Raw genomic sequence first — 57,275 nt, forward strand, 5'->3', positions numbered from 1 at the left:
GGCCCTCGGTCATCAGCCGATGCCAGCGGTCCGCGACGACGGCGTTGACCACGCCCGGGGATACCGGCCAGTCGGAGAACCCGAACCCGGGCAGCGACGGCACCACCACGTCGAAAGCGTCGGCCGGGTCGTCGGGCTCGGTGAGTAGCGGGATGAGGTCGCGGTATTCCAGGAAACTGCCGGGCCAGCCGTGGGTGAGCACGATAGGTAGCGGGTCTGGCCCCCGGCCGCGGGCGTGGATGAAATGCGTACCCTCGAACCGGTAGTGCGGCAGCTCGTTGAGCGTCTTCTCGAAGGCCGGCCAATCGAAATCCTGCCACTGGCTCAGCAGCTCGCGCAGGTAACCCGGCTCGGTGCCGGACTCCCACCCCGGCTCCAGCGGTGCCTGCGGCCAGCGCGTGCGGCCGATGCGCTCACGCAGGTCAACAAGCACTTCGGGCTCGACGGAGATGCGATACGGCTCGATCGTCGACACCTGCGAACGATAGCCGATGCACGGCAGGCGGCCGGGTGGCATCGCCGCGAGAGTCACCTCGCCATCGGTTTGCGCACGACGAGCAGATAAAGCCTGGTCGACGACGACGCGGGCAGCCTCAGCGAGACTCAGCACCGGCGGGCCGAAAACATAGCCGCCTTCGTCAGCGACTTCGGCGGCCCTGACTGGAGCCGCGGTGGCGTCGGTACGGATCCCGTGAGCTGAGACCCAGATCCCACTGGCGAACCTCTGAGCAGGGCTTCCTGAATGGTGACCTCTTCGGCGGGTCCGAAGGCGTCAGCGTTGGCGCCTCGCGGCGGCAGCAGAACGGTGTCCGCATGCCGATGAACGGATGTCTATGCCTGCGCGCTCTCCGGCGGTTCGACGCGCTGCTGTGCTGGATGGCGACGCTGGCCGTCGGGTAGATCGGCCTGCTGATGGTCTGATCGAAATGACTCAACGGGACCGGTGCGTCGGCTATGCGGTATCGCCTGGATGGGAACGGATGTCAGGCGGATCAGGGTGATGCTGTAGGCGATGATCCACACGACCCAGATCAGCCAGCCGGCAAGGCCGAGGAGACTGACCGTACCGGGGTCGTCGATGACCAGGGGGCTCAGCACGGCCGAGCCGAACTGGAGTGCGGCGGCAAGCAAACCGATCCCGCTGTGCCAGCGGCGGATCAGGCCGGCGCGTCGGCCGCTGATGGACAGGCCGGTCATGGCCAGTGCCAGGAAGGTGCCGTTGAAGACGAACAGCGCGTTGTGTAGTGCCCAGAGGCCGGCGATCGTGCTGCTGTCCTGCGCGGTCGTTGACGCGAGCGCGAGCCGGGTGGCCATCACGCCGGTGAAGGTGATGTTCTGCATGATCACCCCGGCGAATCCGACCAGGGACCAGGCTGTGCCGTGCTCGCGGTCGGTTCGCCACAGCACGGAGACCGCGCCGGCGCCGAACAGGGTTGCCAGCACCCAGGCGATCGGGGCGAGTGCTGAGGCAAGGCCGACGGTGTCCTGTTGGGTGGTGAAGAACTGGACAACGTCGTTGGTTTCTGCGCCGGTGTGGGGCAGGCCGGCTGGTACCAGGAAGGCGTTGGTGGAGGCGATCAGGATGGCGAAGCCGAGTCCGGCGAGTCCGGCGATCCGCGAGAACGTCCAGGTGTTTCCGACACCGAGTTTACGCAGCATATATTCAATATAAGGCCCGGAAACCGAAAGAGGCAAACCATGACCGACGAGACAGGCAGGCGGAGGTACGAATCACTGCGACGGGCGGCGCAAGCGGCAGAGACCAGGGGTGAGATCGCCAGCGCCGCTCGTCGACTGTTCCTCTCACGCGGCTGGGCGGCGACCACGGTACGTGACGTGGCACGGGAGGCGGGGGTTTCGGTGCCGACCGTCTACGCGGTGTACGGGAACAAGACCGGTCTGATCCAGGCCCTGGCCGACGCAGCAGACATCGCCGCAGATCCATCGCAGTCGCTCGCCGAACTGGAAGGGGCCAAGAACGATCCGGTGCGGCAACTCGCGGCGATGGCCGGCTACGACCGGCGCCTCTTCGAGCGCGCCGGTGACCTCATCGCGCTCGTACGCGAGGCGGGCCGCACCGAGCCCGCGCTGGCGACCGCCTACCGCGACGGCCGTCAGCAGGGGGACGAGACCAGGATCCAGGTGTTCTCGTCGTGGCCGGGCGGCGTTCTCCGGCAAGGATTGGGCATTCCGTCGGCCGTCGACATCTACGCGGCGATCTGCAACATCGACGTCTACACCACACTGACCGGCGAACGCGGCTGGCAACCCGATCAAGTCGAACGCTGGTGGGCCGAGGCCCTGGCCCGCGAACTCCTGACCTGACGTGTCATGAGGCGCCTCATGACGGGCCGTCCTGGTACGGAAGATTACGAGGTAGACGACGACCACGAAGACCACGCCACCTCGTCCCACGGGCACCGCATCAAAAGCCAGGCGGGTACTGGCCGCGACTGACCGTCGGCAAGCCGGTCGCACTTGGTCCGGTATCCGCTTCTGCAATCCCCCACACCACAACGGATCCCGTCAACTCACTTCACTCGGCCAACGGCTAACCCGGCACTCTCTCAGCCGACCGTGGCGACTGAGAGGGCGACGAGCAGGAAGGCCGCGAGATAGGCCCACGAACGGTATCCCTGAAACCACTCCCAGCGGTTACGGCGCTCTTGCCAGCGCTCCGGAGGGAAATCCTTGTCCCAGCGCAGTGTGGACAGGTTGATCGGCACGTTCACGACCACGGTCGTGACGATGCCCGTGGCCCAGGTCGCGGCCGCGACCCAACGCAACACCTCGGGCAACCCCGCCCCATCAGGGCGGGCCGCGTAGCTGATAGCCAGCACGAGCGAAGCCGTCATCAGCACCGGCATCACAATCCCGAAGGTACGCAGCAGACCCTGTTCGACCAGGATGTGGTCACGCGGCGCCAGACGCTTGACCACCGGATGCACAAAAGCATAGGAGCCGAACTCGGCGCACGCCGTGAACCCCAGCACCGCGACGGTGGCGAACATCAGCACGTCCATACCCGGGTCCTCCCATCGTGCCGGACTGCACAGTGTCGCGCCCCATCGGCGAGCTGTGCCGCAGCATCCGCGACGTGACACTGCACATGAGAAAGCACGGCTGGAGCCGATCGCCGCGATCGCCGGTGCTCCCGCCGAGGCGGCCGATCGGCAGCTCATCGCGAAGGTTATTGATTGATTGATAACATGTCAACCATGGGCCAGAAACGAATCTCCTCGTCCCAGCGACGCGCTTCCGTGCTCGCTGCGGCGATCCGGATCTTCGGCAGCAAGGGCTTCGCCGCAACCACCACGGCAGACATCGCCCGCGAGGCGGCCGTGAGCCAGCCCTACGTGGTGTCTTTGTTCGGCAGCAAAGACGCGCTCATCCGAGCCGCGATCGAGCACGCGCTCGACAGAGTGGTCGAGGTGTTCGAGCAGACGATCGACGACGACGCACCTGGCGACCTCGCACCGCGTATCGGTGTCGCCTACCTTCAACTGTTCAAGGAGCAGGGATTGCAACTCTGCCTCGCGCACGCCTTCACCGCCGGCACCGATCCGGAGATCGGGCCACTCGCCAGAGATGGCTTCCTCCGCGTCTACCGAGTGCTCGTCAACCGCGGCGATCTCACACCCGAACAAGCCAGTCAGATCCTCGCCGCCGGCATGATGGCCAACGTCATCCTCGGCTTACGTCTGGCCGACGACTATGACCGTGAACCCGTAATACGCGAACTCCTCTCGGCGACCTACCCGAGCAATGTCGAGCTCCTCAGGACCGTCACCGGTGCCTACGATGGCGTCGCCCCTCTACAAGGCGGGGCCGGCGTTTGAGCGTCCTCACCCGGCCTGCCAAACCACGTATCCTCTTCGCCGAACGGGTGCTTCCCGACAACAGATGATTTGAGTCTCGACAACCCCAATCATCCCTGCCGGCAAGCCATCCGTTCCTCTCGTCAGGCGATGTTGCTTTCTCTACCTGCGGATCCGGGCCTGACGCGTCGTGCGGGGAGCAGCGCATCCGGCCATCCCGGCGTCCGGCTCTCACGCTGATCGAGTATCCGGATCTCCCGCAGACAGTGTCGGCGTCCACCACCAAAGAGGGGCTTCGATGGCGGACGTGGACGTGGCGTCAGGCGACGACGATGAGTGTTTTGCCGAGCAGCTTGCCGTTGCTTGCATCCTGGTGGATGGTCGGCAGCTCCTCCAGCGGTCGGCGGTCGGCGATGTGCAGCTTGAGTACGCCGTTGTCGATGCGGGAGACGAGGTCGGCTAGGTGGGAGGCGTCGGGGCCGACCCACACGCCGGCTGTGCGTACCGAGCGTGCCTCGTCGGCCGGCACCGGGCCGGCGGAGCTGACGACGATGCCGCCGTCGGCTACGTAGGGGGTCAGCTTCGCGAGGTTTTCGGGAGCCAGGCGTACGTGGTTCACCACCACGTCGAAGGGGCCACCGACAGGGGCCGGGCCTGCGTCGAGGTCCAGCGGGTCGACGACCTTCTCCGCACCGTAGCCGTTCAGACGGTCGGCATGCTGGGGGCCGTCGACGGCGGTCACCTTCGCGCCGGCTTCGACGGCGAGCTGAACCACGATGCTTCCCACCGCGCCGCCTGCCCCGATGACGAGAACGGTCTGGCCGGTCTTGATCCCGGCGAGCTCGACGGCTGCTTGGCGTGCGGCCAGCCCGGTCAGGGGTAGTGAGGCGGCGTCGGTCAGAGGGATGCTGCGGGGCGCGGCGGTCACCAGGTCGGCGGCCACGACCGCGTACTCGGCGGCTCCGCCGTGCTCGTGCAGCGGGAACATGGCGATGATCGGGTCGCCGACCTGCAGTCCGCTGACTCCGTCGCCGAGCTCGGCAACGGTGCCCGCGACGTCGAGGCCGGGGGTGATCGGCAGCGGGGTGGGGATCATCTCAGCGAGGACACCCAGCCGGATGTGGTCGTCGACGGGGTTGAACGAGGTGGCCACCACCTTCACCAGCACTTGGCCGGCGCCGGGGACCGGACGCTCCACCTCCTCTTGGCGCAGGACCTCGGTGCTGCCGAACTCGTGGTAGCGAATAGCCTTCACTGCACTCTCCTCATGGTTCCGGGCTGTCGGATCCGTGGCGAACGGGGGAATCTCCGGACGCCGCGCCGCCGCCGCACTTGCCTGGGCAACTGTGAGCGAGTGTGCTTGACTTGCCTAGGCAAGTCAAGGTGCGTGGCATCACAGAGGCCGGCCGGGTCCGTGCCTGCCTCTGAGCAGCGAAGGGCATCTGGGTGCCAGGGTTGCCCAGTCAAGTAAGCTGCGCGTATGACCGGCACCCCCCGATGGCTCGACGACGAGCAGCAGAAGCTGTGGCAGGACTTGCGCACCGTGGTCATCGGGCTGCCCACGCTGCTGGACCGCCAGTTGGAGCGGGACGAGGGCATCTCGAACTTCGAGTACAGCGTGATGGCTCGGCTGTCCATGACCGAGACGCACACGATGCGGCTCAGCGACCTGGCCGCGCAGTGCGACAGCACGCAACCACGGCTGTCCAAGCTGATGGTCCGTTTCGAGCAGCAGGGGTGGGTCACCCGGTGCCCTGACCCAAACAACGGCCGGTACACCCTCGCGACCCTGACTGACGCCGGACTGCATAAAGTCGAGGACAGCGCCCCAGCTCACGTCGAGCGGGTCAGGCAACTGGTGTTCGACCCACTCAGCGCTGCACAGCAACGCCACCTCGGCGCCGCGCTCTCCCGCATCGCCGCTCTGGTACGCGAGCAACTCGACGGCCGGTGAACGACGCCCACCGAACGGAGCTCGACACCTCAGCCGGGTCCCCAGGGTTCCGTCTAAGCAACGGTGATATAAGCGGTCGGCATGGCGGAACGGTACGACCCTCGGCATCCTCATCTGGCCGATGAGCGGATGTAGCCCGCCGCGGCGTTCCAGCTCATCGACCCGCCGCCCCATGGTGTCGATCAGTTGGCGGTTGAGGGTGTGCACGGCCTCAAGGTATGCGGTGGTCGGGACGCTGTGCTGAGGCTTGGCGCCAAGGAACCCGGCCTGGATGGGCTACCGCTGTAGGTGCAGCCGACGATTGCGGCGATACGGTGTGCACGGTTGAGGGGAGGCAGACCATGGCGCCTCGTTGGCGCGTCGCGGTCCTCGGGCTTGCAGCCCTGGGCACGGTCGCGGTAGTCACCGTCTTTCCGGCTTGGCTGCTGACCGTCGACGTCGGCGCTGCAAGGGTCGACGTCATGTCGCCGGTCGACCGCGCATCGAGTGTCAACGCGATCCGCGGACAGATTCTGCAGGCGTTGGGCGCTGTTGCCGTGCTGTCCGGCGCGGTCCTGGCGTGGCGCCAACTGCAGCATTCGGCGGCCGCCACTCGTGAGCAGTTGACAGTGCAGCGCGAGGGGCAGTTAACCGACCGATACACCAGGGCTGTCGAGCAGCTCGCCAACGTTGACACGACCGTGCGGATCGGCGGCATCTACGCGCTCGACCGTATCGCTCGCGAGTCGATCGACGACCGTCCGAACATTGTGAACGTCCTCGCCGCCTACCTTCGGTCGATGTCGCCGTGGCCGCCAGGCGACGAACAGGTACCGGCCGAGGACGTTCCGCTGCGGGTCCGCCGACCGGATGCCCAGACCGCGCTGACGGTGCTCTGTCGCTGGAACTCCGCCGCTGTCAGTCCAATCGAATGGCTGACCGCCGACCTCAGCGGAACCGACCTGCGCAACGGGAATATGTCCGGTGGTGTCTTGTGGCATATCCGGTTCACAGGTTCGAACCTGACCGGCGCCAACCTGCGCGATGCGGACCTGCGGGGCTCCGACTTTACCCGCGCGTTGCTAGACGGCGCTGATCTCACCGGGGCTAAGCGGGACGAGACGACCTGGTGGCCCGACGGAATACCCGAACCCTAGTCAGGGCAGCGCCCTGCGGGTCAAGGTGCCCGTGTCATGTCACGGCGCCGGGCGTCGAGAAATCGACGACCGCGACCAGAATCAGGTGCGCTGTCATGCCGCTGACAAGGCCGGCGACCGTGGGCGTGCTACCCCGGTCGACCGATGCGACTGCCGGAGTCAGCGCTGTTGCCAACCAACGCACCGACCTGACAGCTCACGATCGGTGGGCGGCCCGGTGCGAACCCAGTTTGGGGGAGCAGGTTGGGAGCAGCGGGCTGTCCTGAACGGCCTTGAACTGCGTCCAACGGCATCGAATGGCGCTCAACCGCACCCACCCCGACCTGCGGCTCCGCGTTGCCGCAGGTCAGAGTCGGCGCGGCGTCCTGTTTCCCGCGGAGTGCTCTGCGGTCTTGCGATGTAGTCGACAGCGCTCGATGTCGCCTGGTAGGTGTCTCGGTTCGCCTAACGCCACGCCTGTAGGTCTGCTGTAGATCGATGTGAAGCATTGCGGGCGAGCCTGCTGGAGTCCGTCACGGTTCCGTCATCTGAGACGCCGATCCCACGGGCAGCGCCCTGACCAGGCCCTTCAGTTTGGAGACCTCTTCGGCGAACCCGAAGGCGCCAGTGGCGGGCGCGCACTCTGCACTCAGGGTCGCTGTGCGGGTGCCGAGCGGGCGATCAATCGTCTCCATCAAACTCGGTTTCGTCGACGAGGCCGCCTAGGAACGTCTCGAAGTCGCGGGCGATGACCGTGATCTGGTAGTTCCACTCCTGGTCGACGTGTACGACTGTCGGCTTGCCAGGGAATCGGTAGTCGAGGGCGATCATGTCGTGGCCCGCTGAGGGGCAGTCTGCGATGTAGAGGCCGATGTCGGGGTAGCCCCACTCCGCTATCCAGAACGCGTTCCCGAGCTCGCCGCACAGGCTGAAGGAAGCAGTCCGACCGATGGCCGCCAGTCTGTACACAGCCACATAGTCTGCGGACCACGAGGTTCGGCTGGGCGAGGGGTGGGCGCCACGGGCCAACACCCCGCCGTTGTGTCGCTGGGCCAGGTCGATGTACGCAGCGGGTAGCTTGCGTCCAAGCTGCGCCTCCACCTCCCGCAGAACCTCGGCTGTGAGCGGGCTTTCCAGCGGACCGGAGGTGTCGAAGACGATCGTGGGACCGAGCACGCGCTGACGGTAGTCGCTCAGCGCCAGTTGCAGAAACAACTTCAGCTCCACAGTCCGATGCGGTCCGCGGTGGCACGCCCGGGGCTGCCTGCTCCGCGGGACTGGCGTGCGCTGGTTGCGGGTCGCTCGCGCATCGCAGCGGCGGACGGGCCACTTATTGGTGACGATTGCGTTGCCCCGGACTTGCAGGCGTCAGCTGCCGCGAAGAATCTGGTCCCGGTACTGCTGGAAGCCGTGCCATCCAGCCGTCTGAGTGGGCTCGCCGGTTAGGAACTCGCCGGTCGAGATGTCGAGAGCGCGACCACCAACCGAGGCGACGATCCGCGCGATAACGGCCAGAACGTCGTCGCCGCCTCCACGCACGTACAACATGATCGAATCAACGGGGTCGTGCGACCCGATGTTGAGCTCGATGTGCCAAGTCGGGCCGACCAAGCGCCCCCACTCAGGATCCGAGAGATCGAGGTCCTGAAGGGTTTCAAGTAGCCACCGCCTGACATCCGGCCCGGTTCCCAACGGCGGCGGATTGAAGTCCTGCGGAAGCTGGTCAACCGACCTGGCGTCGGCTGGGGCGTCGAAGATAAGAACGTCCCAACTCATGGCGTCCTTCCGGCGTGCTCAGCCAACTCGGGCAGTTTACTCGTGGTCGTTGCACCACGATCCCTGCCATCCGCTCGGGCGTGTAAACGGCCGGTGCCCGCTCGGTAAGTGTGCGTTGCCGGTGCGAGTGCCCGGTACGGCTATGTCCAGGGCGGGAGGTGTCGGCCGATGTAGTCGCGGGCGCGGGGTCGCGGGTCATGCCAGTACTGGTTCGGCATGCGGTGGTGGTGCTTCTGGCAGAACTCAGCGAGACCTTCCGTGATCTTGAGGCGCGTGAGCGGTTGGCCTTCGAAGTTCGTGTTGACCGCCAGCAGTTGGAGCTCGGGATTCCAGCCTGAGTGGTCGAACGCCCAAGCGTCCCAGGCCGCGTAGGTGTGGATGACGTGCCGCTGGCCTGGGAGGCGCATCGCGGTTATGTCGATGGACCTGTCTGGATAGAAGTCCCGGCAAGCCCAGGCGAGGATGTGACAGGCGCCGGCAGCGAAGAAGGCCTGGTCTGTCCGGTCCCATGCGACCCGTTGGTCTGATCGCTCGATGGGCGTTCGACGAAACGCTCCCGCTGCTCTGGCTGCCACAGCCCGGACGGTACTGGATGCGCCGACACATCCGATCATGTCCGACGGGGCGTCGCGGTGAGTAACCGGCTGTGACGCCGAAGCCGTCCGGTCGCGCCGAGTTGAGGGTATGCGCGTCAACGTGGTGAATCAGCAACAGCTTTCCGGGCGAGCAGATACCCCTGCGCGGGGCTGTCCGGCCCATCGGCGGGGACGCCGCCCTAGAAACGGTGGTGAAGCCAGCGTCCGTGACGTTTTGTTCCATCTCCTGCGGGGTCTGCCAGTAAAGGTCGAACTCGACACCAAGATTGGCGCTGCGGCCCGCACGTCGGACCTGACTGCTGCCGGCCTTGAACGCGGTCACCAGATAGCCGCCCGGCTTGATGACGCGATACAGCTCGCCAAAGGCCGCTTGTCGCGATCCGCGCGACTGCGGCTTAACTGTTGGGCCCCGGTTGAGCCGTTTCGGGGGCTCGCTGACGATGAGCGGGCTCCTCGGAGCCTGGCCCGGCTCCAACGGTGCTGCCATCCCTGGATTAGTGATGTGCGTACCGGCGCCGCACGCGAAGTCGTCCAGGACCTGGCGGTCAGTCGCGGTCCAGGCGGGAAGCTGCGCTATCCACTCTTCTGCCTGCTCGGCGCTGTGGCCGCTACCGATCAGCCATGGGCGGGCTGTCCGTTGTCCTGCCGGCGGCAGGACTGCCGTGCGTGCCTTGACAGGAAGGCGGAGCAGCAGGACAGTCGACTTATTCATAGACGTCCAGCTATCTACGGCGAGGTGTGCCATGCGGAAGTCGCTGACTGCTGTGGCCGCCATCGCTGTTGCCATGGTCGCGATGATGGCCGCGATCTCACACGCCAGTGCGGCGAACACGGCGGCCGGGTGTCGGGTGAACTACGTCGTCACCAGCCAGTGGACCGGTGGCTTCCACGCCGACATCGCGGTCACCAACTTGGGTGACCTAGTCAACGGGTGGACGCTGCGGTTCGCGTTCCCTGCAGTCGACCAGCGGCTCACGCAAACCTGGAGCGCCACCTGGGCCCAGGCGGGCCAGCAGGTCAGCGCGACCAATCTGGGCTGGAACGCGACCCTGGGCACCATTGGCTCCGCGAACATCGGTTTCGTTGGCGCCTGGTCGGGCAGCAACCCCATACCGGCGTCGTTTACGCTCAACGGCGTCACGTGCACCGGCGGCGTCCTGCCCAGCGTGACGCCGACCCGGACGACCACACCGCCGGTCGCTGACTACCCGGCGATCGTCACCTGGCTCAGCCCGACCGCCGGCGCGGTGTACACCACGCCGGGAACCGTCCCGCTGGCGGCGACCGCGACCGTGGGAGGCGGACACAGCATCACCTCGGTGTCGTTCCGGGTGGACGGCGTCACGGCGGCCCGGGGGGTGAGGACGACCGGTGACCGGTACGAAGCGCTGTGGACACCACCGATCGGGGAGCCCGGCACCAGCACCACCTTCGTGCTGTACGTCTCGGCCGGCACCGACCAGTCGCTGCCTGGCGCTGCGCCGCCGCTGCTGGTCACGGTGGTGACGCCGGCGTCCACCGGCACCAACCAGCCGCCGGCGGCGGCGCTGAGCACCCCCGGCGGGCAGACCTACTTCCTCGAACCGACGACCGTCACGCTGGTCGCCGACGTCGCCGACACCGATCCCGGGGACCTCGTCACCCGGGTGGAGCTTTACCTCGGCGCAACCCGGCTGGCCGTTACGCCGACCAAAAGCGGACAGCGCTACCAGTTCCAGACGGCCCTGTCGGCCGGCACGTCGTCCACCTTCACCGTGCGGGTCCACGATTCCCACGGCGGCCTCGGCATCTCGAACCCGCTGACCTTCACCATCCGTTAGCGCCTCGGCCCGGTGTCCCCACCCCTGGCGTCGCCTAGTCGTGATCCGGCTTCTGCCGCACTCGGCTGGCAAGTGAAGGTCAGCCGGACCGGCACCAGAGGGCCGCATAGACGCAAGGTGGTCGGCAGACGTCGCGTGCGCATCAAGGCCGACGCCATTGCGCAACTGCCGGACCTCGTCAAGGTGGCCCGTCGCTGCTCATCACCAGCGACGGTGCGGGCGCGCCTCCCACGCCCTGACCGACTGCTCGCCGGCCTGAACCAGGGCAAGGGCGTCAGCGCGCAGTGCTCGAAGGGGGTTCGAGATCGACAAATGTAGCCGGTTAAGTGTCCGTCCATTGTCCTGGCCACCGTATGGTTGAGTGCGGTGGTCAGCGCGCCGCAGTTGCGGCGAGCCGTAGGAAGACGCAGTCGATGCCATCTGGACCGGGCCGGCGGTTGCCGTCGGGCTTCCAGCCGAGTTTGCTGTAGAAGGACTGTGCGCGGGTGTTGCGTTGCCAGACCTCAAGCAGTCCTGTCGGCAGGGCAGAGTCCGTGAGGTAGTCGACGAAGCTGGTGTGCAGGCGGGCGCCGATGCCGTTGCCCCAATGGCTGGGTATTACGTGGATCTGGTAGAGCTGGCCCACCGTGCGGGCGTCTATGGTCGGCGAGTTTGGGCGTCCCATGCTCAGGATGCCGACGACCATGCCGTCTTGAGTGGCGCACTTCACCACCCGGCCCGGTGAGTGGATGGCGCGGGCCCACCCGTCATGGCGTTGCTGCGTCTGCGCCGGGTCGGCGAGGTCGTCGGGGCTGATTCCTCCGGCGATGTAGTAGGCGGTGCGCGCTTGAGTGTGCACCTCGACTATGCCTTCGACATCTACAGGCGTGGCCTGTCGGATCATCACGGGGGTACCCATGCCTTCTGGTCCCATCTGCCAGTCTCGATTTATCCTGCTGGCTTGCGGCCGACAAGGTTGGCCTCAGCCCCTCAGTGAGGGCAAGCCGTATCGTGGGTCAGGAACGAGAAGTGCCCTCTGATCTGGGAAGATCTGGCTTGTCTAAGGCCCGGATCGTCCATCACAGAGAGCACTCACCGGACGCAGGCTACCGCAGCACGTCCGAAGATCCTTGGGGTCACGGGTCGTCGCTCATCACCAGGCCAGGTCTTCCCTACATTGATGCCGGCCGTGCAGTTCCGCCCGCCGGAACAGAAGTTAGCCCCGTCAGCTGAGACACCGATCCCACCCGCGACGCGGTGGCCAGCGCATCCTCGGTGGTGACCTCTTCGGCAGGCACGGAGGCGTCAACGACCCTCGGGTCGGGCTGCTGAGCCGCTGGTTGCGGCCACCAACCCTCTGCTGGCGCTCGGTGATCGGGCAGGCGCAGGCTTTGGTCGCTCGGCGGGTGGTAACTTACCGACCCCTTCATAGACGAGAAACGAGATTCGGCGTGATCGACTCCGAAAACGAGACCGGTTCCTCCGCGGGCTCGAAGCCTCCGCGGCGATGGGTTGGGGTGGCGGCGGCATCCGTCGTGCTGCTGGCCCTGCTGGGCGGTGGAGCCGCTTATTGGCAGTTGGCCGACCGTGGGGATGAGGATCCGGGACTGACGGGGTGCCGGTCAGCGGGGGTGTTGGTTCGGGCAGGGCAAGGGGACGTTGTGCCGGCCGATGAGGTGCAACGGGTGGGTGCGCTGTTCGAACGCTCGGCTCACGATGACTTGAAGTCCGCTGGCGTGTTTGCGGCGGGGATGGTGCAGCGGGTGCAAGACGCTCGCAGCACCGGCCCCGGAGCTGACCTTAACCGTGCCGAGTTGGGTCGAGCTCTTCCCCGCATGGCCTCCGCCTGCGAGAGCTACCAGATCAGGGTCAAGGCATAGTTCAGTCGTCGGCGATTGGTTGACGCCGGATCATCGCTTGGTCGGTCTTCATGGTCCAGCGATGTGACGGGCGCGGGTGCCCGTGCGCTCGCACGTTCTAGTCAGCCGCTGGGTAGCGGTCGCCCCATTTGTCAGCGAAGTCGTCGGACACGGCCCTGGCGGCGGTGGCGTTGACGGCGGTGTAGATCGATCTGATGTCATGCTTCAACTCGCGCTGGTGGACACCGGACAACCCGCCGTGCATTCCCACTACGCCGAAGACCACTGACCGCACCGACAGCGTCCGCACATGCCGCAAGGCCGGGTGAACCCCTTGTGCGGCAGTCGTTCAAAATTACGCCATGGGCGCTTCTGACGTTGTAGCGGTCGATCTCACTGCAGACGAGCGGTTCCTGTTGAGCCGAGGGCTGGGTGAGTGGGGCGGACCCGCGAGCCCAACGGAGGATTTCGCCCGGGCCATGGGGTTCGACAGCAAGGAGGACCTGTGGCGGGGCGAGGGGCGCAGACTGCGAGAGGCGCTGGATTCCGGGGGGCCGCTGACGAGGTCGCAGTGGCGAAAGGCGTTGCTGGCCCTTGAGATCGTCTTCTCGAGCGACGTAATCGGTTCGGGCTGCGACTGGTCAATCACCACTGGCATCTCTGATGAAGAGACGATCAAGCTCCTGCGAGTGGTGCAGCGAAAGTTGGGCCGCGTAATTTGGTCGGCCGCCGACGGCCCGGTGTGAGCCCGGTTGGGGGGAGCAGGTTGGGAGCAGCGGGCTGCCCTGAACGGCCGTGAACTGCGTCCAACGGCATCGAACGGCGCTCAACCGCACCCGCCCCTACCTGCGGTTTCACGTTGCCGCAGGTCAGAGTCGGTGCAGCGTCCTGTTTCACACCGAAGAGGTCCCTGGTTCGATACCAGCATCGCCTACCCTCAGTGAGTGCAGCTCAGAAGCCCGTTTCCGGAATAGTCGGTAACGGGCCTTGCTGCATGTCCGGCTTACATTGGGAGCAGATTGGGAGTAGGCCGGTCGGGTCGGACTCCGGGGTGGTGGAGCGCCGGTCAGTTCAGCTCCAGGCGTACGGGATAGCGACTCAACCACTCGTTGAGCCCCAGCAGCATCTCCACGCCGCGCCGGGCCACCGCCAGGGCGCCGCCCTCGAGCTTGGCACCGGCGAGTGCGCGGGCGCGGTTGTCGTCGAGCAGTGCCCGCACCGGCGCGCCGGGGTCGGTCAGCACGGCCCTGGCCCGGTCGGCCAGCATGCGCTCGTAGGCCGGGTCCTGAGTGCTCGGGTAGGGGCTCTTGCGCCGGGCCACCACCGAGGCGGGCAGCACGTCGGCGGTGGCGGCGCGGAGCAGGCTCTTCTCCCGCCCGTCGAAGGACTTGAGGCTCCACGGGACGTTGTAGACGTACTCGACGAGCCGGTGGTCGCAGAACGGCACCCGCACCTCGAGGCCGTGGGCCATGCTCATCCGGTCCTTGCGGTCGAGAAGCACCTGCACGAACCGGGTGAGGTTGAGGTAGAACATCTCGCGCATCCGGTACTCCTCCGGCGACTCGCCGGGCAGGTGGTCGACCTCGGTCAGCGCCTGCCGGTACGCCGCGTCCTGGTAGCCCGGCAGGTCGAGCTTCAGATCGGGCGCGAACAGGCTCGGCGGCCGGGAGTCACCCGCGGCGGCACGGACCGCGGCCACCCAGGGGAACGTGTCCGCACGGATCACGGCCGGATCGTGGAACCAGGCGTAACCGCCGAAGACCTCGTCCGCGGACTCGCCGGACAACGCCACTGTCGACCGCTCCCGGACGGCGCGGAAGAGCAGGTAGAGCGAGGTGTACATGTCGCCGAGCGCGGGGGGTACGTCGGCCGCGGTGAGCACGCCGGTGCGGTAGAGAGGGTCCATGAGGGCGGGCGAGTCCAGCACGATGTCGGTGTGGTCGGAGCCGACGTGCTGCGCGACCTCGTGCACGAACGGCGCGTCGGGCGTCAGATGCATCCCGGTCTGCTGGAAGTGCTCGGTCTGCCCGGCGAAGTCGACAGCGAACGAGCGCACCGGCCCGGCACCCTGCGCCGCGAGGGCGCGGGCGGCCAGTGCGGTGATCGCCGACGAGTCGAGGCCACCGGAGAGCAGCACGCCGAGCGGCACGTCGGCGATGAGCTGCCGCTGAACGATGTCGTCGAGCAGCTCGCGCACGGTCCGTACGGTGGTGTCCCGATCGTCGGTGTGCTCCCGGGGGGTGAGGGACCAGTAGCGGCGGGCGCGCAGCCCGGACCGGTCCACCCGGACGATCTCGCCGGGGCGCACTTCGCGCAGGTCCCGGTAGATGGCGTGTCCGGGCGTCTTGGTGAAGGCGAGCAGCTCGCGCAGCCCGTCGGTGTCGACGACGGCCGGCACCTGCGGGTGGGCGAGCACGCCTTTGGGCTCGGAGGCGAAGACCACGCCGTCCGGCATCGGCCGGTAATAGAGCGGCTTGATGCCCATGCGGTCACGGACCAGCAGCAACGCCTGCTCGCGCGGGTCCCAGAGGCCGAAGGCGTACATGCCGTTGAGGTGCTCGGCGAAGTTTTCGCCCCACTCCAGGTAGGCGTGCAGGACCACCTCGGTGTCGCTCTCGGTGCGGAACTCGTGGCCCAGCCCGCGCAACTGGGTGCGCAACTCGCGATAGTTGTAGACCTCGCCGCTGTAGGTGATCACGGCGATGGCGGCGCCGTCGTGCTCGACGGTCATCGGCTGCGCCCCGGTCGACAGGTCGATGACGGCGAGCCGCCGGTGCCCGAGGCCGGCATGCTCGTCGAGCCACACGCCCTCGGCGTCCGGCCCGCGCAGACTCATCGTCGCCGTCATCGCCCGCAGCACCGCGCCCTCGCGGCGCAGGTCACGGGCGAAGTCGACCCATCCGACAACTCCACACACAGTATGCCTCCCGTTGATCGATCAATCGTGGTGATGGTTACCGGTGCGAGCGCTCATGGTCTGGTGACCACAGTGCCGAAGGTGGTGGCGAGCCAGGGCTTGCGACCGCCGGCCAGCACTCTGCCGCGGGCGATCTGGCCCCACTGGCCGGTGCGACCGAAGCCGACCTTGAGGAACGCGGCGGGGTCGGCGGAGATCCAGCAGTCCGGCCTGGCCTGTGCGGTCGACCTGCCGGTCACCGCGGTCCCGTGGTCGATCTCCACCAGATAGCGCGGGCCGCCACGCAACCTGATCTCGATGCTCGCGCGGACGTTCGCGGCGCGTTTCCGGTTCAGGTATCGCGGCATCATCGTCAGTACACCGTCGAGCACCAGCAACGCGTCCGACCGGTCGATGCGCCACGGCTGTCCGCTCGCCCGCGCGATGTCCAGCCCGTGCACGACCAGTTCGCCGAGCAGCGCCGAGCTCATCGTCGACCAGCTCAACGCGAGGCCGTTGCTGACGATCAGCGGTTGCGCCGGCGGCTCCACGGCCAGGAATCCCGTCACCGCCGGCAGCAGCCGATCGGCCAGCGAGGCGAGGTCACGATCGGGATCGGTACGCAACTGCGCGGCGTTCGCGTCGGTGTTGCGCCGCGACGGGTGGTCGCCCGCGGCGGGGTTGTTCCGTCCCTGCGCGTACGCGGTGTAGTCGACGAACTCGTTCACCAGGTGCGCCGCGGTCTCGCCGACGGTCCAGCTCAGCCCGGGAACCATGGCGTCCGAAGACTTCGCGGCCCGGATCACCGCTGCCGCGCGAACAGCACCACTGCGGATCGCGCCGGACAATGCCGCTCGTTCGGCATCGGGCACAGCGTTGATCTCCGGCATGAGTCATCCCATCGTTTCGTCGAGCGGACACCGATCGCCTGATCATCGACTGCTGCGGGTCTCACACCGCGACGGCCTCGATCGCGCTCTCGGCCCGCGGATCGTGCCGGGACGCCGGGTGTACGGCCACCACATCGAAGCCGCTGCGGCCGATCAGCTCCCGGTACTCACCGTCGGTCCGGTTGCGCCCCTCCACCATGGCCAGCATGAGCAAATCGAAAATCTTGGCCTGGCTCGGTCCGGGGCCGTCCGGGACCACCTTCTCCAGCACCACCAGGCGCGCTCCGGGTCGCATCGCCTCGCGTACGGTCCGCAGGATGGCGAGGGCCTTGTCGTCGCTCCAGTTGTGCAGGCAGCGCGCCAGCAGGTAGAGATCGCCATCGCCGGGCACCCGGTCGAAGAAGCTGCCTTCCACCAGTGTCACCCGGTCCGCGACACCGGCCTCGGCGAAGCGGGTGCTCGCCTGCCGGATCGCCTCCGGCAGTTCGAGCAGGACGCCGCGGGTCTCCGGCCGGCCGGTGAGGAGGGCGGCGAGCAGCGCGCCGTCGCCGCCACCGACATCGACCATGGTGCCGACCTCGCCGACGTCACACCGCGACAGGGCGGCGGGTACCGTCCGATGGCTGCCAAGGGCGGCGTGGAACGTACGCGCGACCTCGGGGTGAGTGGCGAGGTAGGTGTACATGGGCTGCCCGTACGCCTGGTCGAAGGCCGGGGTGCCGGTCCGGACCGCGTGCGGCAGCTCGGCGAAGGAGCGGAACACCTCCTCGCCCAGCATGATGGCGCTGGCCCGGGCGGATTCGGGCACGTCGCTCCGTAACAGCGAGCCAGCGCCGGTGAGCTCGAACGTCTCGCGTTCCCGCTGGGTGAAGAGTCCGACGGAAGCCAGTGCCCGCAGCAGGCGCAGCAGCGCGTCCGGATCGGCGCCGCACCGCGCGGCCAGGTTCGGCGCGGTCTCCGGACCGTCCGCCAGCAGGTCGGCGATGCCGAGCTTCGCGACCGTGTAGCAGGCCTGGCCCAGCCACGCTCCGGAGAGCAGGCTCTGTACCAGCGCGGCGTCACTCGGTCGTACCCGTGGCGGGGCCGCCGCCACTGTGTGGTCCGGTTGAGCGTGGAAAGTCGACATCATTTCCCCCAGCGGGCAGACGTGGAGTGAGTGGAAGCTCCGCTCACAGGGCCGCTCCGACGGCGGACATGACGGCCACCGTGAGGCGCCGGTGCAGCGAGGCGTTGTCCCGGCGATCGGTGACCACCTCGATCAGCCGGGGACCGGGCTGGTCGAGCACCGCGAGCAGCTCGGCCGTGCCGGCGGCCCGCGTGTACGGCCAGCCAGACGCCGCCGCCACCTGTTCGAAGGAGACGCCGTGCGGCGTACCGAAGAGCATCTCGAAGTCGTCGATCGGCCGCCGCACCGGGAGCAGCGAGAAGATGCCGCCGCCGTTGTTGTTGACCACGACGATGGTGAGGTCCGGCCGCGGTGAGCCGAGGCCGGTGATGAGTCCGTTCTGGTCGTGCAGCAGCGACAGGTCGCCGAGCAGCGCGTAGGCTCGGCCGCCGCCCTGCGCCTGGTGCGCCAGCGCGGCACCGATCGCACTGGACACCGCTCCGTCGATGCCGTTGAGTCCCCGGTTGGCGAGGATCCGGACGTTCTGACGCGGTCGCATGGTCTGTTCCAGATCGCGAATCGGCATGCTGGAGCCGGCGAAGAGCAGCGACCCGTCCGGGATCGCCGCCACCAGGTCGCGGGCGATGCGCGGCTCGCTGAGATCGGTACGGTCCAGCATCACGTCGAGCGCGCCACTGGCGGCCTTGTCGGCGTCCTGCCACCGGCGCAGCCAATCCGGATCCTGGTCACGCAGCCTCGGCGTACCGAGCCGGGACAGCACCTCGGTGGCGCCGCGGGTGGGGTCGGCCCAGTCAGCGGACGGATCGACGACGAGATGGTCGCGGGCCTGACCGAGGTAGTCGAGAACCGCGAGGTGGACGCCGGGCCGCCCCATGGTGATCACCATCTCCGGCTCGGCCCCCTTCCGGAACTCCCGATGACTGAGCAGGTCGCCGTACGTCCGGATGGCGTTGGCACCGTAGCGCGCACCGCTCTGCGGCTCGGCGAGCAACGGCCATCCGGCCTGCTCGGCGAAGGTGACAGCGGCGTGCGGATCGCTCGCGCCGTCGCCGACGACGATCACCCCGTGGGCGGGCACGTCCAGCGTGCGCGGCGCCTCCGGAGCATGCCGGACCCGGGTCCAGGGTTCCCCCGGTGGGCGCGCCGACGCCAGGAGGGCCGCCTCGTCCGGCAGTGGGGCCGGTGCGTCGTACGGCTCGTGGAGGCCGAGGTTGAGATGCACCGGCCCGTGGGCGCAGCTGCCGAGGGCCCGGGACACCGCGGATCGCCAGTACCGCACCGTGGCCGTGGTGGGTGGCTCGGTGTTCAGTTCGGTGTAGTGGGGCGTCGCCCTCCCGTACAGCCGTGCCTGGTCGGTCGCCTGGTTGGCTCCTGTGCCGCGCAGCGCGGGCAGCCGATCGGTGGTGATGACGACCAGCGGCACGCGGCTGTGCCGGGCCTCCAGCACGGCGGGATGCAGGTTGGCTGCCGCCGTCCCCGACGTGCACACCACGGCGGCGGGGCGTCCGCTCGCCCGGGCGAGCCCCAGCGCGAGGAAGGCCGCGGACCGTTCGTCGATGCGTACGTGCAGCCGCATGCCCGGGCACTGGTGGACGGCGTGCGCGAGCACTCCGGAGTGCAAGCCGGGCGAGGCGACCACGTCGGTGACACCGCACCGCGCCAGTTCGTCGGCGACGGTGCTGGTCAGGGGATCCGAGAAGTGCACGATGTCCTTTCCGGAGACGATCAGTCGTCGGCTTCGGGAGCCAGAGCCAGCGACGCCGGTCTCGGCGTCTCGTCCACGAACTCGACCACCGCCTGCACCACCTCACGGGCGATGAGAATGCGCTGGTGGCCCAGCCGGTCGGTGACGAGCAGCCGGGCTGGGCCGGCGTAGTCGGCGATGAGCCGGTTCGCGTGATCCATGCCGACCGTGGTGTCGGAGCCGTCGTGGATCACGAGCATCGGGACGGCGGCCTCGGCTCGCGCGCCGGGCGACCGCTGCCCGCCGCCCTGCCCGGCCGAGAAGACCTCCTGCTGGACGCGCCGGTGCAGGCGGCGCACGACCCGTTCGTTCACCCCCAGCCGCCGGTGGAACTCGTCGACCAGGAACCCGAGGTCCGCGACACCGCTGATGGCCACGAGTCTCCGGGTCCGCACGCCGTTGTGTACGGCGAGCAGAGCGCACTGCACGCCGTACGAATGGGCGACGATCGCCTCGAAGGTTCCGAAGCGCCGCTGCACCTCGTCGATGACGCGGCCGTACTCCGCCACGGTGGTGGCCTCGCCGCCCGAGTGGCCGTGGCCGGGGGCGTCGAAACTCAGCGGGCTGTACCCGTGGGCGAGCAGCTGGGGAACGAAGGAAGCGAACCGTGACGCCCGCGAGCGCCACCCGTGCAGCAGCAGCACCGGCTTCACGCCGTCACCCCAGCGGTACGTGACGACCCGTTTCCCCCTGACCACCACGACGTCCCGGATGGCCGACGCGTGCACCTCCTGTTCGGTGACCCGCAGGTTCGCCCGCTTCCAGGTCTTGCAGAAGGTGACGTACGCGCCGTGGCCGGCGAGCGCCGGCGCTATCCAAGACGCGATGTTGAGGCCCGTCCGGACGGACGAGGCGGTCAGTAGTCTCCTGGCCATCGTGACGGCTCCTTCCGGATGTCGGGCTCGGCGCGGGTCAGCCGTCGGTCACCGCGGTGCGATGACGGCGCGTGCTGGCCTCACCCATGAGCAGGCTCACGTTGTGGCCGCCGAAGGCGAAGGAGTTCGATATCGCGTTGCGCACCCGGCCGGTGCGCGGCTGCTTCCGTACGTGGTCCGCCTCGCACTCGGGGTCGACCTCGTCCAGGTTGTACGTCGGCGGCAGCACGCCCCGGGACACGGCCAGCGCCGTGATCGCGGCCTCCACCGCACCTGATCCGCCGAGCAGGTGACCGGTCACCGACTTGGTGCTGCTGACCGCCGGCGATACCGTGCCGAAGACCGTGCGCAGTGCCTTGACCTCGGCCACGTCACCCAGCTTGGTGCTGGTTCCGTGCGCGTTCACGTAGTCGACCTCGCCGGGTGGGAGGTCGGCGCGACGCAGGGCCGCCGCCATCGCCTTGGCCGCGCAGGCGCCGTCCGGAAGGGGCGTCGTCGGCCGGTACGCGTCGGTCGTGACACCCCAGCCCAGCAGGTCGGCGTATCCGGCCGCGCCCCGGGCGTCCACGTCGCTGGCTCGCTCGACCACCAGGATGCCCGCGCCCTCGGCGAGCACGAAACCGTTGCGGCGCACGTCGAAGGGACGGCTCGCGGCGGTGGGATCCGACCACCGCGTCGCCAGCGCGCCGCCGTGCCGGAAGCTCAGCGAGCCGGTCGGGTTCAGTGGCGCCTCGGACGCTCCGCAGATCACCATGTCGGCGTCCCCGTGTGCGATCAGGCGGAACGCCTCCACTATCGCGTGGGCGCCGGCCGAGCACGCCGTCGACATGGCGGAGCTGAAGCCGTGCGCTCCGTACTGGATGGCGATGCGGGCCGCCGCCATGTTCCCCAGGAAGCCCGGCAGCATGTACGGGCTCACCGCGGTACGGCCGCGGGCGGCGTACGCGTGGCTCTGCTCCTCGAAGATGTCCAGGCCGCCTGCACCGCTGCTGACGACCACGGCCACCCGGTCGGGATCCACGTCGGTGCCGACGGTCAGCCCGGCGTCGGCCATCGCGTCCGCGGCGGCGGCGAGAGCCATCAGCACGAACCGGTCGACGAGCCGACCCTCGGCGGGGGGTAGCACCTCGGACGCGTCGACCGCCGGCGCGAAGCCGGCGTATTCGATGGCCGGGGCGAGCCGATGGTCGGCGGGCACCTGCCGGATACCGGACTTGCCGGCGCAGACGGCATCCCACACCGTATCGACGGCACGCCCGACCGGGGTGAACAAACCGATGCCGGTGATGACGGGACGGGCACTCATCACCGCACCACCGCCGCGGCTGTGCCGAGCAGTTCCCCGCTCAGAAGCCGGTCGCGCAGCAACGCCTTGCGCACCTTGCCGGTGGCACCGAACGGCAGCACACCGTCGCCGGCCGTCAGTACGCCTGCCACGGTCGCCGCCACCGGGGGTTCGAGCGCCGCGGCCACCTTCGCCACCAGGTCCGGCTCCGGCTCGCCGCCGTCATGCAGCGTCAGCAGAATCACCGTACGGACCTCGCCGGGCTCACCGACGGCCACCACCGTGCACTCGAGCACCTCCGGGCAGGCGGCCAGGACGCGCTCCTCGGCGAGGGCGGTGTACACCCAGTTCCCGTCGCCGATGTCGACCGCGTCGACAAGCCGGTCGACGTGGAAGAAGTAGCCCGCCTCGTTCCGGAAGACCAGGTCCCCGGTGAGGAAGTAGCCGTTGCGGCGGGTCCGGTAGGTCAGCTCCGAGTCGTTCCAGTAGCCGAGCGAGAGGGTGGGCGCCTTGATGCCGAGCTGACCGACCTGCCCGGCCGGTAGCTCGCGGGCTTCGTCGTCGTACACCACGGCGTCCGTGTAGACGTGCGGCCGGCCAATGCAACGCCGGTACCGATCGGTGTCCGGGGTGTGCGTGATGAAGAACTGCGAATGACCCATCTCCGAGGAGCCGAGCCCGTCGATGAAGACCGAACCGGCCTTCTGGGTCACGCCCTCGCTCGTCATCACGTACCGCCGGCCGGCGCCGACGAGGTGACGGATGTGCGGCTCGTGCGCGCAGTCCCCGGTGTTCCACCAGGCCTGCACCGAGCTGAGGTCCCGGGTGGCGAGGTCAACGCCGGCCAGATCCGACCACGTCGCCGAGAAGCCGAGCACGCTGATCGGGCGCCACTTTTCGATCACGTCGAGGACGTACGCGCCGTTCTGCCGGGAGCACAACGCCAGCTCCACGTGATTGCACAGCGCCACGCTGAGCGCGATCACCATGGCCGCGTGCCCGGGCGGCAGGATCACCAGCATCCGGTCCAGCGCCGCCGCCTTCGGCAGGGTCAGGCGGTGCCGTACGGCCGCGAAGAGGCTGTGGTGCGAGTGGGCCACAGCCTTGGGCAGACCGGTGGTCCCGGACGAGTGGGTGATGACGACCGGATCGTCGGGGTGGTGCTGGAACGGCGGTGGCGCCAGCCGCGGGTCGCCGGCGCCGAGCGTCGCGACATCGACCATCGACTGGCTGGCGAGCCCTTCGTCGCGCAGTGCTTGCCGGTGCGCCGCGTCGGTGATGACCACGGGCGAGGCCAGCCGCTTTCGGATGTACTCGGCGGCGAGACCACTGCCGAGGTTGCCGTTGATCAGGGCCGGAACGGCGCCGATCCGGGCCAGCGCGAGGAAACACAGCGCCTGGTCGGCCGCGGCGCGGACGTAGACCGCCACCGGATCCCGCGGCCTGATGCCAAGCCGGTGCAGCTCGGCGGCTCGGGCGGTGACCCGATGCTCCAACTCGTTCAGCGACATCGGCTGCCAGGGCGGGTGGTCGTCCACCGGGGTGTCGAAGGTCAGCGCCGGGTCGTCCAGCCCTTCACCACGCGTGATCAGCGTGGTCAGCAGGTTTCCGGTGCCCAGCGCCGGATCCGCGGCGAGCTCGGCCCGCATTCTCTTAACGTCCATGTCTCGGCTCCCTGGGAGATGTCGTGGGGGCGTTCGTCAGCACGGCCGGACGCCTCGCGAGCAGCACGCCGGGGGCGCCTAGTCCGCAGGCGGTCATGACGTCCAGACCGGTGATCGATACCGGACGGCACCGGGGCGGCGCGACCGCTTCCGCCTTCCCTGAGGCCATCTCGATCATCCGTCCAGCGACTGTCGGAGCAGATGGGCAACTTTGTCCACAGTGGACATTTGGAGCAACGTGTCGTCGGGCGGATCGAGCTCGACCCCGTACCGCTGCTCGACCTGATGGATCAGCCAGGCCAACTCGAGCGAGGCGATGGCGTCGGCGTCCTCCTCGTCGGCCGTGCGCTGGTGATATTCGGCGAGGATCTCGATGACGCCCTGCCGGTCCAGAGACACGGCAACGGTCATTTCTGCTCCATGCGCGCGGTGATCTCATCCGCCAGGTCACCCACGGTCATCATGGCCAGCCGCTCGGCCTCGTCCTCGTCGAACCGCACGCCGTAGGCGTCCTCCACCTGAATGGAGACCTCGGCGACCGCCAGGGACTCCAATTCCAGACCGTTGGCGCCCAACGCCGTTTCCCGAGTCACCGAGGAGGTGTCATAGTTCATGCTCTTGAGCGCGTCGACAAGAAACGCGAATACGTCGACAGACATACGAATTCCCTTCGGTCGGCATGGCGCGACGGCGTGATTCGGCGTGCCATTTTCGGTGAACTTTCGGCTACCTCGGAGCGTGCGCTGCCCAAGCCGTCAGCGGACAGCGGCCTCCCGTGCCACGCTGCGCAATGCGGCTGGATCCTGGACGATCTTGCCGGTGGCGGTGCGGGGAAAATCGCCCAGAACATACAGCGGACGGGGCCGCTTGTAAGCGGCCAGACGCTCGCCGAGGTCCGCCTGGATCTCCTCGGCCGTCAGGTCGACCTTCAGGCCACCGATGGAAACCTGCGAGTCCAGCCGGCCGTTCATGGTGAGCAGGCCGGGCGCCGGCTGAACGGCGGGGGCATGCTGGCCGGACAGATCGGTGGCGATCACCCCGCCTCCGTCATCCCGTACATGTTGCCGAAAAGCGTTGCCGGGTAGCGCTCCCGGAACGCATCCCGGAGGCCGCCGCGGAACACCCCGGCCGCCAGCATCGTGGTGATACTCGCCAGCGAAGGTGGCAGGCAGAGTGCCACCGTCCCGCCGGCGCGAAGCCCGGCGCCGTGCAGGTGGGTCTGGCTTTCCGTCACCAGGCTGCGCAGGGTTTCCCGGGTGATCGGCTGGTCGAGGGTCGGGCAGCGCTCGTCGTCGGGGCCGGCCAGGAGGACGTCGTCCACCCACGGGCCGTCCGGCGGGACCGGCCCGTCGGCTAAGAGCGAAACGGTATGCATATATTCCCCGTAATGTGATGACCTGCATGGATGCGACGGGCTTCGTTGCCTCGCACTCGATCGCAGCAGCGTCGAGCGGCGCACCCACATTCGACCGCACTAGATCACATAGACCAATCTGAATCGACCGTAGCAGCGGCCGTCTGCGGGAGTCAACTGTGGACACACGGTGGTCAAGTTCTGGACGCGCGATCGATCGATTAGGAAACATCGCGATAAAAAGGGGGCCTTCGGGGAGCGGGGCACCCGTGTAGCATCCGAGCCCACTCCCAGTGAAATGCAAATCGGCCAGCCAAATGTTCCGATCCCGGGAGTGCGTGACGCCAATGGACCCGCAGGTGGAGGCGCTGCGGCGACAACGCCGCGCCGACCGGGTCCCACCGCTCCACGAGATGAGCCCGCAGGAGGCGCGGATCGCCGACCTGGCCGACATCCGCGCCGACGCCGGCACGCCGGAACCGGTGGCGAGCGTCCTCGACCGCGAGATCCCCGGCCCCGGCGGCCCGCTTCCGATCCGAATCTACCGACCGTTCGGATCAGGCCCTTTCCCCGTGCTCGCGTACTTTTTTACGGCGGCGGCTGGACCCTGGGAAACCTGGACACCTCGGACGCGATTGGCCGTGCGCTCACCAACGGTGTGGGCTGTGTCACTGGTCCTTCGACGGCCCGACCTCTACGCCCGAGACACGCCGCGACCACGGTCGCCCAGGCCCGCAGCCGATGGGTGCCTGTCCGCTTTGAGCGCTGAGCAGCGCCGAGAGTCAGCGTCCCCCGTGGGTATTGCCGCACTCACGAGGACAGGCCCGACCGCGAAGTGTGGGCCCGGCGGCTCAGGCCGGGCTGAACTGGATGAGGACCGACGCGGTCGGCAGCTCGTCCGGAGCGGGTGGTGCCTCGGTGCGCCAGGCCAGCCGTACGTTCCATCGGCGGCCCGGCGGAAGGCGGTAGGCGTCGGCGATGCCGCCGGCCGTGCCGCTGGAGAACCCGAGGATGCCCGACTCGAAGACCACCTCGAGGACGTCGCTGCGGTCCCAGCCGGCCGGATGGAAGTCGGCCGGCCCGTCCCAGGTCTCCAGTCGGGTGTCGCTACCCAGCACCACGGCGTCGTCGATGTTCTCGACCACCACGTAGCCCGGCGTCGAGCTGACCCATTGATCGAGCTCGTGCGGCGGGGGCGGCACGTTGCGCCGGTCGTTGCTGTCGTCGATCATCGCGAACAGTCGATAGTCGACATCGACGTGCAGCTCGGTGTGCTCGACCAGCGCCGCCATGCTGACCCCTCCCCGCTCGGTCGACTACGAGGGTAGCGATCTCCCGCCGACCGCGTGTGTTCGCTTACCTACTCACCCTCGCTTCGACAGGTGTCGTTGGCTGAACTACTCCTGCCACCAGCTATCCAACGGGGGAGTTGCGCTGATGCGACGATGGTTCCTGCCTGTCACAATCCTGATGTCGATGCTCGTGGGCCTGATCCCGGGTTCTCCGGCCCGCGCCGAGCCGAACCCGGACCAGACGACCCGCAAGCTCGTTCCGTACGTCATCTCCGACCCGGATCTCATCGACCATCCCGAGCGGGTGAGCGAGGAGTTCCGCAAGAACCTGAACCTCGATAACCTCGGCGTCAAGCCGGCGACCGCCGATGGGCCCTCGGAGTCGACCAGGGCGCGGCCGCGAGCCGCGGCGGCCGGTCCCGAGAGCTAAGTGGTGGACTCCGGGCGTTTCCCGCGCGGGTCGCTGCCGGACGACGTGTACGACTACGCGACGCGCGAGCAGTGCGAGGAACACAGCGACGAGGCCAAGCGCGAGCAGGGCTGGATCAAGACCCGGTATTCCTACTGTCAGAGCCACATGGTGTACATCGGGGCGATCGAATGCGGGCTGTTCCCGCCGTCGTGCCGGTTGAGCGGTGAGTACCTCTCGCAGAACATGCTGCGCGGCGAGGGCAAGCAGGGCGGCCACGCCTCGCCAAGCATGATCGTCTCAGGCTCATCCGCAACAGGTCAGTAGCCCCCCGAAATCGTCGATTTTGATGGCTCGTTGAGTCAAACGGGGGACGTTTGCCGACTCACCGTCCGTTCATACCGATGACAATGCACCGAGCGCTGTCACAGGTAGAGTTCGTTCTACGTGTCGGATATTCGACTCGGCTCATTCCATCCCACCTGCATCTGATAGACGTACAAGAAGCAAACCATTGTTTCTAGGCCGCAAAAAGGACGACAATGCAGGGTCGGGCTAAGCTAGTAACAATTGATGTCGTGCTAACGATGCTCGCCGGCCTGGCCTGCAACGCCGTAAGCGAGCACATCCCCGCACCCTTCAATAGTCCGCAGGTATTGTGGCCAGTCTTGGCACTATTGGCGACTACGCTAACCGTGTCGGCGGTGTGGATCGCGAGAGTGTCTGAGGCCAGAGCCGTAGCGGAGCCGGGTCGGCAGCGGTTGGAGTTCGCCAAGCAGGTCAAGTATCGTCTCATGGACCAAGGCCTTGATGTGATTTACGAGAAGTCTCCGCGGATGGAACTCAACCTTAGCGTTTCGTCTGACACCTCGCCTTCCTCTTCGTCAATCGTTGATATATTCGCCAATGCGCGTGTGCTTTTGATATACGGCGAAGCTGGCGCAGGCAAGACCGTGGCGTTACTTGAACTCGCAAGAGATCTGCTAGCTAGGTTCGAGTCCGATCCCCGTCAGCCTATTCCAGTGGTGCTCCACCTCGCATCATGGCCCGAAAAACAACCGCCATTCCGAACTTGGCTAGCGAGTGAAGTGTCAAGGTCGTATCTTGTTCCGCTCGTCGTTGCCAAGGCATGGATAGACGAAGACGTCATTCTGCCTCTTTTGGATGGAATTGATTCGGCTCCCGGTCACTGTCGATCTAGGCTGATCCGATCTATAAATGAGTATGTAATAGCCGGACCAAAGCGTCTGGCCTTGACTGGTCGGACAGAGGAGATCAACGAATGCGAGGTCCGACTAGCGGTTATCGAGGAGGTGGAGATCCTCCCCCCGGACGAGCGTCAGGTACGCAATTATTTGAAGTCTCTGAAGATGAAGCGCCAGGATATTGCGCAACTAGTTCCTATATGGAAGAACGAGGCGCTACTGACTACGCCATTGATGCTAAGCATCGCTTCGCAGGTTGGTCTCACAGCCATCAAAGGCGCTTTCAGCCTGGATGGCAAGGCAGCCTGCGCCCGCGCCGCCATCTTCGATGAGTATCTAGACCGGATGTTGCCGCAGGTAAGATTCACGCATGCGAACCAGGAAGGGTCAGAGGGAATAGGCCGGACTGGCCCAAATGATGAGCGCCATCATAACGCGACCTTCGCGCAACTTTCCACCATTGCCCGCTGGATGAAGGACAGCGCCCAGGTTGAGTTTCATATCGACAGGATTCAGCCTTCGATTCTTTCCGCCCCCAGACTCTGGAGCGCAGTCATGGCGGCCTACTGGTTCATGGTTGGGTTCACGCCAATCGCCCTGTCGATAGCGATCGTAACAATCACTGCTCCTGCCAAGGCAACCGCTGATGATCGAGGCTTCATCACATCGATGTCTCTACTGGGTGCCGGATTGGTTGGACTCTTGATGGTCCTGGCGGGCTTGCTGTCGAGGCACGATCGAGTTGTGAGAAGCTCTTATCAAAGTATTCTTAATGGCGCGCCGCGGCGGGGCCTCCATTGGACAATTCTACTGACCGAGTCCACGACTTGGTCCTGGCGAACGGCCCGGCAACGGGCACCACTCTTTGGTTTTATATTACTCGCTCAGACACCAATGTACTTCCTACTCGATCTACATGGACCAGAAGGAGCGGTTTGGGCGGCTTCCCTGCTCGTCTTGTTCTCGGTAGGAGTTGGCAGGACACCGGGTCTTCTTCAGCGCCGACCCAGGTTCAATGAAGGTGTCACTCGAACCATAAAGCGTATTTTTCCATACTCTGCATTGGTGTTCCTGTACGGCTTCTGGGTTTTCTTCAAGTTCGGTGGACTGTGGGCCGGTGCGGCCTTTGGCACGACAATGTTCGTCATGGCAGCAATGCTTGGTGGCTATCCAGTTGTGCAGCATTACCTTCTCCGAATGCTGCTTGCATTGCGCGGCGATATTCAATTTCAAATCCGAGAATCTCTCGAGAGTTGCGTAGAGCGCAACATCTTGAGGCGATGCGCTGGTGGCTACAGGTTCATTCACCCTCTCTTTCAAGAACATTTTGCGTCCCGTCAATTGGGCGAGCGCGATTAGGTAACCGTTTAGACTCGCAGGAAAGTTTGCTCGGCTGTCCACGACGTATCCTGATCTGCTGCGGATAACAAGCGGTCCCGCACGGTGGGGCAGCCACTCCAAATGGCCCGCAGCCGGGACGCCCAGTGCTGACGCTGACAGTGCGGGGCGGATCCCCGTCCCATACCTGATGGGTCCTGATTTGGCCCTGCCGTAGACATGTCCACGACAGAATCTTGCAGGTCATGACACGACGAGGTATCAGCCCTGGATATAAACGGCGAACTGCTGGTCTGGGACACCCAACGCGGGCGGTCCGACCTTTCGCTGTTGCAGCGTCGACTGACAGTCAGTCGCAGGCTGCCAGAGATCGTCCGGAAGTACCCGGCTCATTGGTCGCATTCGAGCTGCTCCGCGATGGACGAGGTGTCGAGCTCATTGCAGACCGGCGATCGGGACATCGCGCTGGGCTGGGTCTCGACCTGGGCGTCGCCGCCCGCAGTGTTGACCGATCTGTCCTGCGGGCTGGTGTTGCCGGTGGGCGGGCCATCGCGGTCGACGATCTGGCGGGTCTGCCCGGATATCGACGCGTGGGCTCTGGACACCGCGATCGCGTGTGGACGGCGGCCCGCCGGTCCGGTCCGGCTGGGGTCACCAGCGACCCCTCACCACCGGTGAGGGGTCGTTGGCCGTGCCCGTTCGCTTAATGCTTGGTCGTGTGGGTCAGCCCAACAGCTTCTTTTTCTGGGCGAGAAACTCCTCTGGCGTCAGGACGCCAGCGTCCCGGAGCTGCGCCAACTTGGCGAGCTCGTCGGCGACCGAAATTCCCGGTTGAGGCGATGCTACTGCCGCCTGAGACGACTTGCCGAAGTCTGGATGGCCGCGGAACCACTGCTCAATCTTCTCGGCCGTTCCGTAGTTCACTGGGACTTCAGCGAGGGTCGTGCCGGAACCTTGGACAGTCAGAACCTGCTGCATCGACGATGCCTTGAGTCGCTTCTTGTCGTCCCGGGTTACCTTGCGAACCGAGAATCCAGAGATGTCGCGCATCATGACTCTGAAGGCGGATAGCAGCTTCCCCGTCGGCCGGTACTCGACGCTGCCATCCGGGTACTCGAGGATGCTGCCGTTACCGAAACCCAATCCGTGTGAAACCGGCTTCTCGGCCATTGAGTGCTGCCTCCATCTGTCGCCGCGAGGAAACTTTATATCAGGCTCCAAGCTGTAGGAGGGATGGCTGCACCGGAGGGCATAGGGGCTGTTGTTTGTGCGGTCTGTCGCCGGGAGAGCCGGTCACCGCCGCGAGCCAGGCTTGAGACGCGACGTCATCACCAACGCAAACGCCCTGTCGGCCCCCCGTTACCCCCGAGAAACCCCGCCTGTGATTGACAACCAGTGACAAGTAGCGATCATCGCTTCATCGTGTCTGTGCAGCTCAATGCCTATTCCTGACGGTTGATGACAAGGTCGGAATGGCTACGTTCGGTAACAAGGGGTTTTGACAAGCAATGACAAGCCTTGAACGAGGCTCGACATGAGGTTCTCTTGGGTTCAAGGCCCTCGCTTCTCCGAGCGCCGGGTGCGGGGCCGGGCGGCCCGGGCTCGTGCTGCCCAGAGCGAGGCGCGGCGAGTGGCCGCGCTTGCGCACGATGGAGTACATCGTTGGGCTGAGGGCCAGTCATGCACCACCCGTTAGTTATGCTCGCCCGCCGACTGAGCCCGCCTTCCGGTCGGTCTCAAACTACCCGTCCGCGCGGTGCCCGCTGTCCGAGTCGGATCTGCCTTGCCGCCCGCAGCATCTACTGATCATCGATGCCCGGTCATACAGGGGTGTCTTGGTAGGAACGTAGGTGAAGTCGGCGACCCGCAACCGGCTTGGCCGGTCGGTGACGAACCGGCGTTGCACCAGGTCCGCCGGCCGCATGGCGTGATCGTCGGCGACGGTGGTGCGTCGGGTCTTGCCCCGCACAACCCGCGCAAGCCGAGCTGCCGCATCAGGCGTTCGACGGTGCGCCGGGCGACCGGGATGCCGTGGCGGTTGCCGCCGGTCAGCGCCGTGGCGAGGGGAATGCCGCCCGCGTCGGTGATGACGTGGTGTTCCGAGCCTGGCTTGCGGCGGTCGACCGGGGCTCGGACCGGTCTTGAGCCGCCGTTGAGCGTCCGGACGTGGGAGCCGTCGATCACCGCCCTAGACATGTCCAACTGCCCGGCGGCCCGGCGTCTGCCCAGCAGCACCTCGTGCAGACGTTGCCACACGCCGGCATCGTTCCAGTCCCGCAACCTGCGCCAGCAGGTCATCCCCGACCCGAAGCCCAACTCTTGGGGCAGGTACTCCCATGGGACCGCGGTGTAGAGCACGAACAGGATCCCGCACAACACCTTGCGATCATCCAGCGGCTTGCGACCGGGGTAGCGGCGCCGACGAGGTGGTCGGGGTGGCAGCAAAGGTCCGATCGCGGCCCACAGTTCGTCCGAGACGATCCACGGCGGCTGCTCACCCCTCCTCACGTTCAGACAGAACGATCCTCACGTCCCGAGGACACGCGCAACATCATCTCGTTAGGAGCTCTTAGTCGGTGGTGTCGTCGCCCCGAACGTAGGCCCCTGCGTCGATACCGCCGTCGGGTCGCAATCCCGATAATCCATTGAAGATAAAGACCGCCTTCGATAGCGTCCCGAACAGCGTACGACGGGGGCTTCGACGGCTGACTGCCGTCGCTGCACGTACGGATCCTAAGAACGGTATGCCCCTTTCGGTCTCGCTCGCAGTGGTTGCTGCACGGAAGGGAGAAGCCAGGCGCGGCATGCCGGCGTAGTCGCCGCATATCGGCGTTCGAAAAGGGATGCACGCCGCTGACGCGACAGTGACGGTGTCGCCTTCGCCCTCATCCCCCTCGGCCAGGTCTCGCGGACGCGCGAGCCAGGCACCTCAGCACACACCGCTGCCACATGTCCGCCGGTACTTTTTCAGGGAGAGTGGTATGCCGCGATTCTTCGCGCCACCGAAAGACAACCTCAGACAAATTTCCAGAAGCCGCCGCAGCGTCTTCGTACGCCGGTTCGCTGTGGTGACAGCGGCCGGCGTGGCGTTCGGCCTGCCGGTGCCAGGTCAGGCGTTCGCCGAGCCCGGCCCGTCATCGACCACCGCGGAACGTTCCGCACCGACGCCGGTACGGAAGAACGGGCACAAGAACAGCGCCATGATCGACGGCGACTCCGGCGTCGTCGACGCGACGGCTGGCGCGGCTGCCGACGGCGGCTCCGTGCCGCCGCGAAAGCAACCGAGCGGAATGCCGTTCACCCAGAAGCAGCTAGGCGACCGTGCCAAGACACGGGCGATTGCCGAGAACCAACGGAGCTTCGTCGAGTCGTCCACCCTGGACCGCCAGCCCAGAGCGACGACGGCCGCCGCACCCGGCAACGACCTGCCGACGAGTCCGCTCGAAGGGGATCAGAATGAGTGTTTGAACGCCGCCGGCGCCGACTCGGACTACGGTCGAGTCCACAACCGGTACCTGTACTGCCTGAAGAGCGACACGAATGTCCACTACTGGGAGGTCGACAACAAGGGCAACCCGGTCGAGGAGGTCGGGACCAGCAAAATCAACTTCCTGGTCATGGCGTACGGGAGCAAGCAGAGTCGCAGCATTCGAGTGTTCCTCAAGACGATCGAGGACTCGGCCGCCTACGACTGGGGTCCGATCGACAACATCACCAAGGCCCCCAAGCAGCACCTCGTCGTGGACGTGCGGTGCATCAACAACGTGTTGGACGACACCCGCTGCGTCCTCGGCGGCTACGCGGTGTCCAAGACGTTCGGCGACTGGGACGACGGTCCCGACTGGGTCTCCTGGGACATCACCTCCACCAAGCCCACGCAGTCCGAGAGCGACGTCGACTACAAATGGCTGCACGAGTGGCAGATCACGTTCCAGGGCGGGGCGGAGGACGAGTACAAGACGATCGCACCAGGCCACACCGCGTCACGATCGATGCGGTGCGACTCGGCGGCGTACTTCAACAGGCCGAAGCAACCCGAGGCGTGCATCTTCAACGACGTCATTCCTCACCTCGAGTACTCCACCCAGGACAAGGGTCCGAAACCCACTGACGGAGTCGCCGAGGTGGCAGTGCACATCCGCGAAGCTCAGGACAACCCCAACGCGACGTACCCGCTCGTCAGCCCCCCGCGCGACAAGAGGATCCCGGGCAAGTTCACGGGCAGCCGCAACGATCCGCCGTTGCACCGTATCCCCAACACGGATCCGAAGTACAAGGAGAACGGCGTCCACAAGAACGCCGCGTGCTACGGGAATGGAACCGAGCGCGACAACTACATCGGGCTCGGCCTGCCCACACCGCCGGACACCAGCTACCAGGACTGTGACGAGTACCCGTTCGCCAGCACGAGCGAAGGCGCCGCGAACACGACCTGGGACTTCTCGGTGAAGGCGGTGAACCTCTCGCAGAACCGCCGTGCGGGTCGTCGTCTGGGTGAATACTTCAGCAGCGACCGCATCCTGCAGTACGACCGCGACGCCTTCTACGTCAACATCACGGACACCCCGGTGTACGACCCGGGCAACGACAATGTCGTCGACGCCGGACCGGACGTATCCGGCACGGAAGGCTCGATGATCCGCCTGGCCGGCGCCGCCGACGCGGCCGAGGAGGGTTCGGTGCGCTGGAGCGTACGGCCGGTGTCCGGCACCGACGCCGGCGCGACCTGCACCTTCCAAGATGCCGAGGCGCCCGACACATACATCACCTGCCAGGACGACGGGGTATTCGAGGCCATCCTCACCTCCGACGACGGAATCGACGCCGCCCGCAGCGACACCGCTCTGGTCACGGTGGGCAACGCCCCGCCGGTGCTACAACTCAGCGGGCCGAGGCCGTGGCAGCTGTTCAGGGTGAACACCCCGGTCGACCTGGCCGCTACCTTCACCGACTCCGGGGCGAACGACACCCATACCTGTGCCATCAACTGGGACGATTCCCGCAGCGACTCGTTCGGGGCGGCCGACAACTGCAACCGATCGCACATCTTCACCCGAGCCGGCATGTTCACCATCGGCGTGACCGTTACCGACGACGACGGCGCGTCCGACTCCGCAACTGTCATGATCATCGTCTATGACCCGCACGCGGGGTTCGTCAACGCCGACGGTTCCGTGGCCGCTCCGGCCGGATCGTTGACGACGACACCCGGCGCCTCCGGGGAAGCCTGGTTCCATCTCGCCGCCAGGTACTACGCGCCGAACGACACTGTGCCCGTGGGTGACGCCCGGACCTGGCTCACCGGGACCGGCTTCCGATTCGACACCTCCGGAGGCGACGGCTTGGACTGGCTGGTGGTCACGCCGGACGGGAAGATGGCGGCGAAGGGCCGGGGTACCGTCGACGGCCAGGCCGGCTACGGCTTCGTCTTCTACGGCTATGACGGATGCGACAACGGCGGCGCTCCGGGCTGCCGACCAGGACCGGACCAGTTCCGCATGGTCGTCTGGACCGGCGGGCCGAACAGCTATCCCACCGACGCCACCACATTCGACACCAGCCGAGGCGCCGATTACGACGTCGACGCGGCCGTACCGAAAACCACGATCTCGGGGCGGGTGAACATCCAAAAATGATCACGGGGGGTGCGGCGGCTGCCGTCGCCGCACCCCGCTTCGGAGGTACATTGACCGGCATGGCAGCGCCACTCGCGGTCCATCGCGCGTCGGTCTGGGTGCAACACGGCCAGGTGCTGGTCAGCGACGCGGAAGACGGCGACCTGGCAGGCCTCGACGACTCGTGGGACGACGCAGTCGAATCCGGGCACTTCGTGGGCGCCGCCGACGGCATCGTGAACATCGTGACTCCCCGCGCGGACAGCAGCGGCACACCATTCACCGTCGAGGAATGGGCCGACGAGCCGCCGGATGACCGACACGACTGGGATCACGAAGTCGACATCGACGTCGACGTGCCGAGTGGGAAGCTGGAGCTCTTCCTCACGACCGGCGAGATAGAAGACGGCACCGTCCGCCTCACCAAGGCCGGCCCGTGCCGGCTGCGGGTGTCCGCCCGTTTCCCCGAGGCCGGCGACGACGCCGCCGACGTGTACCGGCTACGGGTATGGCCGCGCACGGCCGACACGCCGCCGCAGCTCCGGCAGTCCTGGCCGCACTGGCCCAGCGTCCGGTCATGACACCACCGAACACGCCCCACCCGACTCGCCGCCGGCGGCTCGCCTCCTGGGCGGCCATCGTGACCGTCGCGCTCAGCGGCTGCGGGCCGGCCTCCACCGGCAAATCCGCCGGCCACGGCGCACCCGGTTCGTCGCGATCCGGTGTCGCCTGCTTCAGGAACAGCGACGCCGACGCCGACTACTGTGATCGCTTCCTCGCCGACCTCGCCCGGCGCACGCCGCTGGACCCTGCTCAGGCCCGGGCCGCCGAGACCGCCAGACAGTCCGTCGCGCGCGCTCTCTCCGGTGACGTCCTCAATCGCTGCAACGTCAAACACGAACCCTGCGACGCCGTCATGGCCTGGGCCGAGCAACCGGCGACACCGGAACATGTCAGGTCGCTGTTGGCGACGGTCAGCGAGAATCACCCCCAGGTCCGGATGGCCCGCCCCGACGATCCCGCCGTTGCCGACACCGTCGCCTTCGGCGTCCTCGTCGGACAGGTCTGCGTCTACGGATACCAGCGCCTCCACAAGGATCCGGACCAGGTACACGCCGCCGGCCCGCTACCTCAGGGCACCTGCCTCGGACCGTGACCGCACGAACATCACCTTGACAGGGACTGGGGTCTGTGGATCTGTCGGAGACCTCTCTGCTGCCCGCAGGTTGACAAGAGCGGTGCCGTTAGCGAGACAGCCCCAGACCTGCTGGGAAGATCCCCACGCCGACCGCGATGATCGTCGAGGTGGGGAGGTCAGGTCAGTCAGCGCGGATAACGCAGGACAAGCCAGCTCGTCACCATGGTTCCTTCGGCGAGTATCGCCCGCAGCCGCACCGGCCCTGGCGCAGGCAGTGGCAACTCAAACCCGCCCAACTCGGCGAGTGGGGAGTGGCCGAAGACGCCTTGGGGGGTCTCGCCGACCACCTCGAGGAGAGGCTCGTCGGGGGCAGCCGGGTCGGTGCCGTCGATGGTGTAAACCTGTCCGACCAAGCCGGATTCGGTGACTTCGATGTCGATCGCGAGTCGGTCGGTGCGGAACGCCAGGAGGCGCGCGGAACCGACCGCCCGGATCGGACCGGCTGGCTCGGGATCGCAGGCTGAGTCGAACACCAGCTCCGCGAGGATGGCCTGGCTGTGGGTGCGGCCGATGTCGAATGCGGAAAGCGCCTGCTGCCGGAGCAGTTCTGATGACAGCCCGCCGGGAGACAGGGCCGTATGCAGATCGGTGACCAACCAACGGTCGTCATCCCACCGCCGCCCGTTCACCTCGTCACCGTCCGCCCACGCTCGAGTTGCGCGGCCACCGTCGGGCTCGCGCGGAGCTTGTCAAGGCACCGGCGTTGGGTGGGCCCGATGCTGCCGATACGCATGCCGGTCCTTGTCACGATGTCGCGGTAGCTCATCGGCGGCTCGCCGAGCAGCATGCTCAACAGCTCACGGCATCGGTCCGGCAGTTGGGCGAAGCCGGTACGCAGCGCGTGGTACTGCTCCTCGCGCAGCGCGGCCTCCATCGGGTCCAAGGGCTCGGTCTCCCGGCTCATCAGCTCGTCTTCGCTGCCGACGAGGTGCGCGTGCTGGCCCGCGGTGCGTTGCACGCGCAGGCACTCCCGTCGGGTGGTGGTGTCGATCCACTTCGGCAGCGCTGCCGGGTGACGCAGATGCTCCAGCCACTCCACCACGCGCAGCCACACTGTCTGGTTGACCTCGGCGGCGTCCGGGCCGCTCAGCCCGCACTCCTCGATGGTCGCGACGATCATGGGCATCAGGTGGGTCACCAGCGTCTCCCATGCCCGCCGGTCCCCGCCGGCGGCCGCCCGGACGGTGGCGTCCAGATCGACGTGCGTCACCTGTTTACCGCTCACGGCACTATGGCGCCGTATCCGGCGTACGGCTTGGGTCCGACGCACAGCGAGGCGGCGGCGGCCTGCGGGCTGATGCCGAGGTTGGTGACCAGCTTGGCCATCCGGCCGATGGCGTACGGAACCGCGAACGAGGTTCCGTGCCAGGTTGCGAAACCGTCGAAGGACAATGGTTTCTGGTCGGGCGGGGCGAGCAGACCGGTGACGTACGGTCCTTGATGTCCGCCGATGGCACACAGGTCGACCCAGGGTCCGAAGTTGCTGTATTCGGTCGGCACCTGGCCGAGCAGGGCGTCCGTGCGCAGCGCCGCGACCGCGACGACACCCGGTAGCGCCGCCGGCCAGGTGGGCCGGGCCGATCCGGCATTGCCCGCCGCGGCCACCACCACCGGCGCCACGCTCGGCGTGGGAGCGAGGCTGGCGATCGCGTTGGCCAGCGGCAACGAGGGCACGTTGCCCATGGTGTAGCAGCCCAGCGAGAGGTTGACATACGACACGGTCGGGTTCAGCGACGCCAGGGCTGCCGCGACCGAGGCCTCGTCGCCGATCCCGTGGGGTGTGAGCGCGACGGCCGGATCGAACATGATCGACGGAGCCGTCCGGCGCAGGACGCCGGCGATGAAGGTCCCGTGGCCTGCCTGCAACGCCAGCGTGGAGTTCCCCTGGTAAAGCTCATCGATGTCGGCCGGTGCGGCAGCGTAGCTGCCGGCGAACCAGAGCGGGTGCCTCTTGGTCGCGTCGGCCCAGATCCCGGTGTCGCAGATGCCTACGAGCTGGCCGGAGCCCGTAGAGCCCGTCGCCGGTGCGACGGACACCGCGAGCGACGCGGGCGCATCGCCCGGGTTGCCCATGATGTTGGGGTACCCGACAACGACGTGGTGCGGCTGCACCACCGGGACGGACGCGGCCCAGTTCGCCCGATTGCGCAGGTCATCCACGATCGCCTTGATGTCGACATCCACCCTGAACATGACCCGGGCGACACCTGCGAACGGGGCGCCGGTCGCGACGACGTACCCGAGGTTGGTCAGGCGCGCCATGACGCGGCCAAGGTCGGCGGGAGCGACCAGGAGCTGCCGGGGCCGATACCAGAACTCCTGGCCGGGCGTCAGGTGGGCGCGGATGTTCGGGTCGGCGGCCACGACAGACTGGAATGCCTGCTCGTACCATCCGGGAGCGGCGATCGCCCGCCCGGGGCGCAGCAGTGCTCCCAGTGCGGCGGCCCCTCCCGCCGCAAACACGGTCCGCCGACGCAGCCTTCCAGGCTCGATACGCATGGCGCCCTCCCATCCTTGTGGATGCCGATGCATCGTTGCCAAGGCTAGGATGTCTATTCGCGATGGTCATCCATAAAGCCGACCGTATCAAGGCGGGCTCCGCCGCCTCGTCGGCTGCCGGCCGGCAGGAGCTGGCCGACCTCGCCGCGCGTGCGCTGGCGTTACGGCAGCACCAGCCGCGCGAGGCGATCGTCCTGGCCGAAGAGGTCCTTGTCGGCTGCGGGCGTACTGGCTTCGCTCAGGAGCGATCCGTCGCCGAGCGGGCCCTCGGCCTGGCTCACAAGGAGATGAACGACCTCGTGGCGGCAGAGCGGCACCTACGTCGTGCGGTGGCCGCGGGTCGCCGCAGCGGGTCGCCGCAGATCTTGGCCATGGCCCAGATGAGCCTCGGCTATGTGCTCGCAGCCGCGGGGAGAACCGCCGCCGCGTACCACGCCGTCAGTGCCGCGCTGCCGCAGCTCAGCGGCGCCGAGGCCGGGCAGGCGCTGATGCAGCGCGGCGTCGTGCAACATTTCCGCGGCCGGTACGCAGAGGCGGCCGTCGACTACGGCGCAGCCATCGATGTCGCCCGAAGGGAAGGCGATCGGCTGGTGGAGGCCCGGGCCCGCAACAATCGGGCGGTGCTGCCGATCGGCGATCACGTCCTGTCGGGTGAAGCAGATCTGGAACGGGCCGCCGAACTCTTCGGCGAACTCGGCCTGGATCTTGCTGCAGCCGATTGCCGTTGGAACGTCGGGCATCTCGCGGCTCGCTGCGGCGACCTGGCCCGGGCGCTGGAGATCTTCGCCGACACCGAACGCCAGTACCGCCGCCTCGACGTGCCGCGCCCCGGCCTGCTGCTCGACCGGTTCGAGCTGCTTGCCGCCGTACCGCTGATCGGGGAGGCGGCGGCGATGGCGGAGTTCGCCGTGGCGGAACTGCACCACCGAGGGCTTGACTCCGATCTCGCCGAGGCGTTGCTGGCCAGGGCGCGTGCTGAACTGCTCGCCGGTGACCCGCAGCGGGCCGCAGGCTCCGCGGCGGCGGCATACCGGAGGTTCCGGCGACAGCATCGCCCAGTGTGGTACGCATTCGCCCGCCACATCGAGCTGCGTGCCCGGTTCGCACAGGGTACAAGGACCCCGGCCCAACTGCGCGCCCTGAGCGACAGCGCCGCCACGCTGGCCTCGGCCGGCCTGACCGGTCTCGCTCTGACGGCCTGGCACGAGGCGGCGACGGTCGCCTTCGCGGTGAACCGGCCAAGCCAGGCCCGAACACTGCTGGCGCTGGCGGCCAGGCACAGGCGCGGCGGACTGGCGGCAGAACGGGCCCAGGGCTGGCACGCCCAGGCGCGACTGCACCGCCTGGACGGCGACGACCGAGCCGCCATGTCCACGCTTCAACGCGGACTGTCCGTTCTCGACGAATATCGCGTGACCCTGGGCACGTCCGAGCTCCGGGCGCGCAGCAGCGCTCACGGGCAGGAGCTGGCCCGGGAAGGTCTGGAACTCGCCATCGCCACCGGAGCACCCGCACGGGTCCTGGCCTGGGCGGAACGGTGGCGCGCGAGCACCCTGCGGATCCAGCCCGTGAGTCCGTCGACCGACCCGGAGCTGACCGCGGCACTGGCCCGCCTGCGGGTCGCGGCCCGCGACGCCGAGGACGTCGCGCTGGCCGGCGGCTCGCAGCTCGCGGCGATGCTGCGCCAGCAGTCCGCACTCGAGGCCAACGTACGCGACCTGGCCCGACGGAGCCAGGGCGCCGGCACCGGAGACGGGACGCCGGTCTGCGTCCCTGACATCGCGGCGATCACCGCTCAGCTCGGCCCGGCCGTTCTCGTCGAGCTGCTTAGCCACGGCGACCGGATCTGGGCGGTCCTGGTGCGTGACGGGCGGGCCAGCCTGCACGATCTCTGCGCGCTGCCTGCCGTGCTCAAGCACCAGGGACGCATCCGGTTCGCCCTGCGGCGACTGGTCACGCTGGGCGCCTCGGCCGGGGCGTCGGCGGCACTCGAGCACTCCGCCGGCCTGGTCGACGCAGACCTGTTCGGCCCGATCCGGCGCAGGCTCGGCGACCTGCCATTGGTCATCGTGCCCGGCCAGGCGTTGTACGCGCTGCCATGGGCAGCACTGCCGTCCTGCGTGGGGCGTCCGGTCACGATCGCACCATCGGCCGCGACCTGGCTCGCCGCCACCCAACGGTCCGCACCCGGCGGGCGGCCGGTCCTGGTCGCCGGTCCGCGCCTGCCGGATGCGCTCAGTGAGGTCGCGGCACTCGCGGCGCTGTGGCCCGAGGCGACTGCGCTGGTAGGGGAGCAGGCTACGGTGGACACGGTCACCGCAGCCCTGTCCGGTGCGCGCCTGGCTCACATCGCGACGCACGGAACGTTCCGTGCCGACAACCCGCTCTTCTCGACCCTGGAGCTCGCCGACGGCCCGCTGTTCGCGTACGAACTGGAGCGGCTGAGCACGGCTCCGGGATGCGTGATCGCCTCCGCCTGCGAGAGCGGACGGGCCGAAGCCACCCTCGGTGATGAACTCATGGGCTTCGTCTCGGCACTGCTGGCGAGCGGCACCCGCACGCTCGTCGCGGCGCTGCTGCCGGTGCCCGCGGACCGCACCGTGGCACTGATGACCGAGCTGCACCGTCGACTGCGGGCGGGCACACCTGCCGCGCCCGCCCTCGCCGAGGCACAGCAGGTGTTGCGCGCCACCGGTGACCCGGTGGACCTCGCCACGGCTGCCGCTTTCGTGTGCCTTGGCGCCGGATAAGCGCCCTTGCGCGCTCATTGAACGGCAGGCCTACAGGCCGATGATGAGCCCAGAAACCGGTTTGTATCAAACAGCGACGAGTCGCCTCTGAATGGTGCGGACCTCAGCAGATACCTCGCTGCGGTGTGGGATCGTCCACAACAGTTACTGACCGATTCCCATTGAAAAACGTAGGCGCCGCGCTCATTGTGAAGCAAATCGCCGGATCGGAATCGGGGGCTCCACTCGAATTCAGGTCCGGCAACTCGACCCGACAAGGGAGTGGTCTACATGCAACCCAGGAATACCGGGCGGCGCCTAAGGCACCTCATCCTGGCCTTGGCCTTGGCCCTGCCGCTGCTGACCGTCGGCCAGCCGGCGCAGGCGGCTCCGCACGCCGACGGTGACAGCATCCGTCAGGTGGGTACGGCCGTCAGCGCCGAGGCGTGGGCGGCCGGCAGGCAGCGGTACGGCGCGCAGGTGACTGCCGACGCGGCGATCGAGGTGTACTGGACGCCCGAGCGGATGCGCAATGCCAGGCCCGTCGAGGAGTCTCCCTCGTACAAGGCCGCGGCACGGCGTTTTGCCCAGAGTGGAGGGACCTCGTCTGCCGCGCCGACCAGCCGGTCCAGGCCGGTGGATGTGCCTCCGGTGGCGGGCCTGATGGGTACCCCGGGCATGTCCACGCAGGCCATCAACCCGAACCTCGGCTCCAACCACCCGACCGCCCGGTCCAACGGCAAGGTCTTCTTCAACATGGACGGCGGATCGTGGGTCTGCTCCGGCGCGGTCATCAACTCGGTTGGCTTCAACACCGTGTGGACGGCTGGCCACTGCATCCACGGCGGCCCCGGCAGCAGTCTCGCCACCAACTGGTCGTTCGTCCCGGCGTACGACGATGACCTGGCCAACCCTCGGCCGCACGGCACCTGGACGGCCCGCGAGCTGTGGACCTGGAGCAGTTGGATCGACAACTCCAACTGGGAGGCCGACATGGCCGTGGCCATCATGAACACCCGCAACGGCGTCCACATCGTGAACCAGTTCGGGGGCCACGGCTTCCGTACGCACCAGGGCTTCACGGTCGGCATCAACAACTTCGGCTATCCGAGCGGCGCGCCGTTCGACGGCGGCAACCTGTTGAGGTGCAGCGGCAACTCGACCCAGTCCGGGGCGCGGATCCGCATCAACTGCGACCTGACCGCAGGCGCCAGCGGCGGCCCGTGGTTGATCAACTGGGATGGGAACTGGGGCTACCTCAACGGGGTCAACAGCACGCTCAACTCGTACGCGGCACCGACCTTGTGGTGGTCACCGTATTTCGACGACACCGCGTCGGAGTTGTACGACTTCACCGCCACTCACTGACCGATGTCCGGGTGACGGATTTCTCGTCCCGGTAATGCGCCCTTGACCTGAGCGGGCCGGCTCCAATGGCAAGCGATCGAGCGACTGGTCGCCATTGGAGCCGGCCTGCGGCGTGTCGGACGAGCTACTCGCAAAGCGAGGTGCGGTCGTCCTCTGTGGCGGGGAATCGGTGTGATGCAGGGTGATCGCGTAGTCGGTTGACGGCTGCGCTGAGCTGGGGAGTCCTCGCGGCGAGTGGCCTTTGTGGAGGCGAGCAGAGCGGGTGAGACCGCACCGGTGATCATGGAGTTCTCTACGCTTCACGACGCCCCGAGGATCTCACCCGCCGACGCCATCAAGCCCGATCACCGCACCGTCCGTGGTCGCCGGCTACCCCGACGCGTCACCACCCATCGTCACCGAGGGTGAGATGTCAGGACTGCTACGCGTCTTGTCGCGCGTACCGGATCCCCGCGACCCTCGCGGGGTGCGGTACCCGCTGCAGGTCTCCTCGCGGTCGCGGTGTGCGCGGTCCTGGCTGGCGCATCGTCGTTCGCCGCGATCACCGACTGGCTCCAAGATCTGGACGACCAAGCCCGCGACCAACTCGGCTTCGGCGACCAGATGCCCGTGGGCACGACCGTATGGCGCCTGGTGACCCGCCTCGACGACGCGCTGCTGTCCACCGTCCTGGCCGACTGGCTACGAACCCGCGTCCGACCGGTCGAATCCCGACCACACCGGTACCGGACGGTGATCGCCGTGGACGGCAAGGCCCTGCGGGGAGCACGCTGCGGCCAGGGCGGTCGAGTCCGTCTGCTCTCCGCGCTGGATACCAGCACCGGCATCATCCTGGCCCAGGTCACCATCGCCGCGAAGTCCAACGAAATCCCCGCGTTCGCGCCGCTGCTCGACGCGGTCGAGCAGGTGATGGGCAGCCTGACGGGTCTGCTGTTCATCGCCGACGCTCTGCACACCCAGACCGCCCACGCGCAGGAGATCGCCGCCCGGGGCGCCCACCTGATGATCCCGGCGAAAGCTAACCAGCCCATCCTGTACACCCAGCTCAAAGCCCTACCCTGGCCGGACGTGCCTGTCGGGGACCGGCGCCGTGATCGCGGTCATGGCCGCCGTGAGACCCGAACCGTCAAGGCCATCACCCTGCGAACTCCCGGTGGTATCCGACTCCCCCACGCAGAGCAGGCAGTCGGGATCATCCGGACCCGCACCACCGGTGGAAGGACCAGCCGCGAGACCGCGTACTTCACGGTGTCACTGCCCGCCGAACACGCCCAACTCACCGATCTACAGGACTGGGCCCGCCGCGAGAGGTCACTGTCGGCGCCACTCGATGTGGGGGAGCGGGGTGGCGGAACCTGGCGACGTTCTGTCGGCCTGTCCTCGTTTACCCCCGAAAACCCCCGCCTGAGGTTGACAACCAGTGACAAGAAGCGTTCACGACTTGATCGTGTCTGTGCAGCTCAGTGCCTATTTCTGACAGCCAATGACAACGCGCCACCGCGATCATCAAGGCCATCCTCGCCCTATACATCGCAGCCCGACCAGCCCAAACCCAGTCGGGGGCAGCAGCGTAGCTTGGCCAGGATCTTCCCCGCCCTTGAGGGTGGCGACGGCGCGCTCGCCGACAGCGCGGATCTTGGCTTGGTGCCGGTTGACGGTCTTCTGCCGGCGGGACAATCGTGGCCGGTGACGGCGGGGCTTGAACGGCGTGCGGGTGCTGCCGCCGACGCCTTGGTACGCCTTGCCGGCGAAGGTCATCACGTTGGCGCTGGTCAGCGCGTCGTTCAGGCCGTGGGTGCGGGCGGCGGTCAGGTCGTGCACGGCGCCGGGCAGGTCCGGCGAGGCCCAGATGAGGCGTCCCTTGCAGTCCGCGATGACCTGCACGTTGACTCCGTGGCGCTTGTGCTTGCCGGAGTAGTACGGCCTCTGGTCCGCGACTCGGTCGATCGGGATCCGGGTGCCGTCCAGGATCGCGTACGCGATCCTGGCGATGCGCCGCATGGCCGCGTTCAGGTCCTCGGCCTGCGTGGCGAGCAAGTCGATGGCTTCTCGGACGTGCCGCCAGGCCGTGGTGACGCTGACCGCGAAGCCGCAGGCCAGTCGAGCGATGGTGTCACCGTTACGCAGATGGGCCAGGGTGAGCAGGGCCTGCCGGCATCACGACGTCGCCACCGGCCGCGGCGGCGGGTGCGTTCGGCGCGGATGAGGTCGGCCAGGTGGTTCAGAGTGCGGCTGGACAGCGCGACCGCAGACGGGTAGGACAGCACAGCGAGGCTCCCGGTTGGGGCATCGGGTCTTGGTCGACGGCTGTCTTACCGGGAGCCTCGTCCTATGTCGACACACGCTGCCTGCCACCCATCGCGACCAGGCCCATCACGATGAACAGCCCTCAATTCCTGACCCGCGCCATAACATCGCAACGCCGCTATATCGACGCCAAGCTATCGTGGTCTGACCCCTGCAGCGACAGCGCGAAGGTGAGTCATGGACGTAGTCAGCACCACCGAGGTCCCGGTTGAAGACGGGTTCGCCTTCTGGCGCGAGGTAAACTCGAAGCTCTGGGTGCCCTACGATTTACGCTGTGAATCGCAGTGGGAGCCCGGATTTCGGGCTCAGGTCGGAATCAGCGAGTTCGGTCCCGTGCAGGCGACATTAATGACCACGATGCCGCACTCGGTCCACCGTACTCCCAAGCTCATTCGGCAGGCCGATCCCGAGGTGTTCAAGCTGGGTTGCCTTGTGCGCGGTGGCGGCATGATCACGCAAGACGGCCAGCGCACAGATTTCGGCGTGGGGGACCTGATACTGTATGACACCTCCCGGCCCTACGTGGCCGAATTCACCCCGGATGCGCCAGTTAGTCAGCTGCTGCTCCTGCGCTTCCCGCGCTCGTTGCTGCCGTTGCCCCCTCGGGAGTTGCGGCGCCTGAGCGCAGTTCGCATCCCTGGCGCCCAAGGCATCGGCGCGTTATCTTCACAATTCCTGCTGCGCCTTGCCCGGCACATGGACGAACTCAGTCCGTTGGACGCCGCCCGGCTGTCCACCCTCACCATTGACGTGTTGACAGCGGCACTGGCCAACGCGCTGGACGTCCAAAGCGCGGTGCCCTCCCACACCCAACGGCGAGCGTTGATGGCTCAGATTTACGCCTTCGTCCGAGAGAATCTGGGCGATCCGCGCCTGACACCGGACGCGATCGCCGCAGCGCATCACATCTCGTTGCGATACCTGCACAAGCTGTTCCACGAGGAAGGGCGCACGGTCGCCGGCTGGGTCCGCGAGCGTCGCCTGGAGCAGTGCCGACGCGACCTCGCCAACCCCCAACTAGGCGCGCGCCCGATCCACACGATCGCCGCCCAGTGGGGGTTCACCAGCCCGGCGCATTTCAGCCAGGCGTTCCGCAGCGCCTACGGCCTTTCGCCACGCCAGTTCCGCGAGCAGTGCGCGAGAGTACGCGCAGACTAAAGACTTGTGCGCTTACCAGTAACGACAGACCCGGCTGTGGCGTGCACTCTTATCTTAGGAAGTCCGCTCAGTCAGGGTTGAATCTGATTCCGCCTTACGGAAGAAGGTTCACTTGAGCGTGTTACATCGGTCCGTGTTTTCGCGATGGAAGGAGCGCGAGGAAGTACATCGATCACTTCATGCAGCCAGCAGCATCATCTAGGCCGCAGCGGCGGCTGACAGGAGACCATTGTGAAAATGTGGTACAGAACGGCGTTTCGGATCTCGGCAGTGACCGCGATCCTCGGCGCACTCACCCTGTCCGGGACCGTGGCACAGGCAAGTCCGGGCGCCGGCTCCCGCCTGTCCCAACCCGAAACCACCGCGGTTTCGGAGCAGGCCAAGCCCGGCAGCGAGGACGTCGCCGCGCAGGTTTGCGGCTACTACGAAGACGCGGTGACGGCCTGGTACAACCACTGCGGGAACACCCATGTGCTCATCTACGTCGACGCGACGTGGCCCCGCGACGACTGGACCTGGTGCATCGGCCCGGGAACGTGGGACATCGGCGGCGCCAACGCCGTATCCAACGCCTGGTACTCGGGTCAAACTTGTTGAACCGCCAGCCAAGCGCTGCGCGATTCTCCACCTGCGTTCGGTGGTTGCGGATCAGGTCAGCGAGGCAAATGAGGGTGCGGTCGGACAGGGGAATCGCGGCAGGGTAGGACAACAGCGAGGCTTCCGGTTGGGGCATCGGATCTTGGTCGACTGCTGCCTTGCCGGGAGCCTCGCCCTACGTGAAGCTGTCGGCCGATGATCTCGAAGAGATCGAGGCTGCCGTGCCGAAGGGTGCCGTGCGCGGTGACCGTTACCCGGCGGCGTTCATGGCGAGCCTCGGCGTCGGTAACTAGTGCCTCGTCATGCAGCCTTGAACGGGTAGTCCAGCACCTGCATGGCGCTCTGGGGTGGACGTCGAGGTCGGTGAGCAGCCGCGCTGGCGTCCTCGACGAGGGCCAGAGTGGCACCGGGTGCCGACACGTCAACCGGACGTAACCCCGGAGTCTGAGAGACCGCGCGGCCACCCAATGACGCGCTCGACGGTGACGCCTCGAAGGTTGGCGCCGTTCCACCGGGCCCCGGTAACATCCGTTCGTCCGTACTCCGGATCGTGCGTCACGACATAGCTGAACCGCGCGTAGGACAGATCCGTGTCACGCAGGTCGGCATCCCGCAGATCGCAGCCAGAGAAGCTGGCACCGCGGAGGGAGGCGCCCCGGAGGTCGACGCCACGGAAATCACACAACTTGAATGAGTGCTTATCAAGTGTGCGATGCCGAAGATCGCGACCCGCGAACGATTTCTTCGTCGCGCCGGGCAGGATGCTCATCCGCGAACCGTAGCGTGGTCGTCCGTTTCTGAACCACCGGCTTTCTACTCACTGACCCGCGAGGCATTCGGCAGGGTAGGACAGCCGTCCGAGACTTCACACCGAGGAGGTCACTGGTTCGGTACCGGCATCGCCCACTCTCAGTTCGTGCAGGTCAGAAGCCCGTTAGCGGATCAACCGGTAATGGGCTTCTCCGCGTGTACGTCTTAACATCGAGAGCAGCGGTCCGTAGCGCGGGTGCGACGGTCGTCGCGATGACCGGGCGTGCAGTCCTCCGAAGAACTGGCACGGAGAGGGCGGGACAGTGGCGGTAGAGCAGTTCGGTTCACTGGTGGAGGCTGGCGTCACGATGCGGCTCTATGCGGGTGCCAGTGACATTGCCGGCGTCCAGGCCGTCCGTGCCGAGGTGCACCGGGCCGACGGCGATTTCTGGTTGCCCGGTCCCGATACCAGCGTGGACCCCAACGGCGTACACCCGTTCTGTCTGATCGCCCAAGCCGACTCGGGGCGAATTATCGGCTTCACCTGGATGGACTGGTGGTCCGAAGCGGCCGATACCCGGGTCTACCTGCTGAGCGGATGTGTGGAACCAGCGTGGCGCCGACGGGGCATCGGCAGCGCCATGCTGCGCTGGCAGGAGGCACGTGCCATCGAGTTCGACGGCAGCAGGCCGGTCGGCGGCCGGAGCGTCTTCGGCGCGAACGTGGGCGAGCACCAACCGGGCAATCTGGCACTGCTGACAGCTCGCGGCTACCGGGTCGCGTTCACGGCCGTTGACATGGCCCACGACCTGAACGGTCTACCGGACGGCGACATTCGGCTGCCCGAAGGGCTCACCCAACGTCCGGTCGAGGATGCCCACCACCCCCAGATCCACCAGGTGATCGAGGAGTGCTTCGCGGGAGCACGCGACGGCTACCGGCCCAGGACCTACGAGGAGTACCTCCGCGACGTCCAGGACATCGACATCTGGTGCGTCGTGTGGGCGGGGGACGACATCGCGGCGGTCGTGGTGAACGAGTTGCAGGCCGACGGCACCGCCCGGACGCCGTGGGTTGCCGTCGGCACCGCGTGGCGCCGGCGGGGCGTCGGTCTTGCGGTGATGAGGCGCACGCTCCGCATCTTGGCGGAAGCGGGAGTCTCGACGGCCCGACTCAGCACGGTCGCGGAAAATCCGAACAACAGCGTTCGGTTGTACGAGAAGGCGGGATACCGCGTGACCGCTTGGCAACCCCGTTACCGCAAACCAGTCGAGGCGTGCTGAGCTGAGACGGTCGTTGACCACACTGATGGCCGCCGTGGTCTCGCTGTCGGGGAGTGGACGTGGATCGGTCGCGCCTGGTAGGCAGGCGGTTGTGCGGATCATTTCCCTGTTGCCGGCGGCCACGGACATCGTGGCCATGCTTGGCCTGACCGGGCACCTGGTCGGGCGTACCCACGAGTGTGACTGGCCGCCGGGGGCTCTGGCCGACATTCCGACGGTGACCGCGACGTCCCTGCCGGAGACTTTGACGAGCCGGGAGATCTCGGCGGCGATCGCCGGTGACGCGCACCGAGGATCGTCGTTGTACCAGCTCGACGTCGCCCTGCTGGAGGGGTTGAAGCCGGATCTGATTCTGACCCAGGATCTGTGCGACGTGTGTGCGGTCTCCTACCAGCGGGTCAACGACGCGGTTGGTCTGATCGATCTCGACACCACTGTGATGTCCCTGGAGGCGAGGACCATCGACGGGATCCTGGACACGGTCGATGCCGTGGCCGCGCTGACCGGTACCGAAGGCAGGGCGGCGGAGATCCGAGCCGACGCCGAGCGTCGCCTCGCCGCGTTGCCGGGGCCGGTGCCCGGAGCGCCGACTGTGCTGTTCGTCGAGTGGCTCGACCCGTTGATGCCTGGCGGGCACTGGGTTCCGGAGCAGATCACCCATGCGGGCGGGCGGTCGCTGCTGCTCGGGCCGGGCGCGCACAGCACCCCGCACCTGTGGTCGGTGGTCGCGGACCTGGCTCCCGAGGTGGTGGTGTTCGGGCCGTGCGGGTTCACGCCCGAGCGAACCGTCGACGAGCTGTCCGTGGCGACCGCGCAACCCGGTTGGGCGGACCTGCCCGCGGTCCGTCGGGGGCAGGTGTGGGTGGTCGACGGGCCTGCCTACTTCAACCGCCCCGGCCCGAGGGTCGTCGACGGCGCGGAGATCCTCGCCGGCATCCTCGGCGGCCGCCCAGACTCCCGCGCTCGGCGGGTGCCCCTCGACGTCGGCTGACGCTGCCGCGCCGGACCGGCCGGGACGGACATCGGTGGCGCCGCGAAGCCAGGGGCCACGGTGGGGCGGCGCGCCGCCCCACCGTGCGCTCAGGTGAGCGTGCTGCGGACTTCGGCGGCGGCCGCGACGAGGCGGGTCAGGGCCTGTTCGATCTCTGCGTACCCGCGGGTCTTCAGGCCGCAGTCGGGGTTGACCCAGAGCCGGTCGGCGGGCACTGCGGCGACGGCGCGACGCAGGGCGTCGGTGACCTCCGCCTGTTCCGGTACGCGGGGGGAGTGGATGTCGTACACACCGGGCCCGACACCGCGTTGGTAGCCGGTGGTGCGCAGGTCGTCGAGGATCTCCATCTTCGACCGGGACGCCTCGATGCTTGTGACGTCGGCGTCGAGGGCGTCGATCGCGGGCAGGACCTCACCGAACTCGGAGTAGCACAGGTGCGTGTGGATCTGGGTGGCGTCGGCGACTCCGCTGGTGGCCAGGCGGAACGCCCCCACGGCCCAGTCCAGGTACGTGCGTTGATCCGCCCGGCGCAGCGGCAGCGTCTCCCGTAGGGCGGGTTCGTCGACCTGGATGACGCGGATGCCGGCGCCCTCCAGGTCGCGGGCCTCGTCGCGCAGGGCCAGGGCGACCTGGTTGGCGGTGTCGACGAGGGGCTGGTCGATGCGGACGAACGACCACGCCAGGATCGTCACCGGGCCGGTGAGCATGCCCTTGACCGGCCGGTTCGTCAGCGACTGCGCGTAGGTGGACCAGGCGACGGTCATCGGGCCGGTCCGGGTGACGTCGCCGTAGATGATGGGTGGGCGGACGCAGCGGGAGCCGTACGACTGCACCCAGCCGTTGACAGTGGCGGCGAACCCGGCCAACTGTTCCCCGAAGTACTGCACCATGTCGTTGCGTTCCGGCTCGCCGTGCACCAGCACGTCCAACCCGAGTCGTTCCTGCACTGCGATGACGTGCGCGACCTCGGCGCGCATCCGCTCGGCGTAACCGGCGTCGTCGAGGCGGCCGGCCCGGTGCGCCGCCCGGGCCTGGCGCAGTTCCTGCGTCTGGGGGAACGACCCGATGGTGGTGGTGGGCAGCGGCGGAAGGCCCAGTCGGGCCTGCTGCTTGGCGGCTCGCTCCGCGTAGGGCCCCCGTCGTACGTGCTCGGGCCGCAGCGCGTCGAGGCGGGCGCGGACCGCGTCGTTGCGCCAGGCTGCCGGTGCGGCGGGTGGGGGAGGGGGTAGGACGCCGACGCCGTCGCGTAGGGCGCGTCCGAGCGCCACGACCTCGTCGACCTTCTGCCGGGCGAACGCCAGCCGGGCACGCAGGTCGTCATCGAGGTCGGGTTCGGCGGCCAGGTCCACCGGCACGTGCAGCAACGAGCACGACGTCGACACCGCGACGTGGTCGGCCAGCCCGGTCAGCACCGCCCCGGTCGCGGTGGCGGCGCGCAGGTCCGTACGCCAGATGTTGCGCCCGTCGACCAGCCCCGCGACGATCGTCTTGCTCCGCAGCGGCCCGGCGGAGGCGAGCCTCTTCAGGTTCGCCGGCCCGGCGACGAGGTCGATGCCCACCGCCTCGACCGGAGTGCCCAGCAGCGCCGGCAGCGCGTCGCCGAGGTCACCGAAGTACGACGCGACGAACAACCGGGGCCGGTGTTCCACGCTGCCGAGCCGACGGTACGCGGCACGCAGCGCGGCGATCTCGTCCGAGGTGCGGTCGGCGGTATACGCGGGCTCGTCGAGCTGGACCCATGCGACCCCAGCGTCGGCCAGCGTGCCGAGGATGTCGGCGTAGACCGCGACGAGGTCATCGAGTCGGTCGAACGGCCGGAACCCTTCCGGAGTGTCTCCGGTGGCCTTGGACAGCAGGAGGTAGGTCGCCGGCCCGACCAGCACCGGCCGCGTGGCGACGCCGAGGGCCTTGGCTTCGGCGTACTCCCGCACCGCCTTGTCGGGGCGGGCGGTGAACACCGTGTCCGGGCCGACCTCCGGCACCAGGTAGTGGTAGTTGGTGTCGAACCACTTGGTCAGTTCCAGAGCCGGTTCCCGTGCCGTGCCGCGAGCCATGGCGAAGTAGGTGTCCAGGTCGCTGAGGCCGAGGTGGCGGAAACGGTCCGGTACCGCGTCGATCAGGACCGTGGTGTCGAGCACCTGGTCGTAGAACGAGAACGTGTTCGACGGCACGGCGTCGAGACCGGCGTCGCGCAGCGAGCGCCACACCTCGGCGCGCAGGCCGGCCGCGGTCTCCTGTAGAGCGTCGGCGTCGATCCGGCCGGCCCAGTAGGACTCGACGGCGTGCTTGAGCTCTCGGTGCGGGCCGATGCGGGGGTAGCCGAGCACGGTGCTCAGCCCAAACGGTGTGGTCACGGGTGTCCTTCCCTCGAGGTCTACCCCCGACCACACGGGAAGGAAACGGCAGGGCACCGGCCGATGACCGGGCCTCGCTCAGGCCCTCCCGAGAGGCCGGTGGCGGCGTACGCGGACGCGTACGCGGTGCGGGCAGGTCTTCGGACTCGCGGGCACGATCGGCGTGCACCGATCTCCTACTGGCCGTCGCTTCCCAGACGCTCACGTGTCCAGTGCGTATGACGGCGGTCGTTCCCGCTCACCGCTGCGGGGCAGTCCCGGTCTTGCACCGGGTTCCCTCTTACGACGCCCCACCACGACGGTGGGGCGAACCAGCACTGCCGCCCATCGTACGGCGTCCGGTCCGACCTTTCGACTATCGATCGCGCCCCCTCCCGACATGCGGGCCCTTGTTGCAAGATAATGGCAACAGCCAAACTATGGCAGCAGTGAGAGGACGTACCTGATGGCCGTGTACAACCTGCCCGACCTGCCCTACGACTACGGGGCACTCGAGCCCGCCATGTCCGGGGAGATCTTGGAGCTGCACCACGACAAGCACCACGCCGCGTACGTCAAGGGCGCCAACGATGGGCTCGACCGGCTTGCCGAGGTTCGGGACAAGGGCGACTACGCGACGCTTGTCGGGTTGGAGAAGACGTTCGCGTTCAACCTGTCCGGGCATGTGCTGCACTCGATCTTCTGGAACAACCTGTCCCCGGACGGCGGTGACCGTCCCGACGGTGAGCTGGCGGCGGCGATCGACGAGCACTTCGGCTCCTTCGACGGCTTCGCCGGCCAGCTGTCCGCCGCGACGAAGGGCGTGCAGGGCTCCGGGTGGGGCGTGCTTGCCTGGGAGCCGCTGAGCCAACGGTTGATCGTGGAGCAGGTCTACGACCACCACGGCAACGTCGGGCAGGGCTCCACCCCGGTCCTGGTCTTCGACGCCTGGGAGCACGCCTACTACCTGCAGTACCGCAACGTGCGCCCGGACTACGTGGACCGGCTGTGGCACCTGGTCAACTGGACCGACGTCACCGCCCGTTTCGACGCCGCCCGCGCCGCGACCCCGAAGATCTGACCCGGCGTGAGCGGGTACACCCCCGAGGCCGCCGAGATCGTGCAACGCGCCGCCGGGGTCATCGCGGCCAAACACCGCGGTGACCTCGCTGGCGCCGAGGCGCTGATGTCGGCGTTCAGCTCTGAGCAGGCCCGTACCCTCGGCTTCTATCTCCTGGCCGACCTCGCGCTCGGCCTGGTCAAGGCGCAGAGCGGGCAGACGATGGACGACCTGGTCCGGGAGCTGTCCCTGCTCCTGGCCGACACCGCCCAGTCACCGCCCGCCTGACGGTCCGCTGGGTCCCACACATGGTGGGACCCAGCGGACGCCGCAGCGTCCACCGCTCATTTCGAGGAGACCGTCTCGTACGCCGGACGATCGAGGTCGACGATCCGGTCGCTCCAGCGGTCCAGCAGGGTCTGGTCGTGGGTGATGACCAGGACACCGGCGCGCTGCGTACGCTGGTAATCGCGAATGACGGCGGCGACGTGCGCCTGGGTCGAGGCGTCGAGCATCGCGGTGGCCTCGTCGCAGAGCAGGTAGTCGGGGCGGTGTACGAGGGCACGGGCGAGGCAGGCGCGTTGCAGCTGCCCGTCGGACACCGCGTGGGGACGCCGGCCGCGCAGATCCGCGGTGAGGCCGACGAGGTCGGCGAGTTCGGCCACCCGTTCCCGGACCACCGACTCGGGCGTCCGGGTGGCGCGCAGCGGTTCGGCGATCAGGTCGGTGAGGCTCAGTCGAGGGTCGGCGGCCGCGCGCGGGCTCTGGAACAGGGCGGCGACGCGGGTCCGTAGGGCGACCGGCACGGCGTACCGGACGGCGTCGACAGCGGTGCCGTCGATGCTGACCCGGCCCTGATCGGGTTGGTGCAGCAGGGCCAGGACCCGGGCCAGTGTCGACTTTCCACAGCCGGACGGCCCGCGCAGTCCGACAGTCTCTCCCCGGTCGATCCGCACTGTGACGTCGTCGAGGACGACCTGGCGGCCGTACCCGACTGTCACCCGGTCGGCGAGGAGGTGCGTGCTGCTCACGTGACGGCTCCGAAAACGATCGGGTGGTGGCAGGCCACCGTGCCGCTACCGGTGACCGGCGTCGGCTGTGGTCGGTCCGCGCAGGTGTCGGTGCGGCGTGGACAGCGGGGCGCGAACGCGCACCCGGGGGGCAGCGCGGTGAGCATCGGCGGGTCGCCCGGCACCGGCCGGAAGGCCCGGTCCGGCAGGGCGTCGAGCAGCGCCGAGGCGTACGGGTGGGTCGGCGCTGTGAAGAGTTCGTCGGTGTCCCGGTGTTCCACGATGCGGCTGGCGTACATCACGGCGACGGTGTCGGCGACCCGGCGTGCGGCGGCCAGGTCGTGCGTGATGAGCACGACGGAGGCGCCGTTGTCGCAGCGACGGCGCAGCAGGTCGAGGGTGTGGTCGACCAGCGGCCGGTCCAGCCCGGTGGTGGGCTCGTCGGCGATGAGCAGCGACGGGTCGGGTGCCAGCGCGAGCGCGGTGACCAGGCGCTGCGCCATGCCGCCGGACAGCTCGTGGGGGTAGCGGTCCAGGTCCGCCGGGTCGAGCCCGACGTCGACAGCGAGGTGGTCGGCGTCGGCGCGGTCACGGCCGTGCGCCCGCAGCGTCTCGGCGAGCAGTCGCCGTCCGGTGCGGACCGGGTTCAGGGCGGTGGCCGGGCTCTGCGGGACCAGCCCGACCCGACGCCCGCGTACCCGCCGGGCCAGGTGGCGCTGGCCGCAGGTGACCAGGTCGACCGGGTCGGCGCCGGGGTGGTGCAGCACGGCGTGGCCGGTGGTCGTGGCGTTGCCGGGCAGGAGGCCGAGCAGGGCGTGGGCCAGGACGGACTTGCCGCAGCCGGACTCGCCCACGATGGCCAACAGTTCGCCGGCCCGGACGGTGAGGCTGAGATCGCTGACCGCGCGCACGCGTGCGTCCCGGAGCCGGAACTCGACGCCGAGGCCGTCGACGGCGAGCAGCGGCCGGGTCATCACGGCGCGGGAAGGCGCCGAAGCGGGAACGGATTCGGTGGTGGTCACAGGTGCAGCTCCGCTCGGACCCGGGGATCGAGGCGGTCGCGCCAACGGGCGGCGAGGACCGCGATGGCGAGGGTGACCACGACGATGACCGCGCCCGGTGCCAGGCTGGCCCACCAGGCGCCGGTGAGCAGCGACCCCTGACCGTCATTGATCATGTTGCCCAGCGACGCGAGGTGCGGCGGCAGGCCGAGGCCGAGGAACGACAGGGCGGTCTCGTGCCACACCGCGTGCGGGATCATCAGGGTGGTGGCCAACGCCAGCCGGGGCAGGACGTGCGGCAGCAGGTGCCGGGTGAGGACCCGGAGCCGGCCGGCCCCGCCGCTGATGGCGGCGTCGATGAACGGTCGGGTCCGAAGGCTCAACAACTCGGATCGGACGATGCGGGCGGTGGAGAGCCAGTGGGTGAGCCCGACGGAGGCGATCACCGCACCGAGGCTGGGCCGCAGCATGGCGACGATGAAGATGCCCAGCAGCAGGTGCGGCATCGCGGCGATGGTGTCCACGATCCGCATCAGGATCCGGTCCACCCGGCCGCCGAGCGTGCCGGCGATTCCGCCGACCACGCCCCCGAGGACGGTGGCGACGAGCGCGGCGACCGCGCCGACGAGCAGCGACACCCGCAGTCCGTAGACGGCACGGTGCGCCACGTCGCGGCCCAGGTCGTCGGTGCCGGCGAGGTGGGTCCAGGACGGCGCCAACCGGGTCTGGTCCAGTGCGACAGCGCTCTGGTCGAGCGGCCAGACGAGCGGGGCGAGCAGCGAGCCGGCGACGGCCACGAGCAGGACCAGACCGGCCGCGACGGCGCCAGCCTGGCCGGGCCGCAGCCGCAGCCGCAGCCGCGACCGGGCCACTCGGAGCAGCGGCGGTCGGGCGGCGAGGTCAGCCATCGAGTCGTACCCTCGGGTCGGCGGCGGCATAGGCGAGGTCGGTCGCGAGGTTCGCGGCCAGCACCACAGCGGTGGTGACCAGCGTGATCGCCGCCAGCAGCGGGAAGTCGCTGCCCAGCGCGGCGGCGACAGTGACGGCGCCGAGGCCCGGCAGCGAGAAGACCGTCTCGACCAGCACCGCCCCGCCGACCAGCTCGGGCAGGTGGGTGCCGACCAGGGTGAGGAACGGCAGCAGCGCGGTCCGCAGCGCGTGCCCGAACAGCACCGTCCGACCGGGCAACCCGCGTGCCCGCGCCGCGAGCACGTGGTCGTCGCGCAGGCTCTCCGCGACAGCGTCCCGGACGAACAGCACGAACCACGGCGCCTGGGACACGGCCAGCACCCCGACCGGCAGGATCAGGTGGTGCGCCACATCGGCCCAGGAGGTGCTGGTCGCTGTGACGTCGGTGAGCCCGCCCGCCGGCAGCCACCCCAGGGCCAGCGCGAACACGGCGATCGCGGCCAGGCCCAACCAGAACACCGGCATCGACTCGACCGCGTACGCGGCCGTCCGCAACGCGCGGTCGAACAGCCCACCCCGGCGGTACGCGGCCAGCGCGCCCAGCAGCAGGCTCGCGACCAGGACCAGGGCGAGGGTCACGCCGATCAGGAGCAGCGTCCAGCCGGCCCGGGCGGCGAGCACCGCGGCGACCGGCTCGTGGCGGCTGGTCGACCAGCCCAGGTCGCCCTGGACCAGGTTGCCGATCCAGCGCAGGTACTGCACGGGCAGGGGGTCGTCGACGCCCCAGTTGGCGCGCAGCTGAGCCAGGTTCTCCTCGCTGGCGGTGAAGGCCGCCGCGCCCGCGTACTGCTTCGCGGGGTCGACCGGCGAGGCGGCGCCGAGGGCGAACATCCCGATGCTCGTCGCGGCGAGCACCGGCACGGCGACGAGGAGTCGACGCCGGACCACCGCGCCGGCCCCGGCCAGGCGACCGGAGCGGCTCACGACCGGGTCCAGGTGTCGATGTTCCACCAGATGCTGTTAGCCACCCCGTGCTCGTGCGCCTCGACCCGGGGGGCCACGCCCCGCACCGAGGACTTCAGCACGTAGGTGTGCCGCAGGTAGGTGAGGAACAGCCACGGTACGTCGGTGGCGAGCTGCTTCTGGAACTGCGCGTACGCGGCCTTGCGAAGGGCCGGGTCGATCTGGTCGCGACCCTCCTGGAGGGCACTGTCGGTCACCTCGGACCGGTACGAGCCGGGGTTGAAGTAGCCCTGCCCCGCGAACCGCGAGCCGAACAGCTTGTACGAGACGAAGTCCGGGTCGAACGGCGTTCCGTAGCCCATCAGCAGGGCGTCGGACTTCATTCGCGGGTCGATGGCGTCCCAGGTGAGCCCCGCCGGGGTCACCTCGATGCCGATCTTCTTCGCGTCGGCGGTGACGGCGAGGGCCAGGTCCTTGCGCAGCGTGTCGCTCGCCGGGTACATCAGCGT

Annotated in this window: 52 protein-coding genes, 4 pseudogenes and 1 riboswitch (2 of these 57 only partly in view); of the genes and pseudogenes, 22 read left to right on the forward strand and 34 right to left on the reverse strand. The window is 67.9% G+C overall.

Going from position 1 to position 57,275, the window contains the following annotated elements; translation table 11 throughout:
* Positions 1-475, reverse strand: partial view of an epoxide hydrolase family protein gene (locus IW248_RS06270; RefSeq protein ID WP_307787788.1) — the 5' portion only. Its footprint begins 680 nt before the window's first position; the window shows 475 of its 1,155 coding nt (coding positions 1-475); the start codon lies at positions 473-475; the stop codon falls past the left edge of the window.
* 356 nt (positions 476-831) lie between these two features.
* Positions 832-1,659, reverse strand: coding sequence for a hypothetical protein (locus IW248_RS06275; protein ID WP_196926087.1), 828 nt, complete (start codon positions 1,657-1,659; stop codon positions 832-834).
* Positions 1,660-1,698: 39 nt separating this feature from the next.
* Between IW248_RS06275 and IW248_RS06280 the strand changes: the two genes are divergently transcribed.
* Entirely contained in the window at positions 1,699-2,325 is a 627-nt protein-coding gene (locus IW248_RS06280; RefSeq protein ID WP_196926088.1) for a TetR/AcrR family transcriptional regulator, read from the forward strand.
* A 242-nt stretch (positions 2,326-2,567) separates the two neighbouring features.
* Here IW248_RS06280 and IW248_RS06285 read toward each other — a convergent pair whose 3' ends face one another.
* A complete protein-coding gene (locus tag IW248_RS06285) occupies positions 2,568-3,023 on the reverse strand; it encodes an anthrone oxygenase family protein (protein WP_196926089.1) in 456 nt (151 codons plus the stop codon).
* A gap of 195 nt (positions 3,024-3,218) precedes the next feature.
* On the opposite strand from IW248_RS06285, the gene IW248_RS06290 reads away from it, so the two are divergent.
* Entirely contained in the window at positions 3,219-3,839 is a 621-nt protein-coding gene (locus IW248_RS06290; protein ID WP_196926090.1) for a TetR/AcrR family transcriptional regulator, read from the forward strand.
* A gap of 298 nt (positions 3,840-4,137) precedes the next feature.
* Here IW248_RS06290 and IW248_RS06295 read toward each other — a convergent pair whose 3' ends face one another.
* Complete coding sequence (locus tag IW248_RS06295; protein ID WP_196926091.1) at positions 4,138-5,073, reverse strand: NADP-dependent oxidoreductase; 936 nt, start codon at positions 5,071-5,073, stop codon at positions 4,138-4,140.
* Positions 5,074-5,298: 225 nt separating this feature from the next.
* Between IW248_RS06295 and IW248_RS06300 the strand changes: the two genes are divergently transcribed.
* Together IW248_RS06300 and IW248_RS06305 are read left to right on the forward strand one after the other, a co-directional pair.
* Positions 5,299-5,772, forward strand: coding sequence for a MarR family winged helix-turn-helix transcriptional regulator (locus tag IW248_RS06300; protein ID WP_196926092.1), 474 nt, complete (start codon positions 5,299-5,301; stop codon positions 5,770-5,772).
* Positions 5,773-6,113: 341 nt separating this feature from the next.
* Entirely contained in the window at positions 6,114-6,908 is a 795-nt protein-coding gene (locus tag IW248_RS06305; RefSeq protein ID WP_231396203.1) for a pentapeptide repeat-containing protein, read from the forward strand.
* A gap of 660 nt (positions 6,909-7,568) precedes the next feature.
* Here IW248_RS06305 and IW248_RS06310 read toward each other — a convergent pair.
* Positions 7,569-8,063, reverse strand: coding sequence for an SMI1/KNR4 family protein (locus IW248_RS06310; RefSeq protein WP_196930068.1), 495 nt, complete (start codon positions 8,061-8,063; stop codon positions 7,569-7,571).
* 192 nt (positions 8,064-8,255) lie between these two features.
* Positions 8,256-8,663 carry a hypothetical protein gene (locus IW248_RS06315; protein WP_196926093.1) on the reverse strand — a complete coding sequence of 136 codons (408 nt, stop codon included), beginning with the start codon at positions 8,661-8,663 and terminating at the stop codon, positions 8,256-8,258.
* Positions 8,664-8,860: 197 nt separating this feature from the next.
* Between IW248_RS06315 and IW248_RS06320 the strand changes: the two genes are divergently transcribed.
* Both IW248_RS06320 and IW248_RS06325 read left to right on the forward strand, forming a co-directional pair.
* A complete protein-coding gene (locus IW248_RS06320) occupies positions 8,861-9,001 on the forward strand; it encodes a hypothetical protein (protein ID WP_196926094.1) in 141 nt (46 codons plus the stop codon).
* Positions 9,002-9,921: 920 nt separating this feature from the next.
* On the forward strand, positions 9,922-11,079 hold the full coding sequence (locus IW248_RS06325; protein WP_196926095.1) for a cellulose binding domain-containing protein: 1,158 nt from the start codon (positions 9,922-9,924) through the stop codon (positions 11,077-11,079).
* 370 nt (positions 11,080-11,449) lie between these two features.
* On the opposite strand, the gene IW248_RS06330 is transcribed toward IW248_RS06325, so the two are convergent.
* Entirely contained in the window at positions 11,450-11,977 is a 528-nt protein-coding gene (locus IW248_RS06330) for a GNAT family N-acetyltransferase (protein ID WP_196926096.1), read from the reverse strand.
* A gap of 1,302 nt (positions 11,978-13,279) precedes the next feature.
* Between IW248_RS06330 and IW248_RS06335 the strand changes: the two genes are divergently transcribed.
* Positions 13,280-13,663 carry a hypothetical protein gene (locus tag IW248_RS06335; protein WP_196926097.1) on the forward strand — a complete coding sequence of 128 codons (384 nt, stop codon included), beginning with the start codon at positions 13,280-13,282 and terminating at the stop codon, positions 13,661-13,663.
* Between the two features lie 320 nt (positions 13,664-13,983).
* On the opposite strand, the gene asnB is transcribed toward IW248_RS06335, so the two are convergent.
* The 12 genes from asnB to IW248_RS06390 all read right to left on the reverse strand — a co-directional run bounded on the left by asnB (position 13,984) and on the right by IW248_RS06390 (position 26,043).
* Positions 13,984-15,834 (reverse strand): asparagine synthase (glutamine-hydrolyzing), encoded by a 1,851-nt coding sequence (gene asnB, locus IW248_RS06340; protein ID WP_196926098.1) that lies wholly within the window; start codon positions 15,832-15,834, stop codon positions 13,984-13,986.
* Positions 15,835-15,887: 53 nt separating this feature from the next.
* Positions 15,888-16,703, reverse strand: a complete 816-nt coding sequence (locus tag IW248_RS06345; RefSeq protein WP_196926099.1) for a maleylpyruvate isomerase N-terminal domain-containing protein — start codon at positions 16,701-16,703, stop codon at positions 15,888-15,890.
* A gap of 61 nt (positions 16,704-16,764) precedes the next feature.
* On the reverse strand, positions 16,765-17,829 hold the full coding sequence (locus IW248_RS06350; protein WP_196926100.1) for a methyltransferase: 1,065 nt from the start codon (positions 17,827-17,829) through the stop codon (positions 16,765-16,767).
* Positions 17,830-17,872: 43 nt separating this feature from the next.
* Complete coding sequence (menD, locus tag IW248_RS06355) at positions 17,873-19,534, reverse strand: 2-succinyl-5-enolpyruvyl-6-hydroxy-3-cyclohexene-1-carboxylic-acid synthase (RefSeq protein ID WP_307787790.1); 1,662 nt, start codon at positions 19,532-19,534, stop codon at positions 17,873-17,875.
* Positions 19,535-19,554: 20 nt separating this feature from the next.
* On the reverse strand, positions 19,555-20,448 hold the full coding sequence (locus IW248_RS06360; protein WP_196926101.1) for an alpha/beta hydrolase: 894 nt from the start codon (positions 20,446-20,448) through the stop codon (positions 19,555-19,557).
* 37 nt (positions 20,449-20,485) lie between these two features.
* On the reverse strand, positions 20,486-21,754 hold the full coding sequence (locus tag IW248_RS06365) for a beta-ketoacyl-[acyl-carrier-protein] synthase family protein (RefSeq protein WP_196926102.1): 1,269 nt from the start codon (positions 21,752-21,754) through the stop codon (positions 20,486-20,488).
* Positions 21,754-23,397: a class I adenylate-forming enzyme family protein gene (locus IW248_RS06370; RefSeq protein ID WP_196926103.1), complete on the reverse strand. Its 1,644-nt coding sequence runs from the start codon at positions 23,395-23,397 to the stop codon at positions 21,754-21,756. Before IW248_RS06370 ends, IW248_RS06365 begins: the two co-directional genes overlap by 1 nt.
* Before the next feature lie 174 nt (positions 23,398-23,571).
* Positions 23,572-23,808, reverse strand: a complete 237-nt coding sequence (locus IW248_RS06375; RefSeq protein WP_196926104.1) for an acyl carrier protein — start codon at positions 23,806-23,808, stop codon at positions 23,572-23,574.
* Entirely contained in the window at positions 23,805-24,056 is a 252-nt protein-coding gene (locus tag IW248_RS06380) for an acyl carrier protein (RefSeq protein ID WP_196926105.1), read from the reverse strand. Before IW248_RS06380 ends, IW248_RS06375 begins: the two co-directional genes overlap by 4 nt.
* A 96-nt stretch (positions 24,057-24,152) precedes the next feature.
* A complete protein-coding gene (locus tag IW248_RS32910; RefSeq protein WP_372431926.1) occupies positions 24,153-24,434 on the reverse strand; it encodes a hypothetical protein in 282 nt (93 codons plus the stop codon).
* Complete coding sequence (locus IW248_RS33855) at positions 24,431-24,718, reverse strand: hypothetical protein (RefSeq protein WP_372431928.1); 288 nt, start codon at positions 24,716-24,718, stop codon at positions 24,431-24,433. The genes IW248_RS32910 and IW248_RS33855 overlap by 4 nt, the downstream gene beginning before the upstream one ends.
* Positions 24,719-25,602: 884 nt before the next feature.
* The gene (locus tag IW248_RS06390; RefSeq protein WP_196926106.1) at positions 25,603-26,043 is read right to left on the reverse strand and encodes a hypothetical protein; all 441 of its coding nucleotides are present in this window, start codon (positions 26,041-26,043) and stop codon (positions 25,603-25,605) included.
* Positions 26,044-26,188: 145 nt separating this feature from the next.
* Between IW248_RS06390 and IW248_RS06395 the strand changes: the two genes are divergently transcribed.
* From IW248_RS06395 to IW248_RS06405, 3 genes are all read left to right on the forward strand, one after another.
* Positions 26,189-26,473, forward strand: coding sequence for a hypothetical protein (locus tag IW248_RS06395; protein ID WP_196926107.1), 285 nt, complete (start codon positions 26,189-26,191; stop codon positions 26,471-26,473).
* A gap of 3 nt (positions 26,474-26,476) precedes the next feature.
* A complete protein-coding gene (locus IW248_RS06400; protein ID WP_196926108.1) occupies positions 26,477-26,779 on the forward strand; it encodes a hypothetical protein in 303 nt (100 codons plus the stop codon).
* Positions 26,780-27,171: 392 nt separating this feature from the next.
* Positions 27,172-29,016: an NACHT domain-containing protein gene (locus IW248_RS06405; RefSeq protein WP_196926109.1), complete on the forward strand. Its 1,845-nt coding sequence runs from the start codon at positions 27,172-27,174 to the stop codon at positions 29,014-29,016.
* 368 nt (positions 29,017-29,384) lie between these two features.
* On the opposite strand, the gene IW248_RS06410 is transcribed toward IW248_RS06405, so the two are convergent.
* From IW248_RS06410 to IW248_RS06420, 4 genes and pseudogenes are all read right to left on the reverse strand, one after another.
* A complete protein-coding gene (locus IW248_RS06410; RefSeq protein WP_196926110.1) occupies positions 29,385-29,600 on the reverse strand; it encodes a hypothetical protein in 216 nt (71 codons plus the stop codon).
* Between the two features lie 118 nt (positions 29,601-29,718).
* Entirely contained in the window at positions 29,719-30,165 is a 447-nt protein-coding gene (locus IW248_RS06415; RefSeq protein ID WP_196926111.1) for an SHOCT domain-containing protein, read from the reverse strand.
* 667 nt (positions 30,166-30,832) lie between these two features.
* Positions 30,833-31,035 (reverse strand): annotated as a pseudogene (locus IW248_RS33860) (IS3 family transposase); the annotation flags it as partial.
* Positions 31,036-31,044: 9 nt separating this feature from the next.
* Positions 31,045-31,503, reverse strand: a pseudogene (locus IW248_RS06420) (IS5 family transposase); the annotation flags it as partial.
* A 473-nt stretch (positions 31,504-31,976) separates the two neighbouring features.
* On the opposite strand from IW248_RS06420, the gene IW248_RS06425 reads away from it, so the two are divergent.
* Genes IW248_RS06425 through IW248_RS06435 form a run of 3 tightly spaced genes read left to right on the forward strand, consistent with a single transcriptional unit; the run spans position 31,977 to position 35,766 of the window.
* Positions 31,977-34,631 (forward strand): NucA/NucB deoxyribonuclease domain-containing protein, encoded by a 2,655-nt coding sequence (locus IW248_RS06425; RefSeq protein ID WP_196926113.1) that lies wholly within the window; start codon positions 31,977-31,979, stop codon positions 34,629-34,631.
* Positions 34,632-34,690: 59 nt separating this feature from the next.
* Positions 34,691-35,191: a hypothetical protein gene (locus IW248_RS06430; protein WP_196926114.1), complete on the forward strand. Its 501-nt coding sequence runs from the start codon at positions 34,691-34,693 to the stop codon at positions 35,189-35,191.
* On the forward strand, positions 35,188-35,766 hold the full coding sequence (locus tag IW248_RS06435) for a hypothetical protein (protein WP_196926115.1): 579 nt from the start codon (positions 35,188-35,190) through the stop codon (positions 35,764-35,766). Before IW248_RS06430 ends, IW248_RS06435 begins: the two co-directional genes overlap by 4 nt.
* A gap of 167 nt (positions 35,767-35,933) precedes the next feature.
* Here the strand turns inward: IW248_RS06435 and IW248_RS06440 are convergent, their stop codons facing one another.
* From IW248_RS06440 to IW248_RS06450, 3 genes are read right to left on the reverse strand one after another with little or no spacing between them, the layout of a single operon-like run.
* Complete coding sequence (locus tag IW248_RS06440; RefSeq protein ID WP_124819145.1) at positions 35,934-36,437, reverse strand: hypothetical protein; 504 nt, start codon at positions 36,435-36,437, stop codon at positions 35,934-35,936.
* Positions 36,434-37,033, reverse strand: coding sequence for an RNA polymerase sigma factor (locus tag IW248_RS06445; RefSeq protein WP_196926116.1), 600 nt, complete (start codon positions 37,031-37,033; stop codon positions 36,434-36,436). Before IW248_RS06445 ends, IW248_RS06440 begins: the two co-directional genes overlap by 4 nt.
* Positions 37,030-38,307 carry a S8 family serine peptidase gene (locus tag IW248_RS06450; protein ID WP_196926117.1) on the reverse strand — a complete coding sequence of 426 codons (1,278 nt, stop codon included), beginning with the start codon at positions 38,305-38,307 and terminating at the stop codon, positions 37,030-37,032. The genes IW248_RS06445 and IW248_RS06450 overlap by 4 nt, the downstream gene beginning before the upstream one ends.
* Between IW248_RS06450 and IW248_RS33655 the strand changes: the two genes are divergently transcribed.
* The 3 genes and pseudogenes from IW248_RS33655 to IW248_RS06465 all read left to right on the forward strand — a co-directional run.
* Positions 38,244-41,057: a CHAT domain-containing protein gene (locus IW248_RS33655; RefSeq protein WP_196926118.1), complete on the forward strand. Its 2,814-nt coding sequence runs from the start codon at positions 38,244-38,246 to the stop codon at positions 41,055-41,057. The two genes, IW248_RS06450 and IW248_RS33655, sit on opposite strands and share 64 nt — an antisense overlap.
* Before the next feature lie 318 nt (positions 41,058-41,375).
* Positions 41,376-42,404, forward strand: coding sequence for a trypsin-like serine peptidase (locus tag IW248_RS06460; RefSeq protein WP_196926119.1), 1,029 nt, complete (start codon positions 41,376-41,378; stop codon positions 42,402-42,404).
* Between the two features lie 501 nt (positions 42,405-42,905).
* Positions 42,906-43,640, forward strand: a pseudogene (locus IW248_RS06465) (ISAs1 family transposase); the annotation flags it as partial.
* Between the two features lie 320 nt (positions 43,641-43,960).
* On the opposite strand, the pseudogene IW248_RS06470 reads toward IW248_RS06465, so the two are convergent.
* A pseudogene (locus IW248_RS06470) lies at positions 43,961-44,671 on the reverse strand (transposase family protein); the annotation flags it as partial.
* Positions 44,672-44,888: 217 nt separating this feature from the next.
* Between IW248_RS06470 and IW248_RS06475 the strand changes: the two are divergent.
* Both IW248_RS06475 and IW248_RS06480 read left to right on the forward strand, forming a co-directional pair.
* Positions 44,889-45,869 carry an AraC-like ligand-binding domain-containing protein gene (locus IW248_RS06475; RefSeq protein WP_196926120.1) on the forward strand — a complete coding sequence of 327 codons (981 nt, stop codon included), beginning with the start codon at positions 44,889-44,891 and terminating at the stop codon, positions 45,867-45,869.
* 270 nt (positions 45,870-46,139) lie between these two features.
* Entirely contained in the window at positions 46,140-46,466 is a 327-nt protein-coding gene (locus IW248_RS06480; RefSeq protein WP_196930466.1) for a DUF6355 family natural product biosynthesis protein, read from the forward strand.
* Positions 46,467-46,887: 421 nt separating this feature from the next.
* Here the strand turns inward: IW248_RS06480 and IW248_RS06490 are convergent, their stop codons facing one another.
* The gene (locus IW248_RS06490) at positions 46,888-47,235 is read right to left on the reverse strand and encodes a pentapeptide repeat-containing protein (protein ID WP_196926121.1); all 348 of its coding nucleotides are present in this window, start codon (positions 47,233-47,235) and stop codon (positions 46,888-46,890) included.
* 304 nt (positions 47,236-47,539) lie between these two features.
* Here IW248_RS06490 and IW248_RS06495 point away from each other — a divergent pair, with 304 nt between their 5' ends.
* Both IW248_RS06495 and IW248_RS06500 read left to right on the forward strand, forming a co-directional pair.
* Positions 47,540-48,499, forward strand: a complete 960-nt coding sequence (locus IW248_RS06495) for a GNAT family N-acetyltransferase (protein WP_196926122.1) — start codon at positions 47,540-47,542, stop codon at positions 48,497-48,499.
* Positions 48,500-48,590: 91 nt separating this feature from the next.
* On the forward strand, positions 48,591-49,490 hold the full coding sequence (locus IW248_RS06500; RefSeq protein ID WP_196926123.1) for an ABC transporter substrate-binding protein: 900 nt from the start codon (positions 48,591-48,593) through the stop codon (positions 49,488-49,490).
* An 89-nt stretch (positions 49,491-49,579) separates the two neighbouring features.
* On the opposite strand, the gene metE is transcribed toward IW248_RS06500, so the two are convergent.
* Entirely contained in the window at positions 49,580-51,844 is a 2,265-nt protein-coding gene (metE, locus tag IW248_RS06505) for a 5-methyltetrahydropteroyltriglutamate--homocysteine S-methyltransferase (protein ID WP_196926124.1), read from the reverse strand.
* Positions 51,845-51,958: 114 nt separating this feature from the next.
* Positions 51,959-52,175, reverse strand: a riboswitch (cobalamin riboswitch).
* A gap of 114 nt (positions 52,176-52,289) precedes the next feature.
* On the opposite strand from metE, the gene IW248_RS06510 reads away from it, so the two are divergent.
* Both IW248_RS06510 and IW248_RS06515 read left to right on the forward strand, forming a co-directional pair.
* Complete coding sequence (locus IW248_RS06510) at positions 52,290-52,904, forward strand: superoxide dismutase (RefSeq protein ID WP_196926125.1); 615 nt, start codon at positions 52,290-52,292, stop codon at positions 52,902-52,904.
* Between the two features lie 6 nt (positions 52,905-52,910).
* Positions 52,911-53,171 (forward strand): superoxide dismutase, encoded by a 261-nt coding sequence (locus IW248_RS06515; RefSeq protein WP_196926126.1) that lies wholly within the window; start codon positions 52,911-52,913, stop codon positions 53,169-53,171.
* A 56-nt stretch (positions 53,172-53,227) separates the two neighbouring features.
* On the opposite strand, the gene IW248_RS06520 is transcribed toward IW248_RS06515, so the two are convergent.
* The 5 genes in view from IW248_RS06520 to IW248_RS06540 are tightly spaced (each overlapping or abutting the next) and all read right to left on the reverse strand, a layout consistent with a single transcriptional unit that may run on beyond the window.
* Positions 53,228-53,914, reverse strand: a complete 687-nt coding sequence (locus IW248_RS06520; protein WP_196926127.1) for an ABC transporter ATP-binding protein — start codon at positions 53,912-53,914, stop codon at positions 53,228-53,230.
* Positions 53,911-54,915 (reverse strand): ABC transporter ATP-binding protein, encoded by a 1,005-nt coding sequence (locus tag IW248_RS06525; protein WP_307787791.1) that lies wholly within the window; start codon positions 54,913-54,915, stop codon positions 53,911-53,913. The genes IW248_RS06520 and IW248_RS06525 overlap by 4 nt, the downstream gene beginning before the upstream one ends.
* Positions 54,912-55,802: an ABC transporter permease gene (locus tag IW248_RS06530; RefSeq protein ID WP_196926128.1), complete on the reverse strand. Its 891-nt coding sequence runs from the start codon at positions 55,800-55,802 to the stop codon at positions 54,912-54,914. Before IW248_RS06530 ends, IW248_RS06525 begins: the two co-directional genes overlap by 4 nt.
* Complete coding sequence (locus IW248_RS06535; protein WP_307787793.1) at positions 55,795-56,814, reverse strand: ABC transporter permease; 1,020 nt, start codon at positions 56,812-56,814, stop codon at positions 55,795-55,797. Before IW248_RS06535 ends, IW248_RS06530 begins: the two co-directional genes overlap by 8 nt.
* On the reverse strand, positions 56,784-57,275 hold the end of the coding sequence (locus IW248_RS06540) for an ABC transporter substrate-binding protein (RefSeq protein ID WP_196930072.1). 1,098 nt of this gene lie beyond the right edge of the window; 492 of the gene's 1,590 nt are visible here — the last part of the coding sequence; its start codon lies beyond the right edge, outside the window; it ends in the stop codon at positions 56,784-56,786. The genes IW248_RS06535 and IW248_RS06540 overlap by 31 nt, the downstream gene beginning before the upstream one ends.

The sequence above is a fragment of the Micromonospora ureilytica genome, from assembly GCF_015751765.1.
Lineage (GTDB): Bacteria > Actinomycetota > Actinomycetes > Mycobacteriales > Micromonosporaceae > Micromonospora > Micromonospora ureilytica.

What these genes read in the sequence shown, in the direction of transcription:
- IW248_RS06275 (WP_196926087.1), bottom strand. Translation starts at nt 1,659, where the DNA reads ATGCTGCGTAAACTCGGTGTCGGAAACACCTGGACGTTCTCGCGGATC.
- IW248_RS06280 (WP_196926088.1), top strand. Translation starts at nt 1,699, where the DNA reads ATGACCGACGAGACAGGCAGGCGGAGGTACGAATCACTGCGACGGGCG.
- IW248_RS06285 (WP_196926089.1), bottom strand. Translation starts at nt 3,023, where the DNA reads ATGGACGTGCTGATGTTCGCCACCGTCGCGGTGCTGGGGTTCACGGCG.
- IW248_RS06290 (WP_196926090.1), top strand. Translation starts at nt 3,219, where the DNA reads ATGGGCCAGAAACGAATCTCCTCGTCCCAGCGACGCGCTTCCGTGCTC.
- IW248_RS06300 (WP_196926092.1), top strand. Translation starts at nt 5,299, where the DNA reads ATGACCGGCACCCCCCGATGGCTCGACGACGAGCAGCAGAAGCTGTGG.
- IW248_RS06305 (WP_231396203.1), top strand. Translation starts at nt 6,114, where the DNA reads ATGGCGCCTCGTTGGCGCGTCGCGGTCCTCGGGCTTGCAGCCCTGGGC.
- IW248_RS06315 (WP_196926093.1), bottom strand. Translation starts at nt 8,663, where the DNA reads ATGAGTTGGGACGTTCTTATCTTCGACGCCCCAGCCGACGCCAGGTCG.
- IW248_RS06320 (WP_196926094.1), top strand. Translation starts at nt 8,861, where the DNA reads ATGCCAGTACTGGTTCGGCATGCGGTGGTGGTGCTTCTGGCAGAACTC.
- IW248_RS06330 (WP_196926096.1), bottom strand. Translation starts at nt 11,977, where the DNA reads ATGGGTACCCCCGTGATGATCCGACAGGCCACGCCTGTAGATGTCGAA.
- IW248_RS06335 (WP_196926097.1), top strand. Translation starts at nt 13,280, where the DNA reads ATGGGCGCTTCTGACGTTGTAGCGGTCGATCTCACTGCAGACGAGCGG.
- IW248_RS06345 (WP_196926099.1), bottom strand. Translation starts at nt 16,703, where the DNA reads ATGCCGGAGATCAACGCTGTGCCCGATGCCGAACGAGCGGCATTGTCC.
- IW248_RS06350 (WP_196926100.1), bottom strand. Translation starts at nt 17,829, where the DNA reads ATGTCGACTTTCCACGCTCAACCGGACCACACAGTGGCGGCGGCCCCG.
- IW248_RS06360 (WP_196926101.1), bottom strand. Translation starts at nt 20,448, where the DNA reads ATGGCCAGGAGACTACTGACCGCCTCGTCCGTCCGGACGGGCCTCAAC.
- IW248_RS06365 (WP_196926102.1), bottom strand. Translation starts at nt 21,754, where the DNA reads ATGAGTGCCCGTCCCGTCATCACCGGCATCGGTTTGTTCACCCCGGTC.
- IW248_RS06370 (WP_196926103.1), bottom strand. Translation starts at nt 23,397, where the DNA reads ATGGACGTTAAGAGAATGCGGGCCGAGCTCGCCGCGGATCCGGCGCTG.
- IW248_RS06375 (WP_196926104.1), bottom strand. Translation starts at nt 23,808, where the DNA reads ATGACCGTTGCCGTGTCTCTGGACCGGCAGGGCGTCATCGAGATCCTC.
- IW248_RS06380 (WP_196926105.1), bottom strand. Translation starts at nt 24,056, where the DNA reads ATGTCTGTCGACGTATTCGCGTTTCTTGTCGACGCGCTCAAGAGCATG.
- IW248_RS06390 (WP_196926106.1), bottom strand. Translation starts at nt 26,043, where the DNA reads ATGGCGGCGCTGGTCGAGCACACCGAGCTGCACGTCGATGTCGACTAT.
- IW248_RS06395 (WP_196926107.1), top strand. Translation starts at nt 26,189, where the DNA reads ATGCGACGATGGTTCCTGCCTGTCACAATCCTGATGTCGATGCTCGTG.
- IW248_RS06415 (WP_196926111.1), bottom strand. Translation starts at nt 30,165, where the DNA reads ATGGCCGAGAAGCCGGTTTCACACGGATTGGGTTTCGGTAACGGCAGC.
- IW248_RS06425 (WP_196926113.1), top strand. Translation starts at nt 31,977, where the DNA reads ATGCCGCGATTCTTCGCGCCACCGAAAGACAACCTCAGACAAATTTCC.
- IW248_RS06430 (WP_196926114.1), top strand. Translation starts at nt 34,691, where the DNA reads ATGGCAGCGCCACTCGCGGTCCATCGCGCGTCGGTCTGGGTGCAACAC.
- IW248_RS06435 (WP_196926115.1), top strand. Translation starts at nt 35,188, where the DNA reads ATGACACCACCGAACACGCCCCACCCGACTCGCCGCCGGCGGCTCGCC.
- IW248_RS06450 (WP_196926117.1), bottom strand. Translation starts at nt 38,307, where the DNA reads ATGCGTATCGAGCCTGGAAGGCTGCGTCGGCGGACCGTGTTTGCGGCG.
- IW248_RS06475 (WP_196926120.1), top strand. Translation starts at nt 44,889, where the DNA reads ATGGACGTAGTCAGCACCACCGAGGTCCCGGTTGAAGACGGGTTCGCC.
- IW248_RS06490 (WP_196926121.1), bottom strand. Translation starts at nt 47,235, where the DNA reads ATGAGCATCCTGCCCGGCGCGACGAAGAAATCGTTCGCGGGTCGCGAT.
- IW248_RS06510 (WP_196926125.1), top strand. Translation starts at nt 52,290, where the DNA reads ATGGCCGTGTACAACCTGCCCGACCTGCCCTACGACTACGGGGCACTC.
- IW248_RS06530 (WP_196926128.1), bottom strand. Translation starts at nt 55,802, where the DNA reads ATGGCTGACCTCGCCGCCCGACCGCCGCTGCTCCGAGTGGCCCGGTCG.